The following is a 57,671-nucleotide window of genomic DNA, read 5'->3' on the forward strand; positions in this document are numbered from 1 at the left end:
TGACGTCAGCCAGTCAGCAGCTATCCAACTTGGATTTAAGTGCCCTCAATGATGGTACATTGACTTTATCTGTGACCTTAACGGATACCGCGGGCAATGGGGCCACAGCAGTGACTGCCAGCAGTACGTTAGATACTACAAGTCCAACGGTAACGACGTTCAGCGCATCTGATCCTACGCTGAAAGTCGGAGAAACGGCGACTGTTTCAATTACATTAAGCGAATCCAGCAGTGACTTTTCTGTCGAAGATATCAGTGTGTCTGGTGGCGCCCTAAGTAATTTTTCGGCAAGTTCTGGTACGCAATATAGTGTTGTATTTACACCCAATGAAAATACAGAAACCAATGCTACGTTAGACATTAATGCGAGTAAATTTACAGACAGTGCAGGTAATGCCAATACCGCAGCCCAGCAACTAACCTTGAGTGTTGATACCAGTGTTCCAAGTGGGCATGCAGTAGATATCGACCAGACATTGATCAACCGTGATAATGAATCAGCATTGAGTTTTACGTTAACTGGTTTAGAGGGAACAGGCTCATTTACCTACACCGTTACAGACTCAAATAATCAGTTTGTTACGGGCAATGGGAATATTAATGCTGCTACTGCTCAGGTATCCGCGGTTAATGTCAGTAACTTAGCAGAAGGTACTTTGACGTTAGCAGTTATAATCACAGATGCGGCAGGAAATAGTGCTAGCCTTATCTCTGATACAGTCACCAAGAAATACAACGTGGCACCAACGCTTAGTGGGGAGCCTGCGAATACCATTGCACAAGGACAAGCATATAATTTTATCCCTACTCTGGTTGATTCTGATGAACAAGATACACATACCTACAGCGTCACAAATCTACCCAATTGGCTAACCTTCAATACGAGCACAGGAGCTCTTTCTGGCACCCCAGCGGATTCAGATGTAGGTCAGTACAATAGTATTTTGATCTCCGTGAGTGATGGAACGGACACAGCCTTCTTAATGAGCTTTAATCTTGAAGTAACTAATGTCAATGATGCACCGAACGGTACTGCCTTTAGCTTCTCAACAGAGGAAGCGGGGCTGCTAAGTATCAGTGCGCAAGCGGGTTTATTGAGTACCGCAACCGATGACGATACTGATAGTGGTGATACATTATCAGTAGAGCAAGTTTCAGCGCCGTCCTTTGGTCAGTTAACGCTAAATGTGGACGGTAGCTTTACTTACCAACATGATGGCAGCGAAAACCACACAGATCAGTTTACTTATCGGGTCAAAGACGCATCCAATGCCGTGTCTGATACTTATACCGTGTCAATCACTGTGACGCCTGTTGCCGACTCGCCTACGGCGGTCAATGATGTGCTCACCGTAACAGAAGACAATTCAGGAAACATAAACCTGCTGGCCAATGACAGCGATCCAGAGCAGGATATCGTAGCATCCTCAGCGACCGTGATCACAGCTCCAACAAAAGGTACTGTGTCGATATTAAATGGGGTTGCGACATATTCACCAAATAACAATGAGAATGGCAGTGACTCGTTTACATATTCAGTCAAAGATGCCCAGCAAAATACCTCTAATACTGCAACGGTATCGGTGACTATTACCGCGCAAAATGATCTGCCTGTGGCAAAAGAGTTAGTGATTAATACCTCGGAAGATACTCATTCAGATCCGCTTCAAGTGCGTGCTCAAACGACGGATATCGAAGATGGTATGCCAACAGGTGATCTAGCAATTGCATCACAACCTACCAAAGGTGCCGTAGTAATAGATCAACAGCAAGGGACGTTTACTTATCAACCGAACGCAAATCAAACGGGTACTGATAGTTTTACGTATACAGTGGCAGATAGTACAGGCGGTATATCTGCACCAATGACCGTTACGGTCAACATAGGTGCAATAAATGATCAGCCGGTAGCACTTGGAGATAGCGTAACTACCGACGAGGATGTCAGCACCACGTTGTCAATTCTATCCAATGATAGTGATGTTGAAGATCAAGGCTTTAATGGCGCTAACATAACACTTGAAGATCAAGGGAATGGCGCTGGAAACTACGCTAAAGCAATGGTTACGATTCAAGCGGATGGGCAGTTAAATATCGCACCTGTCGCTGATCAAAACGGTGTATTTACGTTTAATTATACACTGACCGATAGTGAAGGGTTGATGTCTGATCCGGCGACAGTCAGCGTGACGCTTACACCGGTCAATGATGCGCCAGTCGCGAATGACAATACGGCGAGTTTACAAGAAGAAGGGTCTTTTGAAGTCAATGTTCTGGGTAACGATACTGATGTCGATGACAATGATAGCTTTGATTTATCCAGTGTTACGGTCATTGACCAACCTCAATTCGGTCAGGTAGTTGTAAACGCACAAGGTGCTATTGTCTATACGCCAAATGAGCATTACTTTGGCGATGATTCATTTACTTATACAGTCCAAGATGCTGCGGGAGCTATATCAAATAAGGCGACGGTCACTATGACGGTGACCCCTGTTAATGACGCTCCAGTGGCGCAGGCTCAAGCGCTTAGTTTAGATGAAGATGCCAGTTTAGGTGTGACGTTAAATGCCACAGATCAAGAGAATGATTCGCTGAGTTACCGTGTGTTGACGGGAGTCTCTCATGGCACACTAGTCCAGCAGTCAAATACGACTTGGTTATATACCCCAACGTCAGATTTTAACGGCAGTGATAGTTTTACCTTTGTAGCTAATGATGGCACCGACGACTCTCAAGCCGCAAATGTGTCTTTGACCGTAACCCCAGTTAATGATCAACCGACAGTGACAGGTCAACAAGTTAGCGTCGATGAAGAAAGCACCGTTGCTATCACTTTGAGTGCTCAGGATATCGACAATGACAGCTTGACCTACCAAGTTGTAGACCAACCAACTAGGGGCACTTACTCACTAAGTGGCAGTGTTGTTACCTATACGGGTAATCAAGACGACTTTGGTGCGGACAGCTTTACGTTTAAAGTGAATGACGGACAAGTTGACTCAGACCTTGCGACAGTCAATATCACCATTAATAACATTAATGATGCACCGGAAATTTCAGGTACGCCGAGTGAACAGATAGATGAAGACAGCACATATACCTTTGTACCAAATGTGGACGACAAAGATGGCGATACCCTGTCATTTACGATTGAAAATAGACCAAATTGGCTTAATTTTAATACCACAACGGGAGCTTTGACTGGTACGCCAGAGAATAGCCATGTTGGGGTGTATAACAATATTGTGATCAGCGTATCTGATGGTGAGCTTACAACCTCATTGGTCGCGTTTTCTATAACAGTCAGTAATACCAACGATGCACCTACGATTGGCGGTATACCCTCAACCTCTGTAGACGAAGACAGCGCGTATAGCTTTACACCTGTCGCGGCAGATATTGATGGCGACACGTTGAGTTTTAGTATTCAAAATGCGCCTCCTTGGGCTAGTTTTGACTCTTCAACAGGCGCACTTACTGGTACACCCCAAGATCCTGATGTCGGCAATTACACAAACATTACTGTGTCAGTGAGTGATGGCCAAGTGTCAGCGACATTGGCGGCCTTTGACATCGCGGTCAACAATACTAATGACGCACCTGTTGGCCTTAACCGTGGTTTTAACGTCAATGAAGGGGGATCATTGGCTGTTGATGCTAACAACGGCTTGCTCAGCAGTAGCTTTGTGTTCGACGACGACCTTGATAGCGCCGATTTTGTGTCGATTGTTGATATCAGCCAGCCATCTTTCGGCACACTAACTGTCAGTGCAGATGGTAGCTTTACATATCAGCATGATGATAGCGAAACACAAAGCGATAATTTCACTTACCGAATTCAAGACAGTTTTGGGGCACAGTCTAATGTTGTCACCGCAAATATTTCAATTACGCCGATTTCTGAAGCACCTATCGTGCAAGACGACAATGCGCAAACGAGTGAAGACACGGCGGTTACCATCAACTTGCTGGACAATGATTCGGATCCCGAAGGAGACATAGTGGCCTCTTCGGCAATCGTGGTTGATCAGCCAGCAATGGGTACTGTTTCAATCGAAAATGGTGTAGCGACTTACACGCCCAACTTAGATGTAAATGGCTCCGACCTATTTACCTATATTGTATCTGATCAAACATCAAATAACTCGGAGAAAGCGACGGTATCTATCGTGATTTCCCCCGTAAATGATAGACCTCAGGTACAGGCGCTCAATGCAAATATTGAAGAAGATGCGCAGCAAACAAGTATCAATGTAAGAGCATTTGCCACAGATATTGAAGATGGTATTCCCACAGGCGAGATAGCATTGGTAGCTCAGCCTGTCAAAGGAAGTGCAGTAGTTAACAGCTCAGCAGGAGCCATAGATTATACGCCGTTTGAAGATGAAGAAGGCTCCGACAGCTTGTCTTACACCATTGCTGATAGCAATGGTGCAGTATCTGAACTGGGCATTGTCTCTATCAATATTGGTGAAGTGAACGATGCGCCAATTGCGGCTGACGACAGTGTCAATACACGAGAAGATACCCAAGTTATTCTCGATGTATTGAGCAACGATAATGACGTCGAGGACGACGGTTTTAATGGCGCGAATATCACGTTGCAAAATGGCGGAACGTTTGATTTTGCAACCGTATCAATATTGGCTGACGGTCGCTTGCAAATCGACCCTGCACAGGATCAAAATGGTCAGTTCAATTTCACTTATACGTTAACTGACAGTGAAGGGTTAAGTTCTTTGCCAGCCTCCGTCGCACTCACAATAAATGCGGTCAATGATGCACCAGTTGCCAATGACGATATTGCTGCACTTGATGAAGAGGGGGTTTTTGCTGTCAATGTATTGGGTAATGATGTGGATGTAGATGGCAGCAGCGAACTTGATGTATCAACGGTGACCGTGATTACGCCGCCGACAAAGGGACAAACAACCATAGATGGAATGGGGCGTATCGTCTACAGCGCCAGCTCTAATGAAGTGGGGAGTGATAGCTTCACTTATACCGTGAGGGATATGGCTGGGGCATTGTCGAATGTCGCGACAGTGGTAATGACCATAGACAATATAAATGATGCGCCTCAGGCTCAAGATGATAACTATGGTGAAGAAACTTTTGATGAGGCTGCGGGAACATACCGCTTAGCTGTTTTGAATAACGACAGTGATGTAGACATTGGCGACTCACTTGCATTACTGAGTGCACAAGCGTCAGTGGGCAGCGTACAGGTACAAGGAAGTGAACTGATCTATACACCTGAGGATTCGTTTAATGGTGTCGTTATCATTGAGTATGTAATTAAAGATGAAGCAGGTGAAATTAGTCGTGCGGTCGCCGAGCTAACGGTAAATAGAAATGATGCGCAGGGCACGCCACCATCAATCACTGTGCCAGCTGATGTGACTATAGATGCGACAGCATTATTTACAAAAGTGAATTTAGGCAATGCGACAGCAACCGACAGCAACGGCAACGTCATTGGCGTGTCATTAGTCGACAATAATTTACTGTTTCCTCCTGGTAGACACATAGCGACTTGGCGAGCTGAAGACAGCAATGGCCTGAGTACATTTGCAACTCAGAACGTACTGGTCAACCCGCTTATCTCTTTGGCTAAAGATGCTCAGCTTTCGGAAGGACAGAGCTTTACATTAGGTGTGTACTTAAATGGTGAGGCAGCTCGATACCCTGTCCAAGTGCCTTTTACTGTCTCTGGCACAGCTAATAGCTCAGATCATACTTTGTCTAGTGGCTCGGTCACAATTGAATCAGGAATTGAAGGGCATATCACATTCAGCATATTTGAAGACGGGCAAAGTGAAGGTAACGAATCTATCATAGTTACCTTAGATGATACCTTGAACAGAGGCGCCAAGTTCACAACGCAAATCACCATCGTCGAGGACAATGTAGCGCCTGATATTGAGTTAAGTGCCCTTCAAAATAATGAATTACGCACCACGGTAACGGCGAATGAACAATTGGTGACCATTACTGCACAGGTCACAGATCCTAACTTGGGCGATACAGTGACATTGCTTTGGGAGCCTTTAAATTCTGAATTGCAAAATATCAGCACTGTTACTGATGAATTTGTCTTTTCGCCACAAGCTTTGACAACAGGTGTATATGGGATCTCGATTACTGCAACGGACAATGGAGAGCCAAGCCTCTCCAACACTGCTCAAATATATCTAGAAGTAGTGCCGGAATTGGCTGTCTTGACTGCCCAAGACACAGATGGAGATCTAATTCCGGACAATGAGGAAGGTCATACAGATTCGGACAATGATGGTATTCCCGACTATCAGGATGCGATCACCGATTGCAATGTAATGCAGGAGCAAGTTACAGAGTCTTCGCAATTTTTAATTGAGGGCGAACCTGGTGTATGTATCCGAAAAGGGGTAACAATTGCACAAAATAGTACTGGCGGAGTACAGCTTTTACCTGAAGAGATTCAAGAGGATACAGGTGCGATAAATATTGGTGGATTGTTTGACTTTATCGCAGTGGGACTGCCGCAAGCAGGAGATAGCTACAGTATTGTTATTCCTCAGCGTAATCCGATACCTGTCAATGCGGTATACCGCAAGCTCAAAGGTGAACAGTGGGTCGATTTTGCAGTTGATGAGCAAAATAAAATATTTTCTTCGCTTGGAGAGCCTGGTTATTGTGCTCCTCCTGGTAATGATGTGTGGCAGGAAGGCTTAGCTGAAGGGCACTGGTGTGTAAAACTGCAAATTGTGGATGGTGGTCCAAACGATGATGATGGGATCGCAAATGGCAGTATTATTGATCCAGGTGGCGTTGCAGTAATTAACACAGGTAATAACTTGCCAGTTGCAATATCTGATGAAATAACAGTTGGTGCTGGTCAGGCAATTCAGATTGATGTTTTGGCAAACGATTCAGATGTTGATGGCGATACTTTGACTATTACAAGTGCAACGGTCGACTTTGGTGTTGTGGTAATAGAAGACAATAAGCTGACCTATATGCCGCCACTGACTTTTGTAGGGTTAGCTACTATCCAATACAGTATTACTGACGGTCAAGGTGGTACTACAAGTAGTATTGCCACCGTGAATCTAGCTGTGAACTCTGCACCGACTACTAAACTAGATCAAGCTTCGACAACCGACAAAGCTGCGATCACAATTAATGTGCTAGATAACGACTTTGATGCGGATGGTGATGCATTTTCTATCATAGAAGCTGTTGCGCAAAATGGCTCCGTGAGTGTTAATGATGATGGTACTATCACATATACACCTAGATCAGGTTACGAAGGTGTCGATATCGTCACTTACACAGTAGTAGATGGCAAGGGGGCAATATCACAAGGAATAGCGCAGGTGACGGTAACTGCGTATAAATCCGTTAATATTGAAAATAAATCGTCAGGTAGCCTAGGAGGGGGACTAATAGTGATACTTTCTGCATTAGTAATACGAAGACGAAAAACCATACTGCCTAGCTTTGCTTTGATCTCGATGAGTTGTTTACTTCCAGGCACTGCTTATGCGGACACTTGGACGTTAAAGGGCACTTTAGGAGAAGCGCAAGCCAGTGAGAGGGTTCACAACAATAACTCAGGCTTACAAGTAAAAAACATCGACGATACAAGTTCGTCATGGTCCGTTAGTAGCTATTTCGAATTATTGCCTAATTGGCATGTTGGTATTGGGTATGTCGACTTGGGACAAGGTCGAGTTGATTTTGAAGGGGCAAGTCTGACACCCGGAGAAGCGCATACTGCGGTATCACGAATAGCGCCTGTGCTGCCTGAGGGCTTCACTGTGCAAGTAAACTATGATTTATTTACATGGCATAGTATTAAAAGCGAAGTATTTGTTGGTGCATTTGACTGGGAATATAAAATAACCAGTACGCGTGATAATCGATTTTTGCAAAGCTATGAGGCGAGTGAAACGAACGCATTTGCGGGTGCCGAGCTGGGTTATCAAATTAGTGAGCACTTTGAAGCGGGCATTCAATATCGCCACTTTGATATAAGTGAAAATAAAATCAATGAATTTTCGCTATTTCTTGGCGTGCAATTCTAAACAAGTGAGACAGATAGGAGCAACAAGCTTGGTTGCTCCTAAGATCAATCTAACTATCATTAATTGGCATTGCTAAAAACTGCTCCAGCAGAGGTGGCGGTGTGTCAACTTATCTCTATACCTTGTTAAAAATTTATTATCTCAGCAATGTACTTCTAGTTTTCTCGGCGCAAAGCAATGGGATATAAAGGCACTTCCGCTTAATGTCTCGGATTAAATAGCATTTTTGAAATCCCTAGCTTTAATTAGAGGGATTTTTAACCAGTTTTAAATTACATTTTCAATTCCACTCTTTATTAGATAAGTGACAACAAAGCTATAGTTTAAATGTTGTATCTGAAATGTTATTAATTTGTTTGTTTTATTTGGTTTTTAAAAGATTAAGCATGCTTATTGGGTTGTTTATTAATTTTTTTATGGTTTTTCCTGTTTTTGTTTTGGTAATGAAAAGATTAATATATATGCCAGTTAAATTGTTTTTTGTTGATCTTAATTTCACTAAAGTGTATAAACTCACTTAATTTAAAGTGGTCTGATGTTTTTAAATGGAATTAATGTACCGATACGTGAATTTTACTCATTTTAATGATTCATACATATCGAAATCAGCAGTTTTAAAAATGTTGGTGGTTATATTCTCCTGTGTAATTTCGGTTGTACATTTTGAGGGGTTTTACTATCAATACAACTATCCAAAATGGGTGGTTTTTGACTCATTTTGTATTCTGCTAGTTATTTATGCAATTCGTTCTTTGCCTTCTATTAAGCTTAATGTAATAGGGTTTGCAATCGGGTTTTTAGCTCTATACATGCTCATTACTTTAGCTTGGGCTCCCAATATATTTGAGTCTGCGCTATTTATTTGCCGATTTTTAGCTTTTACTCTATCGATATATATATTGATTTCATCCTTTTCTAAGGAAAAGCTATTGAGCGTAATGACCGATGGTGTTTTTTATGCATCTATTGTTTTTAGTGCTGCTACTATTTACGAAAGGTATTGGCTAGGCAATGCTTATTCGAGTAGTAACTTCTCGCCTATCGGTTTTGTCAATTACTTGGGACATGTGTTAAACATTTGGATCCCAATACTTGTTTTATCAATTTACAACAAACGAAAATCACTCCCTCATTTGCTGCTTGGCCTAATCAGTTTAGCATTTCTGATGCACTTGTTAGTGGAGTCAAATACTAGGGGCACTATCCTCGGTTTATTGTTTGCGGAAATAATAGTCATATGTGTCATTTTGCTTAAAACAAAAAAAGTGCCTATTAAGTATCTCTCAATTTCAGCCGCATTTTTGGGGGCTGTTGTGAGCTATAGCGCCATTGATGAACTTGGTTTTTCAAAGCTTGAAACACAACTCAAGTTAATTCAATCGTTAGACACAGGTAGAGATAAACTGTTTTTGAATACCATAGATATGATTAAAGATAATCCATATGGGGTTGGTGTTAATAATTTTGAATACATTCATCAGAAATATGCAAAAGCTGGTACGGAAGAGTCTTCCCCTTATATTACAGAGCTAAGTATATTAAGAACGCCATATAACATATTGTTAAAGTTCTATAGTGAACTGGGCTTTATTGGTGGTAGCTTGTTCTTAGTGATTTTCGGATTGGTTTTTATACAGGCACTTCATAATTTGTTGAAGGGAGATTACATAGATGCCTGGATTTTTATGGCCGTATTCTCGTTGTATTTCCACTCGATGTTTAGCTCTGTGTTTTTAACCCCAGTAAGCTTGTTCTTTTCTATTCTTTTATTCTCATTTTTACTTTCCAGACGAGGCTTTTTCATAAAAAGTGCGGTGAGTTTTAGAATAAAACCAGTATTCCTATGCTTACCGTTAGTTATTTTTTTAGGCTATTTGTCTACTTTAAAAACAGTGTCAGGAAACTTAACTTCTACGGGCTACCGTATCGGTGATACGGATAAAGTACAAAGTGCACTTGACATGAATCCGCACGATTATTTTGCTGCGCTGAGGTTGTTTGACCTGTATTTAATAAAAGAGCGTAACGCAGAACAAGCTTTAAAAAGCTTAGAACATGCCATCAAACTATATCCATACAATTTATATATGTTGATCCGAGCCGCTGAGGCTTCAGCTCAATTGGGACTTAATAATAAAGCTGAGATGTACAAAGCACGTGCTCTAGCTATAAACCCGAACAATACTCAGGCTTTATCAGTGAACACGGGAGGGAAGTTACGAGAGTAAATAGCAAGAATTTATACACCTTCACGTTTGAAAGTACCGAGTTCATTGATGAACGTTATTTTATTAAAGGAAAACAACGAAAATGAATAAACTACATTACCTCGCCCTGACGCTACTCGCTTGTATTAGCCTTTCTGGGTGTGGAGGCGGTGGTGGCCAAGCATCAAATGATGCAGGAAAATCACCTGTTACTCAGCCGGATCCTAAGCCCGATCCAAAGCCGACCCCAGAACCCGATAAAGGAGTCGCAGATCATACTGTTAAGCAATCTAAATTAGGTAGTAGCCGAGTCCAAGAGACAACTTCAGGTGCCCATGATTTAGCCGCGACAGTGTCGATTGTCACAAAAAAAGCAAGCTCTGAAAACTATAGCTTGTCCAATGCCGCAACGAATTAATTAAATTAAAGAATAAAGGGAATATATGTTTACTAAAAATGCGATAGCAGTTGCACTTGCAGCTGTGAGCGCTATCTCCGTGCCTGCAATTGCCGCTCAGCTTAACCACCAAGGTACACTGACTAATTCAAATACTCAGGAAGCTGTGAATGGCACAGTTTCTATGACGTTTAAATTGTATTCACAAGATCAGGTTGTTTGGGAGTCAACGGAAACAGTCGAAGTTACAGATGGCGCTTACTCAATCAGACTTGGCCAAAACAATGCGATTGATGCAGCTATTTTTAAAAACAAAGATCTAGAGCTAGGGATCACGGTTGGCGATGATACGGAAATGTCGCCGCGATTGAGCATTGATACAGTCCCAAGTGCCTATTACGCAGATGTAGCCAGTAAAGTCGAAGGTGAGGTTGATGCTACATCAGTTTCCGTTGGTGGTAATGTCATCATTGACGAAAATGGTCAATGGAAAGGAGACACTACAGGGCTGCGCGGTGCGGATGGTATTGACGGCATTAATGGTAAAGACGGCGTTGACGGCAAAGATGGCGCTGATGGTAAAGATGGTGCTGATGGACAACCCGGTGCGAAGGGTGAAAAAGGTGATACAGGTGCCCCTGGTGAAAAAGGTGACACAGGTGCCGCTGGCGAAAAGGGTGAAAAAGGTGATACAGGCGCCCAAGGTGAGAAAGGTGAAAAAGGTCTGCAAGTAAAAGGTGCGTGGAGTGATGCTGCGGCATATGCAGTGGATGACGTCGTTTCTTTTGGTGGAAGTATTTATATTGCAGTAGCAGCAATTAGTGCCCCTGAAGCCGAGCAGACAAATCTTGATCCAGTATCAGCGCCAGACGTATGGAATTTATTGGTCGCTAAAGGTGAGCAAGGCGTTCAGGGCGAACAAGGCGAGCAAGGTATTCAAGGTGTGCCTGGTGAACAGGGGGCTCCTGGCACTGCTGGTGAGAAAGGCGAAAAGGGCGAAAAAGGTGAGCAGGGTATCCAGGGTATTCAAGGTATTCAGGGGATCCAAGGTGAGCAAGGTATCCAAGGTGTGCCCGGCGAAAAGGGCGAACAAGGCATACAGGGTGAGCAAGGTGTTCAAGGTATCCAAGGTGAAAAAGGGGACCGAGGCTTACAAGTCAGAGGCGAGTGGAGTGGCAGCGCTGCATATGCCATTGACGATGTAGTTTCTTTTGAAGGCAGTGTATATATTTCTGTTGTTGAAGTCGCGGCGCCTGCTGAAGGAGGCATCAATTTGGCACCAATCGCCTCTCCTGGAGTTTGGACTTTATTGATCGCTAAAGGTCAGCAAGGTGAGCAAGGGCTTCAAGGTGAAAGAGGTCTGCAAGGTGAGAAAGGCGATGCTGGTTCCCAAGGTGAAAAAGGTGAGCAAGGCCTGCAAGGTGACAAAGGCGACAAGGGTGAAGCTGGTGCCCAAGGTATCCCAGGAGAGAAAGGTGACCAAGGCTTGCAAGGCCTAAAAGGTGACAAAGGTGATGCTGGCCTTCAAGGTATCCAAGGTATTCAAGGTATCCAAGGTATCCAAGGTCTTCGCGGTGAGAAAGGTGAAAAAGGCGAGCAGGGTATTCAGGGTATTCAAGGGGAAAAAGGTGATAAGGGCGACAAAGGTGATCGTGGTCTTGTCATCAAAGGTAATTGGAGTGCAACAGATGCGTATAGCGTAGATGATATTGTTGTACACGAGAACAATGCCTATGTTGCTAGAATCGCAGTCTCTGCGGTTGCTGAAGGAAATGAACCAAATTTAGCACCATCAAACACCAATAACAGTTGGCTGTTATTGTTTAATGGCGTTGGCTCTGGTCTGGCCGGTAAAGATGGCTTAGACGGTGCTAAGGGTGAACAGGGTATCCAAGGTATTCCTGGTGAGCCTGGCGCCGCTGGTGAAAAAGGTGACAAAGGTGAGCAGGGTATTCAAGGTATCCAAGGTCTTCCAGGAGCGCAAGGTATCCAAGGTGAAAAGGGTGACCAAGGTTTACAAGGCCTGAAGGGTGACAAAGGCGACCCAGGTGCACAGGGTATTCAAGGTATCCCCGGTGAAAAGGGTGATCAAGGTATTCAAGGTGAAAAAGGTGATAAAGGTGATAAAGGCGACAAGGGTGATCGCGGCTTAAGCATCAAAGGAAACTGGAGTGCGACAGAAGCCTATCAAGTTGATGATGTTGTTGTTCATGAAAATAACGCCTATGTTGCTCGACTGGCCATCGCGGCGGTAGTTGAAGGTGATGAGCCAAACCTTCCTCCCTCAAATACAAACAACAGTTGGTTGCTATTATTCAATGGCGTTGGCTCAGGCTTAGCTGGTAAAGATGGTCTAGATGGTGAAAAAGGTGCACCGGGTGAAAAAGGCGAACCGGGCGCGCCGGGCGCACCGGGCGAAAAAGGTGAGCCGGGTGAAAAAGGTCAAGATGGTGCGAATGGCCTAAATGGTAAAGATGGTGCCAATGGTAAAGATGGTGAAAAAGGTGAACCGGGAGCGCCAGGCGAAAAAGGTGAACCTGGTGAAAAAGGTCAGAAGGGTGATAAAGGCCTACAAGTTGTAGGTGCTTGGTCTTCAGCTGCCGCTTATTCGGAGGACGACGTTGTTACCTATGAAGGCAGTGCCTATATTGCAAAAGTAGCGGTACCTGCTGGCGAGCAAGCAAACTTGCCTCCGAAAGACGCATCAGCACAATGGGCGTTATTTGCATCTAAAGGCGATACGGGCATTCAGTTTATTGCTGGGGGCTATAACTTGGTTACTGAGTTTGTCGCTGGTGATGTGATCACCTACATGGGCAGTGCATATATTGCAACGCAAAATACAGTCGCTGTACCTCCAACAGATCCTCAAGGTAACCTGCAACAGCCGTGGCAACTATTAGCTAAGGGCGCAAGTTACGATGAGTCTCAGTTTGCACTAAAAGCGGACCTACCAGATCTGACTGTCTATGTGACGAAAGCTGAATTTACTTCTGGCTTAGAGTCAAAGGCAAACAGCATTACTGTGACAGGTTTACTTGAAACAAAAGTAGATAAAGCTGCATTCGATACAGCCCTAAGTGCAAAAGCGGATATCACTGTATTGGATTCTAAACTAGCACTCAAAGCAGACCAAGCGGCAGTTGATACGGCATTGGCAGGCAAAGCGAACCAAACAGCGGTCAACACTGCGCTTGCGTTAAAAGCAAATAAAGCAGATATGGATACTGCATTGGCAGGCAAAGCAAACCAATCTGCGGTAGACACGGCGCTTGCGTTAAAAGCAAATAAAACGGATGTGGATACAGCGCTAGCTGATAAAGCAAACCAAACAGCGGTCAACACAGCGCTTGCTTTAAAAGCAAATAAAGCGGATATGGATACTGCATTGGCGGGTAAAGCAAACCAAGCTTCGGTCGACTCAGCCCTTGCGTTAAAAGCAAATAAAGCAGATATGGACACTGCATTGGCAGGCAAAGCAAATCAAGCTTCGGTCGACTCAGCACTTGCTTTAAAAGCAAATAAAGCGGATATGGACACTGCATTGGCGGGTAAAGCAAATCAAGCTTCGGTCGACTCTGCGCTTGCATTAAAAGCAAATAAAGCTGATATGGACACTGCATTGGCGGGCAAAGCAAACCAATCTTCGGTCGACTCAGCGCTTGCTTTAAAAGCAAACAAGACAGATCTTGATACTGCGGTTACAAATGTAGTGAGATTTGATCCCGCGAAATTGGTTTGGGATGTGGCAAACTCCTACAAAGCCGGAGAAGTTGCAAGAGTAAACTTCACTGGCAATATGTATATTGCATTGAAAGATGTGCCAAATAGCTTAGATATTAAACCAACTACCCATCCGGAATACTGGGCCCTTTTTGTTGAAGGGAATGCGCCGAAGAATGTAAAAGTCGTCTTTGCGACCAGTCAAGTTTTTGATGGTAACTTAGGAGGTCGCTCTGGTGCGGATGCTAAATGCCAAGCAGCAGCGGATGCAAGTAGTGTGGCTCCTGCAGGGACGTATAAAGCACTGTTAAATGTGGGGGCATCTCTAGCATCATCTGATATTAGCTCTAACCATACGTATTATCGAGTTGACGGACAAATTGTTGCACCAGGGTCGTCCTTCTTTGATCCTTCGGCCATCTTGAGTCTTCCAATCGATCTTGATGAAAATGGCAGCCAGGTAGGTGGAAATGCATGGACAAATATGACGCCAGCGGGAGATAACGATAAGTGGAATGCTTGTGAGTCTTTCTCATCAACAAGTACGCCTATTTGGGATAAATACGCAGTCAATGTCGGTGCAAGGGTTGGCCATATAGGTGAGACTTATGTTTCATGGAGGTCGAGCAGTACTTACCTAACTTGTAATTCAACTGCGAGACTCTACTGTGCTCAGCAATAATTAGATAGAGTGGAAAAGCCTATTCAATGAATAGGCTTTTTTTTGCTTTGGCCTATCTGCTAAAAAATAAAAACGCTCAAAAATACTCAAAAACCTTCAATCATCCTGTCTTTATTGAAAGCGTGTATATTTGCGTTTTCGAAAAATAGATACCTCTCAATGTCTTTCATGTTTACCCGTGGTTGACCAATAAAACCAAGTTAACAAGCGTGACTATTTGCTATCAAAAGAATGCCAAGCAACCTGCAATGGTCTGTTTTGAGTAGCGGTGCGATTAAAATAGCAAGCTGATCAACCTAATGTTGCTTCTAGAGCTATTTTATACAATGGGACAGGAACTAAACCTCACCGCAACTCATTGCATCGGTCATAGCTTTAATTTGAACGAGAGTTTTTCATGGGATTTCAGTTGCATAATTGTATTTGGTGAGGTGCCATGTGACATGCAGGTATTGAAATCATCATGTAGTGTGTTAGAGCCCGATGAAAATACTTGTGGGAATACATTACACTCGGGCTCAGGAACTTTATTTACGACTAATTTATGCGAACTTCAAACTTTTTAGAATAACGTTGTTGTATCGCACGTGCTCGACTGCTGTCAGCGAATCGGCTGTCTAACGTACCGTGGTTAAAGCGTTCCATGAATACTTCACCCTCGCACGACTTTTTATTATTGAGTACAGAGTCATTGAGACCTTCAAGTGATGCTAAGTCTATGCTCAAACTACCGTCATCGTTGGTATCGATATAATTTTCAACAACACTGGCCTCATTGCCATCATCTTTTTTGCATCTTATCGTAAGTTTTGCATCAAGTTGGGTGTTATTTTGTTTACTATCCGTCCAGCTAACTTCGAGTGTATCTGTTTTGTGAAAAGACTGATTTTCTTGAGGGGTAATAATCGTAAATGGCTTTGGCATAATCAGCGTGGTCGTCAGCGCGTCACCCACAGCATCCCTAGTTAGGGTCACAGTATATTTGGTGCCTTCTTCGGAAATATTGAACACAGCACGGTAATCAATATCAAAAAAGTCGTCATCTCTTTCTAGAGCTTTAGTAACACCTGCCGCGCTGGCCTCAAGTCGGTCTTTGTCTGATAGCTTTATATTGTTGCCATTTCTGCCACTGACATTGAGCTCTGCGATAACACGGCTATCTTTACCTTGCGATGTAACATAAATATCGGCCCAGATGGCTTCTGTTTTGACATCCTTGGACTCTGTGGTTTCAGTGGAGCATCCTGCTAAAAGAAGAAGGGGTAAAGCTGCGAACGATTTTAGTTTCATATTGGTACCCGTGATTAAAAAGTGTACCTAATATTAGTATTCTTTTAATCAAACTAAAATACAACATAACAATTTTATACAATTTAAATTTGTTGCGTATTTAATCGCATGTTAGGTGTGATGCAGAGAAGTTAAGTTGAACTTCCATGTTCAGGTAAAAATCTAGTTCACTTTATTGGAACAATATGAATATAAAATGGATTTTTAAATTAAGCAATAATAAAAACATAAAATATGATAATTTACATTAGGTTATAAATTCACATTGGCACTTTAATTTTATCTGTGAGTTAATTTTGACGCGGGCTCCAAGCAAAGCGCAAGCCTGTTGGATTTTTGTCCGAGAAAGCACCAATTCACACGTTGCGACAATCTATGAGGGAAATTGACCAAAATATGAATAAATAAAAAGATCTACCTGACAAATATAATACTATCAGTGCACGTCACTATTTTCGGCCGCCTTTACTTTGTATATCTGGTTGATTTTAATTCCTTGTTTTGGTCAATAATACCGTGTTTGAACCTAACTCAGCATCCTCATTGGCGCTGTTTTTTCTCGAAATGTATTCTCGTGGTATTCCCATATCTACACCATTGTAATCACATACCCCTTGAGGAAAAATTCTTTTTAAATCATCCATATATTTGGACATATCAATGGCACCGTATACACCGCTTTCAATGGCTTTTTTCACTGGCATAAGCGGGCATTTGAACATAGCTCCATCCCAATGACCCCCAGCTTCAATTCTACTTGTACTAAACATAGGGAAACGGGCTTGGCATGCACCCTCTACACTATTGTTCCATTTGCCATTGAAAACGCCCTGACCAGACGCCAATACAGAGCCATCTCGGTCAAAGCAGCTGTCTTGTAAATCGTCCGGTTTTGCGCCAAGTACATCGTGAGTATTCGAAGACTGCAACTCAGTTAACCAAACGTCCATCATATCGAATGCTTGTTTAGTGGGGTTATAATCTTTGTGCGCAACCCAGATAATGTGATTTTTGCTGTGGCCACGCGCTTGTTCAATGCGTAAACGACTATAGAAAGAGGCAGACATATGGTGCATATCTAATTCGTTTTCCAGATAGTGTCTCGCATCAATTACAGGTATGTCGATTTCGCCAATAAACACTTGTCCGGAATGATAGGCCTGTTGCATGGCTTCAATTGAGCCGCTGTGTCTCGGCGCGATGTCGTCAATAGGGGTGGTGATATTGTGGTTACCCCATAAAGTGAGCCAGATTGGCAATTTGTGACCGAGAGGTAAGACTATTTCCTCTTGTCTCATTTGGTGTTGGGGTTTCCAAGCACCAATATTAGCATTGAGGTGTAAAAATTCATCAATCGTAATTTTTTTGTCCTTGAGTGCATTTAATCCATATTGAACACCAATATTGTCCCAAGTACTGAGGCCAAGCCCATGTTCATCTACCCCAAATACATGCGACATGTCTTGCCAATAACTCCAGTTAGTCTGATCTACAACGTATTGTGTAAAGTGCTCTCTAATAAAACCTTGCCTTGGGTTGTTGATAAAGGCCGATAGGCCAAAGTAACCATTGATACATTCACTACTGCCTTTGGGGAAGCTTGGGACAAATCCAGACATGAGTTGATTAATCGGCTGCAAAAACCCGCCTTTTTGTGGGAATCCGTTAATGGCATTCATTCCTTCAATAAGTCGGCGCCTCTCCCAGTTGCGCCAAGCCTTTTTGTCTTGTGCTCTGAAGGTAAAGTAATTATTGAGTAGATCGCAGTCCAGCGCGTAAACGGTTTGGGTGATCATGTCTGGATAGCTGTACAGTGGGATCAAACCATCAAGAATACCAGTGCTATTTTGTGCAATTAAGTATTGTGCTAACCCTCCGCCAGAACCGCCCACACCAACAGTGTAAAGGGGGTTGCCATATAGGCTTGTAAATTGCTTTTTCACTCTTCGCGCAGTGTCTTCTGCCAATAGCATGTTATAGGTATAACTGGTTTTGTTTCCACTTGAGCTAATAACGGCATAACCATCCAGCAACTGTTGCGCTTGTCGTGTCATGACCCGCGCTGCTTTTTGTCTGCCTTGCCTGAATCCAATCCCCGAGCCGCCATTGAATTGATAAACAAGGCGTTTGTTCCATTTACTTTTGGCAAGCCGATCACCGACTTCAGCGGCTTCAATGGGCATGACGATCGTATAGATAAAGCGGTTAATGGTACCTTGTTCGACTCTAAATAAAGGCGTTTTAGTTTGTTTTGCAGTATTTAAATCGTTTATTTTTACAGCTTTAAAACCCTTATTGTTATTGAGCAATGTATAGTAATTAATTCTTGTTTTGACGCCACAATCTTTACTGTATCCGATGACTTTATCGTCTTTATATACAGGTATACCGAGCGCCTGATGATTGTCTATTTCAGGCTGACCAAGCAAGGAATCTCTAGACATACAGTAAAATGGGTATTGATTGGGACCGGAGTACAAGCTGGTATTTGGTCCGATACCGTCTACAGCAATAGGAAATTGATAATACTCTTGGGGTCTTTTTATTTGAGATATGTGGCTTTTAAAGTCCAGTAAGTGGTTAGCTTGCGCTTGCGCGCTATTTTGCACCGCAAATTTACGGTCCTCATTGGTTAAGTCTTGATACAGCCAAAAAGCAAAACTAGCAAAGACGAGAATAGTGACGGCCAACACAAACTTTTTAATCATACGCACCTCTATGATCATACCACTACTTATAAGTTTAGAATTGCTCCGTCATATGTGTTGTTATATGTTTGTTATTTAAGGTAAACCGGAAAACATTAATATATAAAACAGCGCATTATTCAACATGGATGAATATAAAAGTGGTAATAAAATGGAGGCTAATAATTGGATGCACAATAAAAATTAACAACAGATCAGCGGATCAGAGGGTTGTCCAATTGCCACTTTACAGCTGTAATGTGGCAATTGTTGACGAGATGACTATTTACTAAAGTCGATAGAATCAAAACGTTTTTGTAGCGCTTTTCTGTGCTCCTGTTCTTCCTCAATATAGGTGCCAGAGAGCATCTCTTCACGTTGCATTTCAAGCATACTGCGTTTTTCATCAATCACTGCAATGAGCTTTTCTTTATCTGAAGCAAGTAGCTCAGTGGAGTTATTTATGTCTTGCTCCATCAGATCGAGCATTTCAATACGCACACCTAACTCTTTGTATTTTAGAAAGTCGATGCCCAAACTACCAAATAGAAGCGCTTCGTTAATCTCATGTTGTTCAATTTCAACTTCAATGGGCATATCCATGATCCCGATTGTGGTTTCTTGATAAAGCTGAATTGCTTGCGAGCGCTCGTCTAAATCGGGGTTAACGTATTCCTTGGCGTTTTCTAGTGCACGTTCATAATAGGCTTTGGCTTGTTCCGATATTTCCTCATAATTGGTATTGAGTGATACGGGCATCACGAGGTCCGGGTCGGTGGTAGTTGGTTTGGGGTTGAGTGCATCTTGCATCAAAGAGGCGAACTGAGCATGTTTTTCAATGCTATGTTGCGCTGTGTTTTGTTGAGCTTGAAAAATTCGATTTTGATTTAACGTTGAGATGCTATTCATACCCGAGCCTTAGAAAGCGAAATAGAAACTTTGCCTAAAGGTGGCAAAACTGGAATTAACACTCTGTTAGTTAAGCAATTTATAGACCAAGACAGCGGATGAGTATTTATGTATGAGTAACTAGGCGTATTTAAGTGTTGTTTTAGAAAGAGGAAGCAAAAACGGTGCTGTTTGGTAAGGTTTGAGGCTTGCGAATTTAACTTGTTGTCATTGGAAAAGTTAAAAGGCGGCAATTTACCGCCTTTTGTTGTCGCTACTTAGAACTGATAATTGAAAGTCAGTTTAGCGTTGCGTTCGTTACCAGGTAAACCACCTAAGAACATTGCTTTGCTGTAGTAAGTTTCATCAGCTAAGTTTTCAATGTTAAGTTGGAAATGGTAGTTGTCAAAGTAGTAAGCCGCAGCCATATCCCAACGAGTATAACCGTCGATCACCGCAGTCGGTAAGCCGAAAGAAACGTGGTTTACTGTGCGCTCACTGGTGTAGTGCATACCCAAGCTAACCTCAAGGTCGCCACCCATTATTTGCGGTAACGTGTGTGTTAGCCAAGCACCAGCCATTTTTTCTGGGACACCTTTTTTAGCAGACTCTCTTTTTTCAGGATCTGATTCTTGATGACGAACAGACACAGCGTCTTGGTATGTGGCGTTAACGTTTAACTTCCACGCTTCAGCCAATGCAAGGTTTAGATCAAGCTCAACACCCTTAGTTGTTTCATTGTTGTCGTACTTGAATTCAGGAATACCCGCATTAAATTCAGGACCTTTTTGGTCATCGTAATCAGGGTTACCGTAACGCAAGTTAGTACGTTTAGTATCAAACACTACGATTGAACCTAGTAGGTCTTCGTCAAAAGCTGTGAATCGAATACCGATATCAAGTGTTTCTGATTCAGAGTCTGGCTGGTTAGGTGTATCAACGCCATCAGAGATTGATGACAGTACGCCGTATGCTGTGCGACCTTTACCAACATTAACAAATGCTGATAGCTCTGGCAGGATCTGGTAGTTAATACCAAATGTATAAGTCATACCCGAGTCATCTGTATCATTTTCCGGCTTCATCCCTTGAACACGATCTGTGCCTAGGTGCTGATACTCTTGCTCGATGGTTGTGTACGCCGCACCTGCGCGCGCAGTTAACGCGTCTGTCAGATAAAGTACTTCTTGCGCACTGATGCCGTATGCTGTCAGCGACTTGTCATAGTTACTTCTAACAATTGGATCGTAATCCATAAATTCGCCAGTACCCCAGTTAGGGTTGCGGATATCTAGGATATAAGGGATCGCGTTGTCTGACTTAGTGCCATCTGCGTCATATGCAGACCACTGTTTGAATGACATATCGCGGTTTTCGTAGTTTACACTGAACAAGTGCTCACCACTTATGTCGCCATAGCTCCAACCAAGTTGTAAGTCCGCGAAGTACTGCCACGTCTTTTCATCCGAGATTGCGCGGCGGTACTCTTGACGACGTGCAGCATATGGGTGCAACTGACCATCTTCTGTTAATAGTGGTGCGCGCGGATCCGCATTGATAATAGAACCGTGTGTTCTATTTGAGCGATCCCAATAAACATAGTTGTATGCACCTGTTTGACGTACTAGCTCTGAATCATATTGACGCCATAAAACTTGTTGGGTCAGTGTAGACTCTTCACCTAAGTGCCAATCATGACGAAGCTTAAAGCGCAGCTCTTTACCTTCATTTGGTGTTGAAAGTGGAGATACTAGGCTTGTGTCACCTAAATCAATCGGTCTTAGGCCGTCACTTGTAGAGATAGAAGCAGCTAGTTGTTCACGCTGCGCTTCAGTAAGCTGGATCCCTAAATAATTGATATTGCCATCTTCGTCAGTTGTAAACTTACTTTCATTTGGCAAGTCTGCACCAGTTAGCTTTCTTGGGTCGCCACTGATGCTATCCCAGTTTACGATACGTACTGGGTCACCGATTGAATCTACCTGAACAGCATCATCGATATAGGCTGCTGAAAATAGTAGTGAGTGGTCTTTCGACGCTTCAAACTTAAGGCTTGCATAGACTTCATCGCGGTCCTGTTGTAGATCACGGTAGCCGTCACTGCGCTCGTGGTTAAGCACCACACGGTATGCTAAGTCGTCAGTAATGGCGTTGGTTGCATCAAGCATCAAGCCATATGTGTTCCAGCTGCCGACTTTTGTGCTGATTTCGTAAGCTTCTTCAAACTGTGGTTTTTTCTCAATCAAGTTGACAACACCACCTGCCGCACCAATACCATAAAGACCCGTTGCAGGACCTTTAAGTACTTCCATGCTTTCAATGTTTGTCATAGAGCGAGTTGGGTTGTAATTGTTGCCAAGACTTGCACCACCGTACATGCCATCATAAGTGTAGTTTACACCTAGACCACGGATCGCAAGGTTGTCACCGATACCATAGTTATTACCAGCTTGAGTAAAACCACTGACGTTTCTAATTGCATCTTGCAGCGTATTTGCTGTTTGAGAGTCAAGTAAGTCTTTATCTACAACGACTACTGCCGCTGGCGTTTGCATCAACGCCATGTTTGATTTAGTCGCAGTACCTGATTCTAAGATCAGTGCGTTATGTTTGTTATAAACGCTGATGCGCTCAATATCGTCTTGGGCTTTGTCAGCAGCATGCGCCGATGCCACAACACCACCTAGTAAAGCAACTTTAACAGCTGTTGCCAGAACACTTTTTGAATTTAGTGAACGAGAGAATTGCATATTACACTCCAAACTTCGCAATATGATTGTTTATTCGCAGAGAGCGCGCATACTAACAGTGATGGCAAATGATAACAACTCTCATTTGCGTTTAATAAAAGTTGCTAAAGTTAATTTATGTTATCGATTTATTTATTTGTTTTTATTGTGTGCTTGGTGGGTATTTTTATTGTTTTAAATTGTGTTTTTATGGTTTTGTTTTTGCTTCTTAATGTGAATTTTGTTGCATTGTTTAATGCGGCAGCTACAGGTCTTATAAGAAGAAAAACTGAGCAACTTAAGTTTTGCATTGCTCTGAACGGACGATTTCGATGTAATGGGCCATACTTTTAGTTTGCTCAAACTCAAATTGCACATCGATTTGTTCAAGACTATCTATTCTGTCCAATCTAAATTCTCGATACGCTTGTCGCAATAAACAAAAAGCGATGATTGTCCACTTTCCGCCCCAGTAAACAAGGCCCAATGGCTCGATAGTTCTGTTACTCGGCTGGCCTTTCGCATCTTGGTAGCTCAAACAAAGCTGGTGCTTAGATTCTATGGCGGAGCGTATCATTTGGCTGTGATTTTGATCTTTTTCTGCATGGGTAAAACCGACTGCAAGAAACGGCAGATTGTCACTTAGTTGCTTTAAGTGAGGTGGCAACACCGCCTCAATTTTTGCGATGGCAGAGTGGGCCTGCTGCGCTAATTGCGGATCCGTCCATGCTTGCAGCATTCGGCTACCAATGAGCAGAGCTTGCAGCTCTTGAGGGGAGAACATCATCGGCGGCAGATCACAATCTTTGATAAGGTAGCCAATCCCAGCTTCGCCCTCGACTGGCACACCTGATGTTTGTAGATTTTGAATATCGCGGTAAATTGTGCGCTCAGACACTGCCAACCTGTTAGCCAGTTGCTTGGCTGTGACTGCCACTTTACGTCCTTTTAAATGGTTAACCAGCTGAAATAGTCGCTCTGATTTATGCACAATTTACCTCTTCGTTTAATTAAGCAGTACACTCGCTTTGCTGTAGTATCCCATGATGGCTAATGCCAACAGACTCTTTATCGACCAGCGCACAAAATGCTTTGCACACTTCAACTTCTTCAAAAGCACGTTGCATGTGCTGGTTGTCTTCCATACATTCCCAATAGCTAATATCGATGAATGTATCAGTATTTGCTTGCTGGGCCAACGAACGATAAATAAACCCTTTTTGCTTTTCGGCAAACTCCTCAAATGCCGCGCTCTTTTCTAATAGCTGCTCGATAGTGACGCCTGAGTTTAACTTAAATGTGACAATTTCAATGATATTTTGAGTCATGGTAGTTGCTCCTTGTTGTTGATGCAGTAATTAAAGCAAAGCGGAGTGTCAGGGAGTGTCAGTAATAACACCTGTAAATTCCTTTTTAAGTTGGAAGATGGGGAGACATTTTGACTATGTTGATTGTAAAAAAGCACAGTTCGTCAGCGATATCCCTATTCGCAATCTACCTTTATAGATTTGGTATTCGATGACGAACTATAAAGGTATATTTAGTATTTGACGCGCGGAACTTGTCCCGGAGGATGTGATTTTTATTTAGTTATCTATTGATTAGATGATTCCCAGACTTATGCCTCAAAGTATTGATAATAAGGCATAAACTATCATTACTTTGAGGCAGAAAAAAAGAACTCTGCAAGGTCGCTGACAGAGTTCAAGTTGGTATTTATATCAATGGAAGCTGCATATTGACTATAAATGTAGGTTTTAAGCTCGCTTATTGGTTATAAAGGATTGATACTTCCAAAGCGTTTGATAGTTATGCCTGCTGAAGAGGAACTAGAATACCCGTCATTATCAGTCACCGTAATTGTTAGATAGAAAGTTTCACCAACAGCGCCATATACTTGGATGCTATCTGAGTGACTGCTAACTGAGGCCCCGTTAATGCGAACGTCTCTGGATTGAATGTGCCCATCTTTGTCATTGGCACTAATTTCAAAAACAGCTTCGCCTTCACTATACTGACGAGCAGATACATTCACATAAGGTGTATAGTCACATACTTCTTTTGTTATGGGCTGTACATGTGAGAAAGGTACTTTTGCAGTACAATTTAGAAATTCATTTCCAACCAGTCTGTTTATCGTAACCGAGCTATGCACCGTTGGGAAAATATAATCTTCCAACTTCACAAGCCTGCCATTACGCATTGATGCTAAACAACTTACTTGTCCTTCATAAACATTCTGATAACCAGTATTTTCCATACGGCAGTTAACGGCCTGCCCACCACCAGCAAGAACGATATTTGAACTGAGAACGAGAGAAAATCCTAAAGCAATTTTTTTTATATTCATTTTATTAATCCTTATATTGATATTTTAATTTATATGGACCTTTATTGGGGTCAAAAACACAATAGCATGATGGTGGTTAATATTTGAACACCTGGGTTGGATAAAAAACATCCAAATTTTTTTATGGTTTATGCGGTTTTTTAGATTGATTAAGTGTTATTAATATTGATTTTTAAGGTTATGCTGGGCTAACCAATAAATCGCATGCTGGATTTTTTCTTTATGCTTGTTTTTTAATCAGAATTAAGTGGGTTTAAATAGGGACGTTGTTTACAGGTTGATGGAATGACTGCTCGAGCATTTGCCATGCAATATTTATTTAAAATGATGCCTATCAATCGAACAATCTTGATGAGTGATAAGTTGAATCTATTATCCTGAGCATAGAACGATGCAAACAAGCTACTTGTAGACGAGCACCTCAAATACTCTGCTGATCATTAGTTTCAACCATTTGGGGTTGTGGTTTATTTCGGCCAGCAGTGTTTATGTCACAGCAAATAAATGCTTTTTCTCATGGATTTCGAAGTTAGAACTACAAGTGTGATATGTAACAAGCCTTATGTTTTAGGCTACATATAAAGCCATTTAAAAGATTGTTTTTATTGACTGATATGGTGAATAAATAGCGCAGCCAAATAGCAAGTAAGCTGCGCCTTTGTTTTTAGTGTGGCAGGTAAATGAGCTGCTTTTTCATTAGTTGTCGTTAAGATCTAACGCTTCTAGTTCTTGACCAAGAAACTTGAGTCCGGCTTTGGTTAAGACGATTTGTGCAATTTGTACCGTACTTTGACGAGCAAGCTTTTCGTTGACAAAGAAGTGTACGACTTCTTTAAGTGCGTTTTCTTGTTGCTCAGTGGGCGAATTTGCGTCGGGGTGTACGGTGCTAAATGTTGGGGTTGCTCCGTTAGGAAAGCTTTGGAGTAATAATTTACCTAGTGGTACTGCGTGACTTTTAAAGGTTTCTAAATTGTCAGACATGTGTTTTCCTCCGTGTTATGGAAGTTTTATCGTACACAGCTTTCAAAAAAATAAAGAGCTAAAAAATGTACCAAAATGTATATGGGCTTCGTCATTCACAATTAGTAATTTGGTTGCAAAAGTGGACCTAACTCAGCCTTGCATGCAACCCAATTCCGAGCTCTGATAAGCAGGGTAGTTAGATTTATCTGAAAAACAGCGGTGTTTGGCAATTTTTTATTAACACCTAGCCGCTAATTTAGGTAAACTCGCCGCCTGCATTTATTGGAGGTAAGTATGGAATTATCAGCATGGCTCAGTTTGGCTCTGATCTGCACATTAGGCGCTATGTCACCTGGACCAAGTTTGGCTGTTGTACTAAAACACAGCATAAATAGTGGTCCAAGCGCAGGTATATCTGCGAGTGTGGCACATGCGTTGGGTGTTGGTAGCTATGCGGCATTGTCAGTGCTGGGGCTGGCGAGTTTGATTGCGCAGTTTCCTGCGGTTTACACTGCGTTGTTATACGTGGGTGCTGCTTATTTGGCGTATCTGGGTTATAAGATTTTGACCAGCAAACCTTCCGCTAGCGACGACGCAAGTACCAACTCTGCGGCAAAAACAGATTGGTTTATTGCGGCAAAAGAAGGGTTTACGGTTGCATTTGTTAACCCAAAAACGGCTATCTTTTTTGTTGCTTTGTTTTCTCAGTTTATAGATCCAGAGGCGATGACTTTTGCGGTGGCATTTTTAATGTGCTTTACCGTATTTATCATAGACGCTATCTGGTTTATTTTTGTTTCGATTGCTGCATCATCTGCCAATGACCGCTTTAATTTAAACTCAAAACAAGGTGTTATATCTAAGGTCCTCGGCGCTGCATTCATTTTGTTGGCTGCCAGAGTACTGTATCAGACGCTTTAAGATATCAACCCAGTTTGTTGATTGCGGCATAAACATGCCGCAATCATATTTATATTTGAGACTGCAAAAAATGGCTGATCACCAGTAGCTTCAACATAGGGTTGTCGCGAGTGTGTTGGTTAAACTGTAGTGCAATATAATGCTCATCTCTCGCGATCGCGCGTTCCAAAAACACATGAATATGTAAATTGTCCGCAAGTTCTAAGTATGCGTGCTTGTTGGTAAAGTGCTGCAAATGCTCTCTGCCGCTTAATGGAAAAGAGGCTATGCAGGCCCCCGACAAAGACAAGCTTTGGATTGGGCAGGTAATTTTTGGATACGTGAGTGCCAACGTAATGGTAGGCGATGGGAAAAACCGCCAGTTTCTTGGGCATTTACCGGTATCAATAATTTCGGGTAACTTGTTGATAAGCGCTAATAGTGTGGTCACTTTTTGATTTTTGGCAGCGTTTTCATCCTCCAAATCACCCTGTAAAACACTTTGAATATTGAGCGCTTTTATTGCTGCGTATTGGTTATGGGCGAGGTATAAAGCAAGCGGCTCAACCAACCACAATTGATAAAGACGCCTTTTGACTTCAGATGCAGGCAAAGACTCATCACTACCTATTAGTTCACCTTCACTGCTTTTGTGACTTTCGACAACTTCATGAAGTAGTTTTAACTCATCCTGTGTCAATTTCATAGTAAACAACCCGACTGCGCAACTATGAAAAATTAAGCAATAAATATACCTTTGTGTATTGATTTTAGTTAGCGCAGCACCAGTGCTGCGCTAACTATGTTTTGTGCCGTTATCTGCGCATACTGCCACTAAACCTTGAATGATGTTCAGGGCTCGTTGAGTCAGTAAAGTCAGTTGGGTGTTCAAGTTTTATCACGTCAACATTCCAACCATCATCGAGCATGCTTGTCGGTGTGATCACATACGCTTCCACATCCAACCCGGCACTTGGCGTGACGGCTTGTAAATGCAATTGCCCAAGGACAATTTTCCACGTAAATGCCCTGTTTTTACCTTGGCTTACAAAGTCCAGCGTTCCGTCGTTTTTAAAGTCGAGATAGCTGGTGGTATCGCCATTAATTAAGGCAAAGCGCTCATAACTAATTTTCATGCTGTCAAAGTAAGGTTGGTCGCTACTCGATTTAGTGCGCACCACAGCACCTAACTCTTCATTGTCTTTCCAGTGGATGACATCAGGGCCTGCCTGATGCATAAAGAATGACACGTCATCAGTATTGAGTTGATTCACTTCAAAAGTTAGCTCGGCCAAGCCAGTATCGGTATTGTATGTATAAGAGCCATAATTGATACCTGGGCCGTCAGAGTTTGCTGGGTCATACTCTGCTTCAAAAAACTTGTTGTCAGGCATAAATACCGACACCCAAATTTTACTGGTGGTAAGTGGATACTCTACGAAACCGCCAACTCTGGGTTCATTTTCGTCAAGCAACCGCTCAAACACAACGGGTGATTCACCAGAGATCTCCAAGGTCATCGTATTGCCTTCGACGCTGGCTTTGTGCGATAAACTGGGGTCATAGCCAAACTCGCCGTTTTGGTCGATGACTAAATCAACAGAGAGATCCTTACTGGTTTCATCCCAGCTGAGTGACCCTATTTCCATGCCGGTAGAGCCGCTTGGATCATTGGTTGTATCTATTTCCATATGTACCCAAACCCCATCTCTGATGATAATGACAAAGTTGGGTGAACTAGGCTGATACCAAGCACCATTTATGGCGTATTGCATGGTCGCTGGCGGTGGGGTTTGATTGTTTCGTGACGCGGTCGAGAAATCAAAATAGAGGTTTCTCACCTCACCTTGCTCGCAAGTGGTGCCTTCAAAGTAACCACACACTTTTAAGTAATCTCTATCAAATGCTTGGATTTCAGTAACACCTACTGAGCCCATTTGGTCGATACGTAATTTGCCATCAGCAATAGAGTAATCAGCAACATCATCGGTACTAAGTAGTACTTTTCGACTAGTGCTACCATTTTCACTCGTTTCAGTGTAAAACCAGTTAGAAAGAACTTGCTGATTTTCAATGAAAAATAAGATGCTGCTGTTCAGCCAGTAATACTCAAACTTATCGAGCGTTGAGGCTGATTTCCTTAACTTCGTAATGTATGAATGTTCCACCTCAGTGCCACTAATAACGGAGTCTTGGCTCCGTACATACCAGATATCGCCGTGTGTGCTGATAACCTCATATTGCATGTGATTATACAATTTACACATATCACTAGTGGCATTTTCAGGGCATTGGCGCACAACGTTGTAACTCGAGTTATATTGGTAATTCATGAAATTTAGCGACCTACCAGATATACTCCAAATGTAGTATCGATCTACCAAGTTTGAATATGACGTGCCATTAATGTAATTATCTCTAAAACCATTCGATGCATAATCTACACCTAAGTATGATCTAAGACGGCCCAATATATCACTTTCAGTTAATGTAACCTCTTGTTCAGGCATCATTAAACCAAAGCGTCTTCTGTATTTTTCTGTTTCTGTTTTATCTGTGGTCGCCCAAAACTGGAATCCAGACTCAATACTTTTGATTAGCCAATAATTGAAGGTTTTTGCAGTAAGTTCATCTGTTGCAGCCAGTGTAATGGCCAATATATTACCAGTGATTGACCAAGTGAATGCTCGACTGGTGTTTGCTCGCATTTGTGCCATACCAGTACCATCTTGATTAAAGGTCACTTTGCTGGCGAAGCCTCCTGATGTTGAGTCGAACAGATCATCGATGTACCAAGTACCACTGAAGTTAGTCGCAACAGGTGTGATAGTCTGGTTTTTCCCTATCATGGAAAGATCTACTGCGCGACTGACATCACTGTTTTGCAAGGTTTCGTTACCTTCGCTGTCAATGGAGTATTCATCGCCAATAAAGGTGATGCTGATGGCTTTTGCAACTGGGCTTTCATCATATACAGTGAACGAGGCGCTTTTGTATTTGTATTGGCAATCGAAAAAGTCGCCATTATTGTTTTTGCATGGGTAGATTATACTCATGGCACCGGGAGAAAAAGTAAGTGAAACAAGGCCCTTGTCATCCTGACTCCAGGTCATATCAGCGCTGGTGTAGTCGGTAAATGTACCGGTATTGTCTTGATTAAATGTGGCTTCAAAAAACCGCAATGTAAAAAAAGTTGATTCCACTAGCCTAGGCGTAAAGGTTTTTGTAGAGCCAATTAAGTAGGCGCCATTAAAGTCTGACTGGCTATTATCAACTAAATCACCATCTTCTTTAATGTCGTTCTTAGTGCTTTCAATTAGTGTCGGGTTTTTATCATTTATGGTGTCTGTTAACTCTGTGACGGCAGTTGGCGAAGACACGAGCTCAAAAGTAGAGTTTACGCCTGAAGGGAGGCTAAATTGGTTATCACCTTCTCCGTCGACCACAATTTTTATCAGTGCGGCGAGTGTGAGCTTTTCATCCGCGTCAATCCCAACCAGTACGTTGTTGAGCGCTGATTCGGTTTCAGGGATGCCGATTTCTCGGGTTATTAATGCATATTCAGAGGTTGTGACGTTAGTGATGTTTACACCGAAGTTTTCATCTTTATTTAAGATTCCATCCTCACCGGCTTGGCTTTCAATCGCCGAAAAACTTGGTAATTGAGTGTAAAACTCGACGTCTGATTGTGTGCTACCGCCCTTGGCCCGGATCCTCACCAAATCATTTACCATAGATTCGTCAACATCGAGCTGATAGGTATAAGTACCAGTGGCATCAGCTGCAAGTTCAAAACTTTGATCTCCTACGTATACCGTTAGTGCCGCGTTGGGGATCGGTTCGTCTGTAACAAGCCCTGTGATGGTTACGGACTTCACAATTCTTGCGACGCTGAGATTGAAGTCAGCGCTCGCCGATGCGTTGTCATCATCGGTAACTGTGACGCGTAAGGTCATTGTGGTGTCTTCGGAAATATCTGGGGTTGTAAAAGTGACAGTATTTGTGTTGGCATTAGATAGCGTTGTTGTTGGTCCTGCAACAATTTGCCATGCAAATGTGCTTACTGTGCCATCGCTGTCAGAGGCTTGTGCTGTGAGCGTAACTTCTTTTTTTTCTTGTGCTGAACTTTCACCACTGATAGTGACTGTAGGTGCGCTATTTTGCGGCGTACTTGGCGTAGAAGGTGTGGAAGGGGAGCTGTCAGAACCACCCCCCCCGCAGCCAGTGATCGATATACCTAACACCCAAGTGAGTATAAGGTGCATCCGTTTACGTGAATAAAACATGTTCTTGTTCCTCCGAAACACACGATACAAACTGTGCAGGTTTTCTGAATCAGTATTGGGTTCAGTAAGCATAGTAAATGGATGAAATTCGTACAGTTGAATTGCTCAAATGAGGAGAAAAAGTTGTCGGTGTTTTGCTCATTTACAAAATTCAGATGAGAAGTTACAGACCCGGCTTGGTTGTCAGGGAGCTGTTAAAATAGCGTTGAAATAGATGCAACGACTGACCCGCCGAAATATCCAATATCAAGTTGCGTATATTCTTAAAACTCAGTATGTTGGCTTTATTAATTAATTTGAGCTAGGTGTTCATTTTTAATAACAAGCAATAGGAATTCAAATGTTGTATCCATCTCCGTTATCTTCAGGCAGCAAAATTGCTGTCACTGCATTTTCGTCGGGTGTTGCTGCACCTTGCCACCCGAGGTTAAATATCGTCTTACAAGACCTGAAAAATCGTGGGTTTGAAGTGCTTGAAGGGCAATGCTTGCGAGAAGATAATTTGCATGTCAGTGCTCCACTTGAAGCGCGGGTAGCGGAGCTTATGGCATTTTTATGCGACGATAGTATCGATGCAATTATGGCTCCTTGGGGTGGTGAAATTGCGATGGATATATTACCCAAGTTAGATTGGCAACGATTGGAAACAGCTAAACCAAAATGGCTTATGGGATTTTCAGATATCAGTACAGTTCTAACCTCAATTAGTTGCAAACTAGGCTGGGCAACTTGCCACTGCACCAACTTAATGCAGTTGGGGCTAAATCAAACAGACGAATTAACAGCTAGAGTGTTCGAGCACTTGGCCACCCCCACTGGAGGTGAATTCAAGCAAACAGCTGCGCAATTTTTTGAACGACGCCACGCAGACTATAGTAAAGAGCCGACAGCTGCTTTTAATCTGTCAGAACCAAGCCAGTGGAAAATATTAAATAATGCGTACCATGATGAAGTTGAATTTACAGGCCGTTTAATCGGTGGGTGCATAGATACGCATATGGTGTTGTATGGCTCTGAATATTTTTTACCCCATAAAAAACTAATAAATAGAGAGGATCCTGTCATATATTATTTTGAGAATGGGGAGCTAACACCGACACAGTATTTTAGGGCATTTCAAAGTTTGAAACTCAAAGGAGCATTTGACAATGCTTCGGGCATTTTAATCGGCCGAAATGCAGCTCAAGTGGCACGTGGAGATGGCTACGATGATTTAATCGCTTTACAGCAATCTCTGGGGGAGCTCGAAATTCCTGTCTTGTATGATGTTGATGTCAGTCATCAATCGCCTAACTTAACCATGGTTAACGGCGCTTTGGCAAATGTTAAATTGAAAAATGGGCTGGGAGAAATTAGCCAAAAGTTGATTTAACCCCATATCAGGTAGGCTTAGTCATCGCCTAACTTCTCTACGCGTTTTTAAATGCAAGTTAGCTATTTTTCAGGTGAAATTAGCTAACCATCTTACGATATTTTGCACCTCTAGAACTCATTTGTTTTCTTTTAGAAACGGAAATTGACATATCGAGGAGCTATATTAGTGGGCGCACTAATATTCCGATGATTGGATAAATTGGAGATTATCATCTGTTAGATTAGTGGGTTTGTCGCAATTTAAGCGTTTGTAAAACGCTTTCATAGTATCTTCTTTAAAAACAATTATCATTTGAGGTGCAAAAATGCGTTGTATTCCTGCGTTTATATCCGCTGTTGCTTTATCCGTTATTGCGGGTTGGTCAACATCAACATGGAGCACGCCAGTAGAAGTTGCGGTTTTTCAAGCCAAGGATCTTCAGTATAAAAATAAACTGACTTTGAGCGGAACCGTTGAAGCGAAACAAAATGCCACACTTGCAAGCTTAGAAGCCGGCGTTGTCAACGAATTGTTGGTGGAAGTAGGTGATGTAGTTAAGCGCGGTCAAGCCCTTTTAAAACTAGATCCGACATTGGCAAAATTGAGATTGGAGCAAAGTGAAGCCTCGGTTGAGTCCGCTGATGTTGCGCTTTTGGAGTCTAAACGCCAACTTGATGAAGTAGAGTCACTGTCTAAAAAGCAATTTGTGGCACCGACTTTACTTGCAGAGCGCCGTGCTGATGTCGCTGCGTCAAAAGCAGCATTAGCAAAAGCAAAAGCTGCTTTAGCAATGGATAAAGAAACGCTAAGAAGACAAACTCTATTTGCGCCTTTTGACGGCGTTGTGATGAAGCGTGATGTCGATTTAGGTGAATGGGTTACAACGCAGACGCATACTTTAACACTGGTTTCTGCAGGCGATTTACGACTCAAAGTCGCGGTACCTCAAGAATATATAAATGCTTTTTCAAACAACAAGATAAATGAATTAGTTATTCAGCCAGATCACGATCAAAGTAAATTAATCGCAGCTAAACTGCAAGCAGTTGTACCGGTCATTAATGAGCAAACTCGTAGCTTTGTTGTTCACGTTGAAGTACCCAAGCAAGAAGCGTTTATTGCGGGTATGTCGGCTCAAGCGCAATTTGAATTGCCCAGTACAGGCACTCAAGCGGTTTGGGTGCCAAAGTCGGCACTTAAATATCATCCAGATGGCGCATTGAGTGTCTTTGTTGCCAATGGAAACTCTGCTACTCGGCATACGGTTAGAGTACTAGAGCAGCGCGGTGAGCAAGTACTTATTTCAGTTGTTTCAGGAGATAGCACAGTACTGAGCGCACCAATTATTATGACTGCTGTTCAACTGTTAAAAAATGGCAGTGAGATCACGGTGAATAAGGACTAGCTGATATGATTGAAAGCGCCGTAAAGCGCGGTACCCTAGTTGCCGTTATCTCTTTGATTATCTGTATTTTGGGGCTGGTGACAGCGTTAAAAATTCCAGTACAGATGATCCCCGACCTTGAAGTCAGAACCATAACGGTTCAAACAGGCTGGCCAGGTGCAACCCCGCAAGATGTTGAAAAAGAGATCCTAGTTGAGCAAGAGCGATATCTACGCAGTTTGCCAAACCTCAAACGTATGGTGTCTTATTCTCAAATGGGATCGGCACGGATCCAACTGGAGTTTCCTTTTGGTGTTGATGTCAGTGACGCCTTGATCCGTGTCAACAACGCCCTTAGTCAAGTACCAAGCTACCCAGAAAACGTCGATCAGCCAAGGCTGTATTCGAGCTCTTTTTCCTCCAACGCATTTATGCATTTTGTACTAAAACCACAAACCGGGAACCCGCTTGATTTAGACGTCGATATGCTCAGAGATTTTGCCGAAGATTTCGTAAGACCGCGAATGGAGAGTATCCCTGGTGTGTCAGAGGTCGGTGTTGGCGGCGGTGCAGCTAGACAAGTACAAATTAATGTTGATCCGAGTCGCTTGGCTCAACGTGGGTTAAGTGTAACTGATTTAAGAAATGCCATCCGTTCGCGTAATCGAGACGCATCGGCAGGCGATATTGAAAGCGGCCCAAGTCGTTATTTATTGCGTATGGTTGGACGTTTTGAACAGCTGAATGAGCTTGATGATTTGATTATTGCTGAGCGAGATGGGGTGATCACTAAGCTTCGAGATGTTGCCGTTGTGTCGCTAGACCATTTTGAATTACGCGGTATTTCATACTCAGATGGTGAGCGCACCTTAAGGCTGTCAGTACGTCGCGAAAGTGGCTCAAATGTTATTGATATTAAGCAGCAAATGCTGCCAGTGATTGAGCAAATTAATCAAGAGTTGCTAGCACAAAATGGCTTAGAGCTGATCTTAATGAGTGACGATGTTCAATATGTTGAAAGCTCACTTAAAAATGTATGGACTAATTTGGCTTTAGGTGCGTTACTCGCAACCTTGGTGATGTTTTTATTTTTACGCTCCGGGCGTGCCACATTGGTTGGTGTGATCGGCATACCAATTTGTACTGTTGCAGCTTTTCTTGGTTTAACGCTTTTTGACCGCACCATTAATGTTATTTCCCTCGCTGGTGTGGCCTTTGCTATTGGTATGACCGTCGACAATACCATCGTAGTGCTTGAAGCCATAGTGCAAGCTAATAGACGTGGCACGAGTAAACTACACGCTGCAATTAAAGGTGTGAAAGAGGTTTGGCCTGCGGTTTTGGCTTCGACAGCGACAACAGTGTTAGTATTTGCGCCTATCTTATTTGTGCAACAAGAAGCAGGTCAGCTCTACTCCGATATTGCGATAGCCGTATCGTCCGCAATTATTGCCTCTATGCTGGTGGCCATTTTTATTGTACCGACAACATTGGCGAATTTGCCTAATCGTAAAGACGAGATGAAAACAGTCACGCTTTCAAAGCGTTGGCTCGCATTGGTGTCTTTTTGTGTGGCATCAAAAGCCAGAGCAACCGCCATCACTGCAAGTTTTGTGGTAGTAACACTCGGTGCTGCATACGCCCTAATGCCCGCGGCTGAATATTTACCAGAAGGCGAAGAACCTAAAGCGTTTTCAATGATGATTGCGCCGCCAAGTTATAACCTGTCAGAAATGAAAGAAATAGGTGATGAACTGCGCGTTTACTTTAATGGCCATATTAATGCATCCAGTGAGGCATTTGATAAGGGCGAGACAGATATGCCGCCACTGGCTTACTACTCGATGTCAGTATCAATAGGCCGTATTTGGTTCTTAAGTGCACCGACTGATCCAGACAATATTCAGGCTATGATGGATGCAATTACAGCTAAGTTTAGAAGTTATGAAAACATGCGTGCTTTCTCTGCTAGGGGCTCAATTATTTCAAGTAATGATGGTGGCACCCGCGCAGTCGCGGTAGATATTGCAGGGAGCAACTTAACGGATTTGTATCGCGCAGCTGAAGCAGTATACGAGCAAGCTCAAGTAACATTTGAAAATCCGCAAATTAACTCAGATCCTCGGGCACTTAGCCTAGATCAACCGCTTATAGAAATTAAACCCAAATGGCAAAGGCTCGCAGAGCTTGGGATCAGTCCAAATGAATTTGGTTATACAATTTCGTCACTGAGTGACGGCGCGTATGTTGATGAGTTTATTTTGAACGATGACAAAATAGATATGTTTATTTTCAGTCATCAAAAAGAAAAACAAACCATTGAGCAATTGGCTACTTCACCCATTGTCACGCCATCTGGAGATGTATTGCCACTGAGTGCATTAGCTGACTTAGTGGAAAGTAAAAACAGTGATAGCTTACGCCGTGTTGATGGCAAACGAACGGTGACTGTATATATCATCCCACCTCGAGATGTGGCGTTGGAAACCGCCGAAGAGATTGTGCGTACCGAGTTACTACCGACACTTTGGCAACAGGGAAAAATTGCGCAAGGGACTAAGGTTTCTATCAGTGGCGCAGCCGATCAATTGGAAGCGACACAAGCCTCGTTGTCGAGCAACTTTATTGTGGCCTTAGTGCTGAGTTACTTATTGTTAGTGGCGATATTTACGCATTGGAGTTACCCATTGTTTATTCTTGCCACTGTACCATTGGGTATGGCTGGAGGCTTACTGGGACTAATTTCCGTAAATGGCGTTAATGTATTGCTGGCAAACTTTGGAATGACACCATTCCACCAACCCTTTGATATGATCACCATGTTGGGCTTCCTGATTTTATTGGGGACTGTGGTTAATAACCCTATTTTGATAGTAGACCAAACACGAAAGTTGATTGTAGATCAGGGCATGGAAGTTGTTGCAGCAGTCAAACAGGCGGTTGCAACGCGACTTAAGCCGATATTAATGTCGACGGCGACCACATTATTTGGTCTTGCACCTTTGGTGTTTATACCAGGAGACGGCACAGAGCTATACCGAGGTGTTGGTATTATCGTATTGTGCGGCATAGTGTTCTCGATGTTGCTCAGCCTGACATTTTTACCGGCGCTGTTGGTCAGTGTGCTGAGTAACAAACGGGCGCGATAAACAATGAAAAAGGAGCTACGGCTCCTTTTTTATGAACAATTGAAAATTAAGATAGTTCAGTTATCTGAGTATGACTCTTAAGCGCGGCCGTGTGCTATGAATATGCACTTTACAGCGCAGCGCGAAGCTGTCTCCTTACATAGGAGCTTCGGCTTTAGCAGGCCGGTTATTGAATCTTGATATGGTATCTCAACACTGCGCTTTATTGTTTCTTGTTAAATTAGCCCAAGTTATCTGAAGTAGTTACTAACTAAACATCTTTTCCCGAAAATCTAAGCACCTCTTGTAGCACGGCAAACAAGGTGTTTGGAAAATAATGCATACTTATTGGCGAGACTTGATTGGCTCCGTTTCCATTAGTCAATTTCGTGCCTTGCCCTAATTACAAAACGTCACTTGTGATTCCAATCTTGTTGTACTTTTTAAGGCTTTTGGTGATTAATTTTGGCGGTTAAAAAGTTTTAATTGAGTATAGTCATCGTATAACTCTCTATTTTTAGATTTTTATCTATTTGTTTTTAAAGCTTATAATTTTATAAGTTTGTTGTTTTTCTACAAAAACGTATCAATCGGCCCATTCGGGCGCACTCGTACCTTAACCACTGCAAAATAGCCCTCAATTCCAACGTTATGAGGGCAAACACAATGGAAAACACATCATTAAATATGTCGCACGGTGCGTCGCAATCGCCGATAGCGCAAGGTAATAAAGCAAGCTCAAAATGGGCTAGTAAATGGTTAAAATACTCAACGACCTTTTGGTTTCTGGCTGTGTTGGCGGGCCAATGGTTTTTCTTTTACTACATTATCGCGTTCTATGGGTTTTCAGTCATCAACAACAATATGGAGATTTGGAACGTCTGGGAAGTGTTTGGTAAAACGCCTTACAAAGCAGGAGATTTTGCCGGTAACGCAGCTTTTGCAGCACACGCAATTGGGGCTGGGGTTGTGGCGTTTGGTGGGGCATTGCAATTGATGCCGCAAATGCGTCGCTACTTTCCTAAATTTCACAAAATAAATGGATATCTATATTTGTTAACCGTGTTTGCTTTATCGATATCTGGGTTCTATTTGGTATGGATCCGAGATCAACACCCGATCACGCTTGACGGAATTGGCACCAGTATCAATGGTATATTGATCCTCACTTTTACTTATTTTTGCGCTAAAACGGCGATTAGAAAAGATATTCGAAATCATAAAAAGTGGGCAATTCGTTTATTTTTGGTATCAAATGCGCAGTGGATCTTAAGAATAGGTGTCTTTAGCTATTTAATAACTGGCACAACCATGGGTCTTGCTCCCGCGTTTGGCGACCCGTTTTTCCCAATGTGGACTTTTGGTTGCTTTATTGTTCCATTAGCGATGGCTGAATTATATTTCTTTGCCAGTGAGACGCAAAGTCAAAAGGTAAAATGGTTGGCTGCTGGTTGTTTATGTGTGCTGACACTATTGATGTTGGTTGGGATCATGGGCTTCACACCTTTCTTATTAAAAGTAATGTCAGGTGATGCGATCTCTATATAGAGGTAATCATCAATCGTACTTGATGTTACCATAACTAAGTTTAGGCAAGTGCAGGCTTGCCTATTATTTATTTTTTGGGTTCAACACTATGCTTAGTTGTTCATATTGTCGGCTTTCTTAACCGCTTCTAGATAACGACTTTCGATGAATTTATTTTCCTTAGTCAGGTGTTTAATTTTTTGTTTGGCTTGTTGTAGTTCAGCCTCAATGGCCTTGGCGTCAACCCCGTCGCTTTGCTCTGGTAAATCGACGGAAAGTTGGTCAATAAGTTGGTTCTGTTCGGCAATTTGGCGCTCATACTGTTGCACTAGCGCTTGGATCTCAAGTTCATTTGGCGATTCTCCACTGACTTGAACCGATTTCATATCTGTTTTCAATTGAGCGATTTCTTTGTGTAAATTGCTGTTCTCTTGCTTCAAGCTGCCCACTGATTGGGATTGATCTTCCAATTTTGTTTTAGCGTATTTTAGTTTTTTACCACTGATGGTTAAGTCACCTTTAAGGCGCTTGATCAGTTTGTGGGAACGTGAGAGCTTTTTATTGAGCTCATTGATAGAAGCTTGCTCTTCTTTGGTTATATGATCTGCGGTGGAGGCGCGAATTTGTGCAAGCTGCTGCTCTAGATTTGCTTGTACGTGTAAAAGCTCAGAAATGGTTTGTTCATGTTGTTGATTGAACTGCGTGGCGCGCTCCACTGAATCTTTGCATAGTGCGACCACCTCATCAGATCCGGAGTTATTTGAGTTGGCGTTCATAAATACTGCTGCAAATTGTCTAAACTCCCTTAAAATCAATAACAAAACATAAAACCATGCCGCTAAAATTAGCAGACCAAAATTTAAGGCAATGTATTGGTAAACTTCTATCGGCAACATAGCAGCTATTCATCGCTTCATTGATTATCAATAAGATAAGTTTAGTTTTACTGTGAAATTCTGCCTATACTGAATAGGAAAATTTAAATTTGAGGTGAATGTGAAAGTTCTGATAGTTGATGATAGCCATGCGACATGCGAAATTATCAGGCGCGCACTTCAGCAGTTTACGTATCGGAAATTATTTATTTCTTGCGAAAATAGTGTTGATGATGCACTTGAACGCATAGAGTTGTGGCAACCTCATATTATTTTAACCGATTGGCATATGCCAGATAAGTCGGGTATTGAGTTACTTAAGGAAGTTAGGGCAACGTACCCTGAATTGCCTGTGGGCATGGTATCGACCGTTGATGAGGAAGAGCAAATTAACCATGCCAAGTCGATGGGCTGTACATTTTTCCTATCTAAACCTTTTGCTGACAGTGAACTGCGCGGAATTTTGCTGCCAATAGTGCAGGAACTTGAAGTCCGAGAGCTAATGGTAGAACAAGAAGTTCCGCTTCGAGAAGGGCTTGCTTTACCTAAAACGGATTTCTTAGAGCGATTGATGCAAAAAAATATCAATGCGTCATTAACACTAAAACCCATTCGTTCTCAGTCTTTGGATGAAAGTAAATTACCTTGCGTTATGGTCGTATATGCTGAGCGAGGCAGCCAGAAAGTGCGCGTGATCTGTGTGCTTGATGTATATGCCACGTGTGTTCTGGCCAGTAGTGTTGAAGTGATCCCTGAGGGGGAAGCGCAAAAAGCGATTCATTTGAATCAAATAAACGAGCCGATTATGAATGCGTGTAAAGAGGCGTTAGCAAAAACAGCCTACGCATTTTTAGATAATCAAAGCAAAATGAGTTTGTTTGTGAGGAGTTGTAAATGTGTCAATAGCCTTCATCCTAAACTTGAAATGCTCTACAACTATCCGCTAGATAGCCGTATTGATCTTTGTTGTGAACGAGAGGGGATGGCACAAGGTAAAATGCTCATTGTCGGTGTCTGATTTTAATCATGAGTTTATACAGCCTGAGTCATATTTACTTGGTAGGACTTGATTGTTTGGCTTTCTTTCGATATTTAGCCGGAGTGGTATCAGAAAACTTTTTAAATGCTATATAAAATGTTGACTGGTTATTATAGCCACATAATTCAGATACTTGTTTTAAACTTATGTTTGTATCTTTACATAAAAGCTGTTTTGCCAGTGTTACTCGATACTGATTAATATAGGATGTGAAAGACACGCCCAAGTTATCATTTAAAACTTGCGAGAGATGTGGAACAGAAATATTTAATCGATTTGCAACCTGAGACAAACTAAGGTTCGGGCATTTATACAATTCGTCTTCGTTCATCAATTTTTCTAGCCGCGATAATATAGGGGCCGCCAAATCTTGCGGTATTTTTTTACTGGCATATTTTTCCTTTTTTGCATTGAATCTCTTTGATATTAAGGCTTCAAAACTGAGATAAGTAGATAGTAAAAAACATACTATGCCAACAAAAAGGGATGTGTAGGTGCTAAAAATATAAGCTAACCAAAGTGTTGTAGTGCTGCATATGACTACGATGGCAACTCGAGCATTTTGATCTACCACGATATCCAAAGATTTGTTTATTACTGCCGGTGCAATGGTTAGTAAAGATGCAAATAAATAGCCAAACCAGATATATCCAACAGCGGTGGAAATATGTGCACTCCATAACAAGGTATAATAATCATATGGCCAAGTTATTCCAATAATAAGAGCAAGGCTAGTTGGGGGGAGTAGATGAATTCTCCAGTTAATGTTTTTTGACGTTTTCAGTTTGAAAGTTTGTTTTACGTAGGCGAACAGTAAGGGGGCGGCCAAAAAATAGCTTGTTAAGCCCAGTTGAAAGAAGGCTTTACTATGGTCTAGGTAAAAGAAGATAGGTTGGCTCATCCGAATACAAATCATTAAGGCCACACCAGCTAATAACTTATTCACGAGATTGAGGGGTTTTAATCTGAATAAGTAAATGCTCAAAACCAACGAATTGACTGCGCCGATGGCACTTAGAAATAACAAAAAAATGGTGGCATCTAAAACCATGAAACTCTCTACTGCATATTTGTTTTTATTTTATGACTGGGAGTAGTTGGTTTGCAATTGCAAAACTTGCATAAGAAAAGGGGTTGATTTTAATAATTTATTTGTTCAATTTCCTATTTAATATCAGTTTATCCTCGTGTTTTATCATTGATAGATAAACGAGTTTGAGTCGTAAAGACTTATAAATAATAGGGATACGACGCGATCCGGATAATACCACCGCGGCGTATCACTTTAAATACTGAGGGTTATTGAGTCACTTTTCTTGCCCTAAATTGACGACCTTTCATTTTTCCTTCTGAAATAATCTTCAAGGCTTTATTGGCGAGCTTACGCTCAATGGCGACATACGAGGTGATCGCTGTAACTTTAATTTTACCGATTTGAGTGCCTTGTATTGATTTGTCTGCAGTCAAAGCACCTAAGATATCGCCTGGTCTTAATTTGGCTTTTTTCCCACCGTCAATCTGCAACGTAACCATAGGAGCTCGTGCAATTTGATTGCTAAACACATCGTCACTCGGTAGGTTAATCGGATCAATGGTTTGCTCCAAGTAATCTTCCAAAGCGTTAACTTTGTGGGACTCTTTGTAACTCATTAAAGAGCATGCCACTCCTGTATTTCCTGCACGCCCAGTGCGACCGACTCGGTGGACATGCACTTCTGGATCGTGTGCTATATGATAGTTAAGCACCATGTCAACATGATCGACGTCAATACCACGGGCGGCGACATCTGTGGCAACCAAGATAGTCAGGCTTTTGTTTGCAAATCGCACCAGGGTGCGATCTCGGTCTTTTTGTTCTAGATCACCGTGAAGGGCGGCACTGTCAAATCCGATTTGTTTGAGGTTGTCACAAACAGATTGGCATTCAGCCTTAGTATTACAAAAAATGACCGCGGAGCTTGGTTGAAATTGCAGTAATAACTTTTGCGCAGCAGCCAGTCTCGCATCGTTATCTTGTACTTCGTAAAAGTATTGCTCAATTGAGCTGTGATCATGGGTTGCTTCAACGGTGACCTTTTCAGCGTTTTGCATAATATGCTTTGCTAGCTGCTCTATTCGTGGCGGGTAGGTCGCACTAAATAGCAGGTTTTGTCGTTTAGCTGGGCAGTGATCTAGGATGCATTTAATGGCATCTTCGAAACCCATTTCGAGCATTCTATCAGCTTCATCCAATACGAAAGTGTTTACTTCGTCCAGAGATAGTCTGCCTTTGCGTAAATGTTCTTCAATTCTACCTGGAGTGCCAACAACGATATGGGCACCATGTTCCAATGAACCTATTTGAGGGCCCATCGGAGCACCACCGCATAAAGCGAGAACTTTAATGTTATGGATAGCTCTGGCGAGTTTACGAATTTCGACAGCAACTTGATCTGCCAGCTCTCGAGTAGGACATACAACGAGCGCTTGTACACGAAAACGTTTTACGTTGAGGTTATGCAGTAAACCAAGTGAAAACGCAGCAGTTTTACCTGAGCCTGTTTTTCCTTGTCCGATAAGATCTTTACCCGCCAAGATTTTAGGCAGTGTTTGAGCTTGAATTTCCGTCATGGCCGTATAGCCAAGAGAGGTTAGGTTATCTAATAGGGCGTTTGAAAGTGACAAACTAGAAAAAAGAGGCTGAGACAAAACAAGTATCATCTATTTTGAAATAAAGGCAGATTATACCACGCACTATGTGCCGATAGAATCTTTACATGGTGGCGTTTGTTTTTCAGTCAAGGTGAAACAATGGGGTTTGCGATAAGAGAAACCCCACTTGCCTTAGCCTGTTTGTGTTTAGTAAAAAATTTCCAGTTGTATGAGTGATGTTTACCCAATAACTTTTTTGAACTTCAATAGCCAAACGCCAAACAATATCTCAAAAATGACCGCAAAAGTGATGCCTGTGCCAGCGAAGATATATTTTTCTTTGAATGGCAACACTTGGTTGGTGATTAAATAGTCTCCGCTGACAAAAGTGATGGCTGCGAAAGCAATAAGTAGACAAATGAGAATAGGGTAATCAATATACGGATTGATATTGAATTTTGCATAACTTCCACATTTACCACATGTAATCATTGTGGGTAAACCAGCCTTAAATACATCGATGAAACCAATGGCACTGCCACATTTTTTGCAACTGTTCGTGGAATGCTCATCTGAGCGAGTTGTTCTGGGCACTGCTGGCGAATCTATATTCTTTAAAAAATGTGCTCTCAAATTACCATAGTTTGATTGACACTCTCCAGATATTGGAACAACTATTTCTGTTGCCTCAATAAGATATAAACCGTTGTCGATACAATAATTCAGTGCTCTCAACAATGAGTCTAAACCGTCTTCATCGATAAGCTCCGCAATATTGTTTTGATTTTCCAGAACCCATCCTTTAAAAGTACCGACATTTTGTAATACTCCACTTGCACTGTAATTACCGGACATTAGTATGGATGTATCGGTATCAAACTTAGCGAGCGGAGAGTTTTCAAGAGCAGAAAAGCTTTGGAAAAGCGTGTGTATAGAAGGAATTTTTTCGGCCAAGAAGCAGATAGCTGAATTTCGAGCATACCAATATGGATGCAGAAAACCTGCGACACTGGCAATAGCAAATGAGAAATAAGCCGCAAAATTTTCGGCCGTTATCGGGTCACCGGACGGGGTCGATTCATTCATATACCAAGGAATAATAAACTCATTAAATAATTCAAGAAACTGCTCTTGAACTTCGCTATCTGAACTCACTTCTGCTGCTCTAGATTGCAACATTCCCGGGTGTTCTAAAATATCAAAAACATATCTCTGAATTTCTTTTTTTGAAATACAATGAAAAGTTACATCATAGGACACAAGTATTACTCCAAACCTCAGGTGACACTCTTTACGCAGCGGTACTGCGCAAGTTTTTATGAGCAACATAATAACAAGAAAGCACTGAAAATCCTTGTTTTTACAATATTTTATTTTTTATGAGGGCAAAAAAAGATTATATGGAGTTTAATGCAATTTTAATGGCAGGAGTTGGGAAACGCTGCTTTATAATGGGTTAAAATTATTTACGGTGCGATTTTGGCTGCGCCAATTGCATATTAATAGCAAACGGCGCGGCATAACTTTAGGCTAAGGCTTGGTCAACACCTTTTGGGTTGGGGCCGTAATCGTTGCTATCTTGATCGCCTTCTTGTACTGCAAAAATAAGTAACACAATTGCACCTATCAGTGGCAATAGGCTTATTAGAACCCACCAGCCCGAGCGACCAGTGTCATGTAATCTGCGGATGGAGACTGCTACGCTAGGAATAAGTACTGCTAAAGCATAAATAAGACTTAGAAATGATGTGCCAAGCACGCCATCTAAAACGGCGATTACAACAGAAAAAATTAAATTGAATAAAACAAACATCCAATACTCTTTTCTTCTCGCTCTTCCATTAAATACCACGTAACTCTTTAAGACGGATATGTACCATTCCATTTTTGGTTCCTTAATTTTATTTTAATTGTGTTTAAGAGAGTTAAATGTGGTATGTCCATTCACATTTAATTTATTGCAGCTATTTTTTTATGAGCTTACAACTCAATATCTTGACTCTCCAAGTAGAGAAAATAAATCAAATAATGATTTGTAACAAGAGGTAACGATAAATAATTATTACTATATGAAATTATTTATTTGTATTTGGTTTTTATAGAAGCTTTTTGTTAGGTAATTTTATTTTTCGTATGTCAGTTCAATGTCTTGACAGTTAATTGCTAAGTTGTGGAATTGATCCTTTTTGCAAAAAAAGCCGCGGTTATTTCACAGCCATTTCACATGTCTTTACGCAAACTCCACTTATCAAAATCAAAACGAATGTATTTAAGGAGTGGACATGGGTGTTAAGTTAGACGTACGTCAATTAGATCACACCATTAAGTTGGTAAATGGTGAGCCATTACACTTGCTAAAAGCGGTTTCAATGTCTGTAGAGGCGGGAGAGCAGATTGCTATCGTTGGGGCATCAGGCTCAGGGAAGTCAACATTGCTCTCCTTACTGGCAGGACTTGAGACGCTGCAAACTGGGGAGATCAGCTATCAAGAAAGGAATGAAGATGTTGCTGAAATTAACAGTGTTTCGGGCTTTGTGTTTCAGCACTTTCACTTACTGCCAGAGCTAAATGCGCTGCAAAACGTAGCGTTGCCTTTATTATTACGAGGTGAGAAAAGTGCGCAGCAACAGGCTCTTGAGAAACTAAAACTCGTGCAAATGGAAGCACAAGCGCATCAGCCGGTTACCAAGCTTAGTGGCGGAGAGCAGCAGCGCGTAGCGATAGCACGAGCACTTTGCAGCGAGCCTCAAATCATTTTTGCGGATGAGCCTACTGGCAACTTAGATAAAAATACTGCTGAGCAGGTTTTTTCACATATGCAAAATGGGGCAAGGTCGACAGGCACCACCATGGTCGTGGTTACTCATGATCTGAATTTGGCAGCAAAGTTAGACAAAATCTACCATCTAGAAAGTGGAGAGTTAAAGTTATGATTGACGCGCAAACCATAGATGCCGAGCGCGAGTCCAAACTTAGCTTGAGCCGCGCTAGTATAATGCTTATCAAAATATTTCTTTTGCAAGTTCGCCAAGGCAAGCACCTTGTTACTTTATTCAGCTTGGCTTTACTCTTTTTGTATCTCAGTCTGACAAGTTTGCTTGGACAAGGTGTAGATAAATATCTTAATCACAATTTGCAAACTATGTTGGGGGCAGATACTCAGCTTTCAGTCACTCGAGATTGGCACGATTCTGAAACGCAATGGGTGACAACTCATGCTAGCTCAAAGACATTTATACAAAGTTACCAAGTGACCTTAAGCCAAGGCAGTGCTTATAGCCATGCGAAATTAAAAGCGGTTGATAACGCTTATCCATTGACTGGACAGGTGACTATCTCAACCAATGAACAACTAACTACATCGCAGGTTTCTAAAGGGCCTAAAGTCGGAGAGATCTGGTTAGAGCCGCACCTAGCACGAGCCCTTGATGTTCGCATTGGTGATGAGATCCGTTTGGGAAGTGAAACCTTGGTTGTGAGCGCGCTTTTACTAAATGAACCAGACAGGATCATTCAAGGATATAGTAGCGATAGGCGCGCATTGGTGTCCCAGCTGAGCTTGGTCGCACTTAACATGCAGCCAGAAGATCGTCAGATCTTAGTCAATCACCATGGTGATTTTAAATTAAGTCATCTCAAGCAACTGCAAACCGCTAGCGCAGACTTAAAGGTTACCAGCAAACTGCTAAACAACTATCCAATGGCACATGCATGGCAGAGGGTACAAAACTTCATGGGTCTGATCAGCTTTATTATTGTGTTGTTGACTTGTTTGTGTCTGTGGTTGAGCCAAAGAAGTCATATAGAGCCAGTACAAGGGGTGTTGGCGGTCATGTTGGCCAATGGCGTGAAACGCCAGCAAGTACCTCTGCTAGTGGTGGTATTAATGGTCAGCATTTTGTTGCTAAGTTTTATACCAGCCCTGTTAATCGCAATGGTTGGTGCGACTTTCATTGAGCAGTTAATCCAGCAAAATGTATTCGAGACTTTTGAGCTAATGTGGGGAGTGACTGGAATAGGTCATGCATTGCTAATGAGTGTATTACTCTACTGTCTTCTGACAATTCCTAACTGGATTAAATTACTTAAAAGCACTGTGCGAGACCTATTGGAAAAACGAGAAGATGGCGCTGTTACATTTATTGTTAGCGGCTTGTGTCCTTTACTGTCACTGTTGGCTGTAGTCTTGCTTAATACTGACAATTGGGTTTTGACTGGGCTGTTATTGTCAGGGCTTGGAGTCTGTCTAGTTTTATTACTTGCATTAACTTGGGGAATATTGAGCCTTGCGAATCGCAGCTTGGTTGATCGAGGTGGCGTGTTTGCATTTGTATTGCTTTTAATGAAGCAGCGGATGAGTGTGAAAATTATCCAAATTTTGGCTCTGGGGCTCAGCGCAACGCTTTTATTATTGTGTCTGAGAGTTGGTCAAGATGTAAATCGAGTGCTAGATCGTGCCCTGTTTGAAGATCAAGGTAATGTCTTTGTCACGCAAGCTACTTCCACTCAAAAACAAGCAATTTCTCAATTTGCCAAACAACATGGCGGTGAAGTTAAGCAATTTAAAGCATTTCAAAGTGCGAGAGTCACCCATGTGAATGATGTATTGCTGGCACAAATCGACGCGCCATCCAGTGACTCCAAAACGCGTCTTGAACGGGATATCAATTTACATTGGCAAATAAGTCAGCCTGACAATATCAGCGTTGTCAGTGGGCAGTGGCAGCCATTGGGTGAACAAGGCTTACCTTCAATTTCAATGGAGCAGGAGGTATTCGACGAGTTGAGCCTTGCACTAGGAGATGTGCTGACCTTGCAGGTAGGCTCACAAAGTCAACAGTTTAATATTGCTTCAGTACATCACTATTGCTCTGGCTCGGACATGATCACGTTTTGGTTTGTGGTTCATCAGGATAGTGTGCCCGTAGCGAGTGAGCCAACTTTATATATGGGCAGCGTTGATTTACCCCAATCTGGGTTGGACAACTTAGGAGAGATCTGGCAAGCGCACCCTAGTATTCGTATGTTACGGGTCGAAGAATTGATCTCAAGAGTACGCAATACCGTGCAGACATTTATGTACTTAACGTTAGCCTATGGGGTATTCATTGCAATAATGAGCAATTTGCTTGTGGTGGCTTCTATACAAACACACTTGCAGCGAGACAAACTGAAAAACGGCTTGCTGTTAAGTTTTGGCCTAACAGAAAAGCAAGGGCGAAATATGCTGATCACAGAGTGGGCAATATTAACTGTGATACCTGTGGCATGTGCATTGGCTTCAGTTTATCTGTTCATTGGTCAAATTTATCAGCAGGGGTTTGGCCTTGCATATCGACCTAACGACTTGATGTTATTCCTCGAAGCAGTTGCGATTGTGATGACAATTGCTCTAGGCGGAATATGCCTTAGTCGAAAACAACTCAAGCAAAGTGTTGTTACTTTGTTAGAGCAGCGCGGTTAAATACACAGTTGGCAATGTAGCAAATATGCGACATTGCCAAATTTTTTCCCTTCAAGCTTTTTCTCTCCCCAAATAAGCCAACTTCTCGCCAATCTAGCTTGTTCTGATAAACCTGTTTGTTTACTCATCAAGCATTCATCAGGAAACCACCTCGTGATCCGCTCAATTGAATTGAAATCTTACAGTTATTATTTTGTTGCAAAAATTTTATCATTTTAATGTGTTGGCATATTGAGGTGTTCATTCCTTAATCGGCAATGGACAGAAATTAACAAGGAAAATAACGTAGTGGTTAATTATGAAAGCTAAAAATGTGTTAAAGCAACTCTATGCATCAGGCATTGAATTGATTCTTGAAAACGAGCGACTTGTCACTAAGTCAAACACTCCTCTCACCGACAAACAATCGACACTGATAAATCAATATGAACAGCGGCTAATTGATTACATTAAGTTGCAAGATACTCATTGGCGAGCGCGATTGTGTGGGTATGAGCCTATGGTTCTACATAGCATGTGTTTACCGGATGAGCAGCGAGGAATGTTTACTCAATACTGGCAATTTAGTGATTTAAAACAGCCAGAAGCCAGCACAACACAAGCACAGAGTCAGTTACAAAGCCGGGTTATTTATGCGTTGAATCAGGCACTTTCAACTTATTCTGGTCAAGCTGATGGCCTAATAAAAGTGTCTTTACCCGAGGACTCAGCCCTTGGTTTTCAAGTATATCCTGTCCGAAGTACCGCACAGGGAAAGTCATTAACGCTTGAGCAATTTACCGAATTATATCGTCAAGACATTGAGCTGGGATACTTAGATACAGTCGCACTGAACACCCACAATCTAGACTCAGAATGTGAAGTAGTGTGGTTGGGTTTACAGGATATGGAACATTACTCACCGAGCCTCAATGAAAAACAAAAGATAGGTATTGATGTTCGGCTTTTAGATCAAAAAATCGTTTTCACATGGCGTTGGAATAGCCAGCTTATAAGTGAACGGTCCGTTAAAGTTATCTCAGAAATCTTTGCGTCTTATCTTATGGGAGAGCCTACCTGTATCCCGGAATTTTCAGCAATAAAAAACGGCTATCAAGATGGCAAAAGTGCTTTGGAGCTGTTTACTCAGGTTGCCTCGCTTTATTCTGATAAAATAGCAGTGCGCTGCCAAGAGCAGCAGCTTACATACCGAGAGTTAAAGCAGCAGGCAGAAAACATTGCAGCTTCATTGCAATCAGCTGGTGTGCAAGCAGGGGACCGTATTGTGGTGATCCTTCCTCGTAATTTAGAGCTTTTGCTGGCAATAACGGGGGTATTGTTTACCGGGGCTGTGTATATCCCTATCTCTGCGAAGGAGTCCAAAGAAAGAGTAAACGCTGTTGTTGAACAAAGTAGCGCTAAGGCGGTGATCTGTCCTGATGTCAAAACCACATTGGCTTGTAGGCAGTTTAGCTTAGAGCAATTGCGCTGTCGTCCAGATAAAGCCTATCGAGGGGTAGAATTAGCGGCTGATAGCCCTTTTTACATCAACTTTTCTTCGGGGTCGACCGGAGAGCCAAAAGGGATCGTGTGTTCACATCAAGGGATCACGAGGTTAGTCATTAATCCCAACTTTACAGTGCTTGATGACAACACCCACATGTTGTGTATTGCCAATCAGAGTTTTGATGCTTTTGCGTTTGAAATTTGGGGGGCGCTGCTAAACGGTGGCTGTCTTTATATGCTTGAAGAAGCATATGTAACACCAGAAAATCTAGGCGCATTGTTTAGCACGCAGGTTAATACCTGTTTTTTAACAGCTGCATTATTTCACACTTTAGTAGATATTGATCCTTGTCTGTTTTCTGGTTTGGATCAGTTACTGGTAGGGGGGGACGTAGTATTACCTTCAAAGGTAAAGCTGGTGTATCAAAACAATTCAGATATACAAATTGTAAATGCCTACGGACCGACAGAAAATACCGTATTCACGAGCACCTTTTTGATTCCAAAAACTTGGCCGAGTGACCAGTCGTTGCCCATTGGTCTGCCGATTAATGGTACTGCCGTAGCCATTGTGTCTGACAAAGGGGCGCGCTTACCACATGGTTGTGCGGGTGAGATTATTACTGCGGGCGCAGGACTGGCATTAGGCTATTTGAACAAAGCACAAGAGCAGGGACGGTTTGTCTCGATGGACAGTGAAGGTAAACCTCTGCGGGTGTATAAAACTGGCGATTTGGGCTTTATTGATAGCCAAGGGTATATACGGTTTATTGGTCGAGGAGATGCGCAAGTGAAAATCAACGGGTATCGAGTAGAGCTACAGGCAATAGACCAAACGCTTGTGACATTGCCACAAATAAAGCAAGCACATACATTTGCCATCAAGGCTACAAATGGACACAAGCTGGTAAGTTTTATTCAGCTTGATGAGTCACATAATAAAAACGATGCAAACTGTGAGCGTGCGTTGCTGCATTTCCTTAGCACAGAGCTCCCTGCGCATATGATACCGAGCAACCTTTGCTTTATAACTCAAATACCACTGACCCTAAATGGTAAAGTGGATAAGCAGTCTCTCATCGAGTTGTTTATCCAGCAAAGCCAAGCACAATACGTGGCACCAATCACGCCTTTGCAAAGTGAGCTATGTAAGTTATTTGCGCAAGTATTACATGTCGAACGCCTCGGTATCGCGGACGATCTGATTCAATTGGGAGGAAACTCGTTGATGTTTCTTCGTATTTTGGCAATTTGCAGAGAAACGTTGCAACTGGAGATCTCCCTCAATGAGTTATTACTCAATCCAAATATTGCTGCGATTTCTCGTTTGGCGCGGCCTAAAAATGCGCTCACTATTACAAAAGCAAGTGAGCAACAACTGTCATATGCCGAGGAGCGCCTACTTTTTATTCAAGGAATAAAGGAAGCCGAATGTGCTTACAACGCACCTTTTTTGTTTGAGCTAAGCCCCGAATTTGATTGCGATAAATTCTTGTCTGCGTTTGAGCAAGTCGCTGCGCGACATACTATCTTAAAAACCCAATATCGCTGGAAGGATGGGCGGCAAGTATACCCTCAAATATCTAAATCTAAGTATACGTTGCACCATGAAAAAGTAGATTCAGAACAAGCGTTACAAATGCGACTCAAGTATTTCGCCAATGAAGTGTTTGACTTGAGTGAGGGGCTACCTGTTAAGTTCGTGCTATTGGAAAAAACGCACAGCCGACAATTACTGCTCAATATTCACCATGTTGTGATTGACGGCTGGTCGTTGAACATTCTATTCAATGAGCTGACATATTTTTATGAGGGTAAAGGAGAGATATTACCACTTAAGATCAGCTATAGAGATTATGCCAGTTGGCAACGTGAAGAGCTTAAAGGAGCGACAAAAGCGGATTTAACCGCTTTTTGGCAAAGGTATTTGGCTGGAAATGATGCCTTGTTATTGCCCTATGATGCGCCGAGGGAGACAAGCTTTGATTACAAAGGTAAGAGTCAGTACATCAAATTAGACAAGTCACTTTCGCAAGCCCTTAGGCAAAGTGCGAAAGCCCATAGCACAACACTATATCATGTGATGTTAAGCACCTTTTTTGCTCTGAGCCATAAACTTTCTCAGCAACATGATTTGATCATTGGTACGCCATTTGAAAATAGATATGTATCTGAAACACAGTCTTTAATCGGTTTTTTTGTTAACTCCTTACCGATCCGAGTTGTGTTGCAAAATGACGATGTCTCACTGCAAGAGTTGCTTCAACTGACAATTAACAGTGTCTCTGAAGTGCGTGAGCATCAGGCGTTGCCACTCAATGATATTGTACAGGCGACGGACACTGAGTTTGATGCATCTCGCGCTCCTCTGTTTCAAGTGTTGTTTAGCGTACAAGCGTTTTTAGCTCAAAAAGATCTGCCCTCTGGAATGACGTTTGAACATCTGCGTGCTTATACGGCAGCGAAGTACGACATGACCATACTTATCGATGACAGTAAAGAAGAGATCGAAATAGATTGGAACTATGCAGCGTCTTTGTTTAAGTGTGAGTCGGTGACGCGTTTTGCACAAATGTATAAGCGCGTTTTGACGCAGTTTACAAAACAGCCAAGTACAAGGCTCAGTACGGTCAATGTCGTAGATGAAAAAGAACACAGGTTGCTCTTAGATGTATGGAGTAGGCCAGAGCACTCAACGCCGCTGCGCCATTTAACGCTGCCTGCTTTGTTTGAAGAGCAAGCCAATATTCGTCCAGAGAAAACTGCACTTAGGTTTAAAGGTGAATCACTGAGCTATCATCAATTGAATAGCCAGGCAAACCAGCTAGCTCACGAATTATTGGCTTGTTTTGAGCGCGGCCATTGGCCGCAGCAGGCACATATTGCGGTATTAAAAACTCGCGGTATCGACATGGTTGTCAGTGCACTGGCAGTCCTGAAATTAGGTGCAGCGGTGGTTATGGTGTCTCCGGACTATCCACAACACAGAATTGACACTATGTTGCAGGACTGTCAGCCTCTTTGTGTGATCACCTGCGATGAACATGTAGATAAGATCCGCGGTTTGGATTGCGATTTCGTTATTTACCAGCAAGTAATGAGTAAGCACAGCTTAACCCATAATCTAGCGCCAGTTACAAACCTTGATGCATTGGCTTATGTGATTTACACGTCTGGCACAACGGGGACTCCAAAAGGGGTGAAAACATCTCATCGTGGTGTGGTGTCTCTGATCCAAAATAACGGATATGTTGAATTCTCCACCCAAGATCGGCTGGTCCAGCTGGCCAATCCTAATTTTGATATGGCTTTGTTTGAAACTTGGGGCGCGCTATGTCATGGCGCAACCTTGGTTATTCCCGAGCAACAGCAACCCAGTTTCGAGGATATTCGCGCATTGTTGCGGCGTGAATCAATAACGATATTGTGGCTAACTACGTCGTTATTTGATGGGCTACATAGTTTTGACCCCAGTTGTTTTGCGAACCTAAAGTACCTTATTTTTGGTGGGGAAGCTGCCAATAGTGATACTGTTGCTAAACTGCAGGCATCTGAGTGTTGCCCTGAATACTTAATAAATGGATATGGTCCATCTGAAAGTACCATAGTGACGACGCACTCTTGTCATGGGTTTACGGGTACGAATGTACCTATTGGTAAACCTGCTAATTCGCGCAAAGTCTATGTGCTGGATAACAATAAAAAGCCAGTGCCAATAGGGGTGGTCGGAGAGCTCTATGTAGCTGGAGAGGGGCTTTCGGACGGGTATTTAAATCGCCTAGAACTCACAAATGAACGCTTTTTACCTGATCCGTATAGTGACAGTAAAGATGGCAAAATGTATAAAACGGGGGATTTGGTACGCTGGCGATATGATGGAAATCTTGAATACTTTGGGCGCAATGACAATCAAGTTAAAATCAACGGATATAGAATAGAACTTGGTGAAATAGAAAACGTTTTATTGCAAAACGCAGACATTAAAAGTGTTGCGGTTGTTGATGTTGAGCACCACGGTCACACACATTTGGTTGCTTATATCTGTAGCACTAATACACAGCTCTCACTCACTGGTGTTCGCAGCAATACAGAGCAGCAGCTTCCTAGATTTATGCACCCCAGTGAATACATTCAAATTGATAACCTTCCATATACATTAAATGGAAAGTTGGACAAAAGTCGCTTGCCCAAAGTACATTTTGAGTCGCAGCACAGTTACGTTGCACCAAGAGATCAATTTGAATTACGGCTTTGCGCTTTATTTAGGGAACTATTGGGAGCGCCTAAAGTAGGTATAGATGATGACTTTTTTGAACTGGGTGGACACTCTATGTTGGCGATGCAATTGGCACACAAGATTGAACACTTAACCGGGCAAGCCTTTTCATTACGGTCATTATATAGCCACAGAACCGTGCGGCAGTTGTCAGAGTTCAAACCCAAAACGAAGCGCTTTGTTGAGCCTTCGCAATTTACATTGCCTGTACATTTATCTCCGCTCAAGTCTGATGTAGAGCGAGCGCAAACGATATTCTTAACGGGTGCCACTGGATTTGTTGGACGCTATTTATTGGCACAGTTACTCACTGCTCCCGATGCAATAATTTATTGTCTAGTTAGAGCATCAGATGGCATACATGGCAAAGCGAGAATAGAGCAGAGCTTAAAGCAGGCTCATTTGTGGCGTGACGAATTTAGAAGCCGGATCAATGTTGTTGTGGGTGATTTATCACAAGAAAAGTTGGGTATGAGTGAGCCAAGCTATACTCGTGTTGCCGAGCAGGTTGATTTAATTATCCATGCGGCGACGTACATGGATCACCTAGCACAATTTGAGCAAATGAAACCTGCCAACGTTGATAGTACGATAGAACTGATCACCTTACAGCAGCACCTAAAGGCTAAGCGCTTACTGCACATTTCAACGACCGCGGTACTTAAACAGCGAGAAATTGCAGATGAACTAGCATCTTTGGAGCTACAAAATCACACCGCGTGTGAGGGATATGTATCCACCAAATGGGCTTCGGAGTTGCTTATTAAGCAAGCACAACAACGTGGTTTTGACATCAGTGTGATTCGATTGGGGTTAATATCTGGATGTGTAAATACGGGCTTAAGCGACCACGAACAGTGGCTAACCATGCTGATGAAACTGACCTCACACCTTGGGTTGTGTTTTGATGATAAGCGTTTTCAAACGAGTATTATACCTGTGAACTATGTTGCACAAGCCATTGGCACCTTGGTATACCAATCAAAGCTATTACCGGTCTATCACCTATCAAACTCTCGAGAGCTCTATTTTGTTGATTTGGTACGCGCGCGCAACAAAGTACTTGAAGCACCTATATCATTGACCAGTTACGAGGACTTTATCGCGGCATTGGTTGCACTCAAAGAAACAGGAAAAGCAATCACAGGAGAGTATTTGTTTACTGATGATATGCGGCAAGTATCAGCTGAGCGTCATAGAGACGAGTCGAGTGTTTTCGCGCCAATTGATGCTAGTAAAACTTGGCAGTCGTTGGAAAAGCTCAATTTGCCAATGCCTGCGCTGACAGACGTGATGATAGCGCAATATTTCGATGCCATTGAAAACATAGAGTAAAAAAAGGACCTTCGGGTCCTTTTTTATAGAGGGTGGCTTTGTTTATTTAGCATTAATTGGTGCTGGTACTTTTTTAAACTGATAGCCAAGTCCGTTTAACTTTCCTGGTTGGCTAAAGTCAAACACTGTACCGATGCCTCTTCCATACCCTTGTACTTGAAGTAAGTTGTCGCCCACTACCTTTACTGTTCGAGTAAAGCCATACTTAACCGAGACAAGCACCAAGGCTTGCAACTCTGGCGCGTACTCTAAGATAAGATCGCCGAGTATCGGGTTGTCGGATTGGATTTGATAATACCCAAGTAACTGCTCAAGCTCCGGGGTTAACTGCGTAGTAACTAGCTTGCTAAATACGTGCGCGTAATCCTTTCCGTCATAAAGAAAGCGGACTCCCTCTATGGCCTCGGTCGGTTTTATTTTTATATCGTAGTCTATTCCCTGAACTTGATATGTTTGCGCTGCTACTTTTTTGAGCGGCTTATAGCCGAACCCTTCAGAGAAAACACTAAACTCGCCACTTGGATTTTGCTCTATAAATACACTGCTTGTGCCCACATAAGCACCCGCTTCCAGCGTTTTACTGGACTCATCTAATTGGGGAGTTGATGTTTGCTCGAACGGTCCTGGTGACTGTTGAGCCACCATGCTCGTCACTGCTTTGGCGATGTCTTCAACCGCGCTTGCACCTACTCTGTTATTAGTTGTGACAAACACGCCAAAGTTTAATTCAGGTACTATGTACATTGAACTTTCATAGCCCTGATAACTACCATCGTGTTTGATAGCGATATGGCCGTTATATGATTCAATGAAGAAGCCCAGTCCCATTTGGTGGTCGCCATCAAGTTTCACATGATCATTTTGGACATTGCGAACTGTCTTAATCAAAGATGCGGGCAAAATTGCATGGCTATTATAATTCCAGCTATCCAATATTGCCTGCATATAGCGCGCCATATCATTACCAGTAGAGATCATGCCACCAGCTGGGGTGGTTAGTGCTGCATATTTTGGCTCAATTTGTGTGCCGCTGTAACTTTCAGCCATCTTTGTTGGTAACGGCCCGTTTGGCAGATGGCTCAAAGTAGAGTCCATGCCGAGAGGATCAAAAAACTCTGATTGTAAGTATGCTTGCCAACTTTGCCCGCTAACTCTTGAGACTAACAAACCTGCGAGGGCAAACGCATTATTGTTGTACGCTGAGATTGTGCCGCGATCCCAAACCAAGTATTCATCGCTTAGCAACTCAGCCAGTGAATTTAGATCTTGATCTGGCGTGGTCGTTGGCTCATCACCTCGATACCATCCTGAAGGGATCCCACTTTGATGGGTAAGCAAGTCACGTACAGTTATTTTATCACTGTTGTTTGGCAATACTTTGGGTCTAAAATCCGATAGGTGTTTGTACACACTGTCATCAAGAGATAATTTGCCTTCATCAACGAGCTTTAAAACCGCAAGGGTAACAAAGGTTTTTGTGATTGAAGCGATCCTAAATTGGGTATCTGACGTAACGGGCTGTTGTGTTTGGATGTTGGCAAAGCCAAACCCGTCCAACATTAATGGCGTATTGTCTTTGACTACAGCAATTGAAATTCCAGTGATTTTTTCTTCTGATAGTCTGTTTTCAATTTGCTGAGTGATCTGGTTCAATTCTGGCTGAGTCAGCGCTAGAGCAGTGTGACTGACCGTAAAACCTGCGAGAAAGGTCGAGAGCAATGCTATTTTTTTCATGGTTGTCCTTAATTAATATTGGGTTGAGTTAGGTAGCTTAGATTGAGTAGCTAAGCAACTCTGTTTGTAGACGATATAGGGACAATTAAAATTAACTCAGGGGGCCAATTAAAGTCAGCGCAATTGGGCAAGCTAATTTGTTTTGAGATTAAAGGTTGGCGCATTTTGCATTTTGAGAAAAATTTCTATTTTGCGAATCGCAAATTGCAAAACAGAAAATTGCTTACTGAATTTTCGCATTTTAGAAATACTGACTTCATTGTTC

Annotated in this window: 30 protein-coding genes; 13 read left to right on the forward strand and 17 right to left on the reverse strand. The window is 42.4% G+C overall.

What is annotated here, in order from left to right; translation table 11 throughout:
- The first annotated feature begins 29 nt into the window (after positions 1–29).
- The 4 genes from MHN81_RS05360 to MHN81_RS05375 all read left to right on the forward strand — a co-directional run bounded on the left by MHN81_RS05360 (position 30) and on the right by MHN81_RS05375 (position 15,081).
- On the forward strand, positions 30–8,072 hold the full coding sequence (locus tag MHN81_RS05360) for an Ig-like domain-containing protein (protein WP_239425195.1): 8,043 nt from the start codon (positions 30–32) through the stop codon (positions 8,070–8,072).
- A gap of 545 nt (positions 8,073–8,617) precedes the next feature.
- A complete protein-coding gene (locus tag MHN81_RS05365; protein WP_239425196.1) occupies positions 8,618–10,300 on the forward strand; it encodes a hypothetical protein in 1,683 nt (560 codons plus the stop codon).
- A gap of 82 nt (positions 10,301–10,382) precedes the next feature.
- Positions 10,383–10,697 (forward strand): hypothetical protein, encoded by a 315-nt coding sequence (locus MHN81_RS05370; RefSeq protein ID WP_023398197.1) that lies wholly within the window; start codon positions 10,383–10,385, stop codon positions 10,695–10,697.
- A gap of 25 nt (positions 10,698–10,722) precedes the next feature.
- Positions 10,723–15,081: a DUF1554 domain-containing protein gene (locus MHN81_RS05375; protein WP_239425197.1), complete on the forward strand. Its 4,359-nt coding sequence runs from the start codon at positions 10,723–10,725 to the stop codon at positions 15,079–15,081.
- Between the two features lie 537 nt (positions 15,082–15,618).
- Here the strand turns inward: MHN81_RS05375 and MHN81_RS05380 are convergent.
- The 8 genes from MHN81_RS05380 to MHN81_RS05415 form a co-directional block, all read right to left on the reverse strand.
- Positions 15,619–16,371, reverse strand: coding sequence for a hypothetical protein (locus MHN81_RS05380; RefSeq protein WP_023398194.1), 753 nt, complete (start codon positions 16,369–16,371; stop codon positions 15,619–15,621).
- A 488-nt stretch (positions 16,372–16,859) separates the two neighbouring features.
- On the reverse strand, positions 16,860–19,079 hold the full coding sequence (locus MHN81_RS05385) for a DUF6351 family protein (RefSeq protein WP_239425198.1): 2,220 nt from the start codon (positions 19,077–19,079) through the stop codon (positions 16,860–16,862).
- A gap of 261 nt (positions 19,080–19,340) precedes the next feature.
- Positions 19,341–19,967, reverse strand: a complete 627-nt coding sequence (locus tag MHN81_RS05390) for a hypothetical protein (protein ID WP_239425199.1) — start codon at positions 19,965–19,967, stop codon at positions 19,341–19,343.
- A 257-nt stretch (positions 19,968–20,224) separates the two neighbouring features.
- A complete protein-coding gene (locus tag MHN81_RS05395; protein WP_239425200.1) occupies positions 20,225–22,696 on the reverse strand; it encodes a TonB-dependent receptor in 2,472 nt (823 codons plus the stop codon).
- A gap of 277 nt (positions 22,697–22,973) precedes the next feature.
- Complete coding sequence (locus tag MHN81_RS05400) at positions 22,974–23,666, reverse strand: YafY family protein (RefSeq protein ID WP_239425201.1); 693 nt, start codon at positions 23,664–23,666, stop codon at positions 22,974–22,976.
- Between the two features lie 19 nt (positions 23,667–23,685).
- Positions 23,686–24,003: a hypothetical protein gene (locus MHN81_RS05405; RefSeq protein WP_023398189.1), complete on the reverse strand. Its 318-nt coding sequence runs from the start codon at positions 24,001–24,003 to the stop codon at positions 23,686–23,688.
- 446 nt (positions 24,004–24,449) lie between these two features.
- Entirely contained in the window at positions 24,450–25,025 is a 576-nt protein-coding gene (locus MHN81_RS05410) for a hypothetical protein (protein ID WP_023398188.1), read from the reverse strand.
- 696 nt (positions 25,026–25,721) lie between these two features.
- Entirely contained in the window at positions 25,722–26,006 is a 285-nt protein-coding gene (locus tag MHN81_RS05415) for a hypothetical protein (protein WP_239425202.1), read from the reverse strand.
- A 276-nt stretch (positions 26,007–26,282) separates the two neighbouring features.
- On the opposite strand from MHN81_RS05415, the gene MHN81_RS05420 reads away from it, so the two are divergent.
- Positions 26,283–26,909 carry a LysE family translocator gene (locus MHN81_RS05420; protein WP_023398186.1) on the forward strand — a complete coding sequence of 209 codons (627 nt, stop codon included), beginning with the start codon at positions 26,283–26,285 and terminating at the stop codon, positions 26,907–26,909.
- A 49-nt stretch (positions 26,910–26,958) separates the two neighbouring features.
- Here the strand turns inward: MHN81_RS05420 and MHN81_RS05425 are convergent, their stop codons facing one another.
- Entirely contained in the window at positions 26,959–27,594 is a 636-nt protein-coding gene (locus MHN81_RS05425; RefSeq protein ID WP_023398185.1) for a hypothetical protein, read from the reverse strand.
- A gap of 109 nt (positions 27,595–27,703) precedes the next feature.
- Positions 27,704–31,174 (reverse strand): hypothetical protein, encoded by a 3,471-nt coding sequence (locus MHN81_RS05430; RefSeq protein WP_239425203.1) that lies wholly within the window; start codon positions 31,172–31,174, stop codon positions 27,704–27,706.
- Between the two features lie 340 nt (positions 31,175–31,514).
- On the opposite strand from MHN81_RS05430, the gene MHN81_RS05435 reads away from it, so the two are divergent.
- The 4 genes from MHN81_RS05435 (at position 31,515) to MHN81_RS05450 (ending at position 38,588) form a co-directional block, all read left to right on the forward strand.
- Positions 31,515–32,546 (forward strand): S66 peptidase family protein, encoded by a 1,032-nt coding sequence (locus tag MHN81_RS05435; protein WP_239425204.1) that lies wholly within the window; start codon positions 31,515–31,517, stop codon positions 32,544–32,546.
- 307 nt (positions 32,547–32,853) lie between these two features.
- On the forward strand, positions 32,854–33,933 hold the full coding sequence (locus MHN81_RS05440; protein WP_239425205.1) for an efflux RND transporter periplasmic adaptor subunit: 1,080 nt from the start codon (positions 32,854–32,856) through the stop codon (positions 33,931–33,933).
- 5 nt (positions 33,934–33,938) lie between these two features.
- Complete coding sequence (locus MHN81_RS05445) at positions 33,939–37,061, forward strand: efflux RND transporter permease subunit (RefSeq protein WP_239425206.1); 3,123 nt, start codon at positions 33,939–33,941, stop codon at positions 37,059–37,061.
- 645 nt (positions 37,062–37,706) lie between these two features.
- Positions 37,707–38,588, forward strand: a complete 882-nt coding sequence (locus MHN81_RS05450) for a DUF2306 domain-containing protein (protein WP_239425207.1) — start codon at positions 37,707–37,709, stop codon at positions 38,586–38,588.
- A gap of 92 nt (positions 38,589–38,680) precedes the next feature.
- Here the strand turns inward: MHN81_RS05450 and MHN81_RS05455 are convergent, their stop codons facing one another.
- Positions 38,681–39,343, reverse strand: coding sequence for a chromosome partitioning protein ParA (locus tag MHN81_RS05455; RefSeq protein ID WP_155250725.1), 663 nt, complete (start codon positions 39,341–39,343; stop codon positions 38,681–38,683).
- 220 nt (positions 39,344–39,563) lie between these two features.
- On the opposite strand from MHN81_RS05455, the gene MHN81_RS05460 reads away from it, so the two are divergent.
- The gene (locus MHN81_RS05460) at positions 39,564–40,460 is read left to right on the forward strand and encodes a response regulator (protein ID WP_239425208.1); all 897 of its coding nucleotides are present in this window, start codon (positions 39,564–39,566) and stop codon (positions 40,458–40,460) included.
- A gap of 34 nt (positions 40,461–40,494) precedes the next feature.
- Here MHN81_RS05460 and MHN81_RS05465 read toward each other — a convergent pair whose 3' ends face one another.
- The 4 genes from MHN81_RS05465 to MHN81_RS05480 all read right to left on the reverse strand — a co-directional run bounded on the left by MHN81_RS05465 (position 40,495) and on the right by MHN81_RS05480 (position 44,997).
- Positions 40,495–41,532 carry a helix-turn-helix transcriptional regulator gene (locus MHN81_RS05465; protein ID WP_023398177.1) on the reverse strand — a complete coding sequence of 346 codons (1,038 nt, stop codon included), beginning with the start codon at positions 41,530–41,532 and terminating at the stop codon, positions 40,495–40,497.
- 248 nt (positions 41,533–41,780) lie between these two features.
- The gene (gene dbpA / locus MHN81_RS05470) at positions 41,781–43,169 is read right to left on the reverse strand and encodes an ATP-dependent RNA helicase DbpA (RefSeq protein WP_239425209.1); all 1,389 of its coding nucleotides are present in this window, start codon (positions 43,167–43,169) and stop codon (positions 41,781–41,783) included.
- A 183-nt stretch (positions 43,170–43,352) separates the two neighbouring features.
- Positions 43,353–44,372, reverse strand: coding sequence for a hypothetical protein (locus MHN81_RS05475; RefSeq protein ID WP_239425210.1), 1,020 nt, complete (start codon positions 44,370–44,372; stop codon positions 43,353–43,355).
- A 265-nt stretch (positions 44,373–44,637) separates the two neighbouring features.
- Entirely contained in the window at positions 44,638–44,997 is a 360-nt protein-coding gene (locus MHN81_RS05480) for a DUF805 domain-containing protein (RefSeq protein ID WP_239425211.1), read from the reverse strand.
- 397 nt (positions 44,998–45,394) lie between these two features.
- On the opposite strand from MHN81_RS05480, the gene MHN81_RS05485 reads away from it, so the two are divergent.
- Both MHN81_RS05485 and MHN81_RS05490 read left to right on the forward strand, forming a co-directional pair.
- Positions 45,395–46,045 carry an ABC transporter ATP-binding protein gene (locus tag MHN81_RS05485; RefSeq protein ID WP_023398173.1) on the forward strand — a complete coding sequence of 217 codons (651 nt, stop codon included), beginning with the start codon at positions 45,395–45,397 and terminating at the stop codon, positions 46,043–46,045.
- Positions 46,042–48,576, forward strand: coding sequence for an FtsX-like permease family protein (locus tag MHN81_RS05490; protein WP_239425212.1), 2,535 nt, complete (start codon positions 46,042–46,044; stop codon positions 48,574–48,576). The genes MHN81_RS05485 and MHN81_RS05490 overlap by 4 nt, the downstream gene beginning before the upstream one ends.
- On the opposite strand, the gene MHN81_RS28050 is transcribed toward MHN81_RS05490, so the two are convergent.
- Complete coding sequence (locus MHN81_RS28050; RefSeq protein WP_269201318.1) at positions 48,573–48,704, reverse strand: hypothetical protein; 132 nt, start codon at positions 48,702–48,704, stop codon at positions 48,573–48,575. The two genes, MHN81_RS05490 and MHN81_RS28050, sit on opposite strands and share 4 nt — an antisense overlap.
- A gap of 170 nt (positions 48,705–48,874) precedes the next feature.
- Between MHN81_RS28050 and MHN81_RS05495 the strand changes: the two genes are divergently transcribed.
- Positions 48,875–55,672: a non-ribosomal peptide synthetase gene (locus MHN81_RS05495; RefSeq protein ID WP_239425213.1), complete on the forward strand. Its 6,798-nt coding sequence runs from the start codon at positions 48,875–48,877 to the stop codon at positions 55,670–55,672.
- 42 nt (positions 55,673–55,714) lie between these two features.
- On the opposite strand, the gene MHN81_RS05500 is transcribed toward MHN81_RS05495, so the two are convergent.
- The gene (locus MHN81_RS05500) at positions 55,715–57,406 is read right to left on the reverse strand and encodes a serine hydrolase domain-containing protein (RefSeq protein WP_239425214.1); all 1,692 of its coding nucleotides are present in this window, start codon (positions 57,404–57,406) and stop codon (positions 55,715–55,717) included.
- Positions 57,407–57,671 lie beyond the last annotated feature (265 nt).

This window comes from Pseudoalteromonas sp. Of7M-16, from assembly GCF_022347805.1.
GTDB lineage: Bacteria > Pseudomonadota > Gammaproteobacteria > Enterobacterales > Alteromonadaceae > Pseudoalteromonas > Pseudoalteromonas luteoviolacea_F.

Coding starts and splice junctions, on each gene's coding strand:
- MHN81_RS05495 (WP_239425213.1), top strand. CDS start 48,875: ATGAAAGCTAAAAATGTGTTAAAGCAACTCTATGCATCAGGCATTGAA.
- MHN81_RS05410 (WP_023398188.1), bottom strand. CDS start 25,025: ATGAATATAAAAAAAATTGCTTTAGGATTTTCTCTCGTTCTCAGTTCA.
- MHN81_RS05395 (WP_239425200.1), bottom strand. CDS start 22,696: ATGCAATTCTCTCGTTCACTAAATTCAAAAAGTGTTCTGGCAACAGCT.
- MHN81_RS05420 (WP_023398186.1), top strand. CDS start 26,283: ATGGAATTATCAGCATGGCTCAGTTTGGCTCTGATCTGCACATTAGGC.
- MHN81_RS05500 (WP_239425214.1), bottom strand. CDS start 57,406: ATGAAAAAAATAGCATTGCTCTCGACCTTTCTCGCAGGTTTTACGGTC.
- MHN81_RS05370 (WP_023398197.1), top strand. CDS start 10,383: ATGAATAAACTACATTACCTCGCCCTGACGCTACTCGCTTGTATTAGC.
- MHN81_RS05455 (WP_155250725.1), bottom strand. CDS start 39,343: ATGAACGCCAACTCAAATAACTCCGGATCTGATGAGGTGGTCGCACTA.
- MHN81_RS05380 (WP_023398194.1), bottom strand. CDS start 16,371: ATGAAACTAAAATCGTTCGCAGCTTTACCCCTTCTTCTTTTAGCAGGA.
- MHN81_RS05465 (WP_023398177.1), bottom strand. CDS start 41,532: ATGGTTTTAGATGCCACCATTTTTTTGTTATTTCTAAGTGCCATCGGC.
- MHN81_RS05440 (WP_239425205.1), top strand. CDS start 32,854: ATGCGTTGTATTCCTGCGTTTATATCCGCTGTTGCTTTATCCGTTATT.
- MHN81_RS05425 (WP_023398185.1), bottom strand. CDS start 27,594: ATGAAATTGACACAGGATGAGTTAAAACTACTTCATGAAGTTGTCGAA.
- MHN81_RS05375 (WP_239425197.1), top strand. CDS start 10,723: ATGTTTACTAAAAATGCGATAGCAGTTGCACTTGCAGCTGTGAGCGCT.
- MHN81_RS05430 (WP_239425203.1), bottom strand. CDS start 31,174: ATGTTTTATTCACGTAAACGGATGCACCTTATACTCACTTGGGTGTTA.
- MHN81_RS05485 (WP_023398173.1), top strand. CDS start 45,395: ATGGGTGTTAAGTTAGACGTACGTCAATTAGATCACACCATTAAGTTG.
- MHN81_RS05365 (WP_239425196.1), top strand. CDS start 8,618: ATGGAATTAATGTACCGATACGTGAATTTTACTCATTTTAATGATTCA.
- MHN81_RS05435 (WP_239425204.1), top strand. CDS start 31,515: ATGTTGTATCCATCTCCGTTATCTTCAGGCAGCAAAATTGCTGTCACT.
- MHN81_RS05450 (WP_239425207.1), top strand. CDS start 37,707: ATGGAAAACACATCATTAAATATGTCGCACGGTGCGTCGCAATCGCCG.
- MHN81_RS05415 (WP_239425202.1), bottom strand. CDS start 26,006: ATGTCTGACAATTTAGAAACCTTTAAAAGTCACGCAGTACCACTAGGT.
- MHN81_RS05385 (WP_239425198.1), bottom strand. CDS start 19,079: ATGATTAAAAAGTTTGTGTTGGCCGTCACTATTCTCGTCTTTGCTAGT.
- MHN81_RS05445 (WP_239425206.1), top strand. CDS start 33,939: ATGATTGAAAGCGCCGTAAAGCGCGGTACCCTAGTTGCCGTTATCTCT.
- MHN81_RS05480 (WP_239425211.1), bottom strand. CDS start 44,997: ATGGAATGGTACATATCCGTCTTAAAGAGTTACGTGGTATTTAATGGA.
- MHN81_RS05490 (WP_239425212.1), top strand. CDS start 46,042: ATGATTGACGCGCAAACCATAGATGCCGAGCGCGAGTCCAAACTTAGC.
- MHN81_RS28050 (WP_269201318.1), bottom strand. CDS start 48,704: ATGAGTAAACAAACAGGTTTATCAGAACAAGCTAGATTGGCGAGAAGT.
- MHN81_RS05390 (WP_239425199.1), bottom strand. CDS start 19,967: ATGAATAGCATCTCAACGTTAAATCAAAATCGAATTTTTCAAGCTCAA.
- MHN81_RS05405 (WP_023398189.1), bottom strand. CDS start 24,003: ATGACTCAAAATATCATTGAAATTGTCACATTTAAGTTAAACTCAGGC.